Here is a 55664-nt window from a genome sequence, read left to right as displayed (position 1 = left end):
CGAGCGGGCGCGGCGCGAACTGGCGGCAGCCCCGCCCGCCGCGCTGGTCGAGACGATCCGGCTGGACCGTTGGCTCTGCCACGCGCGGGTGTTCAAGACGCGCAGCCTCGCCGCCGATCGGATCGCCGCGGGCGGCATCCGGGTGAACGGCGTCCCCTGCCGCAAGCCGGGGCAGGAGCTGCGGCCCGGCGACGTTGTGACCGCCGCCGTGCCGGGTGGGGTGCGCAGCCTCAGGATGCGGGCGCCCGGCGCACGGCGCGGACCGCCGGCCGAGGCGCGGCTGCTCTACGACGATCTCGATGCGCCTGCGGGGGACGGGGCGCCGGCCGCGCCCTGGCCCGACGAGGACGAGGATTGACGCCACGACACCGCGCGGCGCCCACGCGGGTTGCCTCGGCCGGGGGTCGGCACGGTGAAGCGGGATTGAACCGGGCGCGGCGAAGGTCTAGGTGAAACCCCGCACTGGCCTTCCGACACTGGCCTTCCGAGGAGTGACCGATGACCTATGTCGTGACCGACAACTGCATCATGTGCAAATACACGGATTGCGTCGAGGTCTGCCCGGTGGACTGCTTCTACGAGGGCGAAAACACCCTCGTCATCCATCCCGACGAGTGCATCGACTGCGGCGTCTGCGAGCCCGAGTGCCCCGCCGACGCGATCCGCCCGGACACCGAGCCGGACATGGAGGCGTGGGTCGAGTTCAACCGCAAGTACTCGGAACAATGGCCGGTCATCACCCGCAAGAAGGACCCGATGCCGGGTTACGAGGCGATGGACGGGGTGGCCGGGAAGCTCGAGAAATACTTCTCGCCGAATCCCGGCGAGGGCGACTGACCGGCGGTCGCGCCGGTCGCTCCGCCGGTCCGGGGGCTGTCTGCCCCCGGACCCCCGAGGATATTTTCGTCAAGAGAGATGGGGTGTGAGACGCGCGGTCCGGCCGGGCGGCTTGGCCTAGTGGAGGGCCGTGCTGGGTCGCGTCTTCGGCCGAGGAGCGCGAGCACCAGGCACATCCCCGAAGCGGCAACGGCGGCGTCCACAAACATGACGTTGACGGGGCCCGCTTCGCGCCCGGATCCTTCGCCGCTCGTGGACGCGTGCGCGCCGACCCGTTTCTACGCAAAAGGGTGGGGTAAGATCACGGAGCGTTGCCGTCCCCGGTCCCGTCCAGCATCGCGTTGCACGGGCTATCAACTCGGCCGGATGATGCGCCGGGCCGTCTCGAGTCGGCGCTGAGCCGATCGCCGGCAGCCGGTGACTTCATATCCGCGAAGTGGCGGTGCCTACGACCCCGATCAGCATCGCGTTTACACTCTCAGCGACTCGCCCGAATGCCGAGCCGGGCCGGCGAGCGCCGGCGCCGACCCAATCCTCGGAACCGCGTCCCCTCACATTCCCGCAGCGGCGGCGTCCACGATCCCGTTCAGCATCGCATTCACGGGCGCCATCGACTCGCCCGGGTAATGGCGGTGGCCAATCACGACCTTGCCGGGGGCGTCGGCGGCCTCGTAGACGAAGATGTTGTAGGGGCAGTACTGGATGTTGGCGATGTCGGCCTCCATCACCTGCCGCGATACCGCCGCCGAGCAGAACGAGAACGACTCGGCGTGCGTGTAGAGATCCTTGGTGCCGCCCACGTCCGCCTTGGTGCGGGCCAGCATCTCGCCCACGTTGCTGGTCGCGTCGATCACCAGGCCGGCGTTGGTGATGGCCTGCTCGACCGAGAATTGCGCGTCGTCGAAGGGAACCTCGACGGTCTTGGTATAGGCGGCTTCCTGCGCCAGCGCGGGGGTGGACAGCGCGGCGAGGGCGCCGACCAGCGCGGGGCGGAGGGGCAGGCGGGCAAAGGGCAGGCGGGTCATGGCGTCGGTCCTTTCGGGTTGGGGTCTCACGTCGGGTCGGCGGCGGGGGCGGGGGCAGTAGGGGCGCCTTGCGGCACGGCGGGATCGGGCGGGATGGCCTCGACCGGGCGCGCGGCCGTGGCCGGGTCCCAGCCGGTGCGGGTCAGCATCTGCGCCAGCATGACCCAGAAGAACTCGTCGCCCGCGTAGCCCTCGATCCGCCCGACCTCGGTGCCGGCGTCGGTCAGCACGAAGGTCGGGGTGAAGACCGGGGCGCGGCCGGTGAGCGTCACCCCCTCGGGCAGCGGGTCGTGGATGTCGAGGCGCACCAGCGGGGCGGCCTGCCCCTCGGCCGTGCGGGGGTAGGCGGGGGCGATCTCGGCATCCCAGCGCTTGCAGTAGCTGCAGCCGTCCCGTTCGAACATCAGCAGGCTGCGCTCGGCTGCCGCGGCGAGCGGCAGCGCTGCCAGCACGAGGCCGAGCGCGGCGCCGAGGCGGGTGCGGCGGGGCAGACGTGGAGGGAACATATTCCAACCTCGTTGACTGTCTTGACCATCTGTCGCAGCGTCACTTCAACGCCGCAACCCCCCACGGGGTCCGCGGCCTCCGCGCCGGGCAGCCCCCGGACGGCCGGCAGAGGGAGCGGTCCATGCCCGAGATCAGCTATGGCGGCGCGATCCTCGCCGGGCTTCTGTCGTTCCTGTCGCCCTGCATCCTGCCGATGGCGCCGTTCTACCTGTGCTATCTCGCCGGGGTCTCGATGGGCGAGTTGCGCGCCGATGGCGGGCTGAACCCCGGCGCGCGGCGCAGGCTCGTCGCGGGGGCGGTGGCCTTTGCGCTGGGGGTGACGACCATCTTCGTGCTGCTGGGGCTGGGGGCGACGGCGCTCGGCTCGGCGGTGTCGCGCTACCGGACCGAGCTGAGCTGGGTGGCGGCCGGGGTGCTGCTGGTCTTCGGGCTGCATTTCCTCGGCGTGATCCGGGTGCCGTTCCTCTACCGCGAGGCGCGGCTCGAGGGGCCGGCGCAGCCGTCGTCGCTGGTCGGGGCCTATGTCATGGGCCTCGCCTTCGGCTTCGGCTGGACGCCCTGCGCGGGGCCGGCGCTGGCGGCGATCCTGTTCGTGGCGGCCGGGATGGGCGAGGTCTGGCGCGGTGGCGCGCTGCTTCTGGTCTACGGGCTGGCGATGACGCTGCCCTTCGTGGTGGCGGCGATGTTCGCGGGGCCATTCCTCGCCTGGGTCGGGCGGCACCGGGCGCTGATGGGGCGGGTCGAGAAGGTGATGGGGGTGATGCTGATCCTGTTCGCGGTGCTGATCGCCACGGACAGCGTGAACCGCATCGCGGCCCTGATGGTGGACAACTTCGACTGGAGTGCGACGACGCTATGAGACGCAAGGCGATGGTGGCCGCGCTGGCGGCGTGGGGGGTGATGGCGGGGGCGGCGCTGTCGGGCAGCGTGCCCCTGGGCGACGACGGGCTGCACAAGCCCGACTGGCTCAAGGACAGTTTTAAGGACGTGCGCGAGGACGCGGCCGAGGCCGCCGCCGCGGGCCGGGTGCTCATGCTGCTGGTCGAGCAGCGCGGCTGCATCTACTGCGCCGAGCTGCACGAGACGGTGCTGACCGATCCGCGCATCGACCGGCTGATCCGCGAGCGTTTCGACGTGGTGCAGATCGACCTGTTCGGCGGGACCGATGTGACCGACAGCGACGGCGAGGTGCTGAGCGAGAAGCGCATGGCCGGCAAGTGGGGCGTGACCGTGACGCCGACGCTGATGCTCATGCCCGCGACAATCCCCGAGGGCGTGAGCGCCCCGCGCGCCGCGATGGCGGTGGTGCCGGGGGTGCTGGACGCCGACCGGATGCTCGGGCTGCTCGACTGGGCGGTGGCGGGCGGGCCCGGGACGGGGCGAACGCTGCCCGAGGTGCTGCGGAAATAGCCGTCCGACCAACGTCGGAGGCGGGGCACCCAGAATTACCCCTTCTTTCGAGGGGTGATTCGTGATACAAGGTTGTCACATAAGACCGCGCCGGGTCCATATGGTCGCCGGGCGGTCGTGACTGTCACGCCGGTCGTCTGCCCGACTGGTATCGCCAAAGACCACACGGACCTCAGGGGGGCAAGAGCCCGCCCGAGGTTTTTTGCGCCCGAAGCCGCGCCACTGGAAGGAAACCTGATGTCCAAGAGCAAGAAGAACGAGTTCCGCCCCGATGATTTCGTGGTCTATCCGGCCCACGGCGTCGGCCGCATCGTGTCCATCGAAGAGCAGGAAGTGGCCGGACTCAAGCTCGAGATGTTCGTGATCTCGTTCGAGAAGGACAAGATGACCCTGCGGGTGCCGACCGCGCGCGCGACCGAGATCGGGATGCGCTCGCTCGCCTCGCCGGACCTCGTGGACCGGGCGCTCGAGACGCTGAAGGGCAAGGCGCGGGTCAAGCGCGCCATGTGGTCGCGCCGCGCCCAGGAATACGAGCAGAAGATCAACTCGGGCGACCTGCTGTCGATCGCCGAGGTTGTGCGCGACCTGCACCGCTCGGACGACCAGCGCGAGCAGTCCTACTCGGAGCGCCAGCTCTATGAGGCCGCGCTGGACCGTCTGACCCGCGAGGTGGCGGCGGTCAGCGGCATCGACGAGGCCGGCGCGCAGCGTCGCGTGGGCGACGTGCTGACGGCCCGCGCGGCGTGAGTTTCGACTGACGCAGGTTGGTGGGGCCGCCCCGGTGGGGCGGCCTTTTTCTTTGGGTGTGCGGCCGCGTCTGTTTGCCCGACGTAGAGAATGTGGCAGCGTGAGCGGCAGGTGCGACCGACCGCAGCACGTGAGTGAACAGAGCCGACGACCGCGCGTGGTGCCGATCAGCGGCATCGGCGAGGCCGGCGCGCAGCGTCGCGTGGTCAACGTGCTGACGGCGCGCGCAGCGTGAGTTTCGCCTGATGCAGGCTGGTGGGCCGCCCGCTGGGGCGGACCTGATCTTTAGGGGTGCGGGATGCGGGGGACCTGGCCTTTTCCGGTGGACGCGAACGACCCGGGGACGGGGATGGCGGCTGCGGTGTTTCTGGTCCTCGGCGTCGCCGGGGTGTTTCTCGTCCAGTATCTGCGCATGACGGGCCGCAACGACGATGCGTTCGGGGTCGGGCTGGTCGCGGGCGTCGCGATCATCGCCGCCCTGAGCGTCCTGCTGCGTCCCTAGCCGCTGGTGCGCCGCGCCGTGACCCGAAAACGGCGTTCGGGGCGGCGCCCGCCAACGGGCACCGCGTCGACCGCCTCACCAGACGCCCGCCGCACCCTCGCCCCAACCCTCCGGCATCGCCTCAGCGCCGCCCCTCACCGCAGCGCCGCCAGAATCCGCGCCCAGGACCGCGCGCCCTTGGCGAAGCTCTCGAGGTTGTATTTCTCGTTCGGCGAGTGGATGCGGTCGTTGTCGCGGCCGAAGCCGATCAGCATCACGTCCACGTCCAGCAGCCGCTGGAAATCGCCCGCGACGGGGATCGAGCCGCCCATGCCGATGAAGGCCGCCTCGCGCCCCCATTCGGCCTTCAGCGCCGCGCGGGCGGCGGCGAAGGCGGGGTCCGAGACGTCCATGCGGCTCGCCTGCGAGCTGCCGTGGGGGTGGAACTCGACGCTGCAATCCTCGGGGACATGGGCGCGGACATGGGCCTGCAAGGCGGCGCGGATCGCCTCGGGGTCCTGGGTGCCGACGAGGCGGCAGCTGACCTTGGCGCGGGCCTCGGCCGGCAGGACGGTCTTGAACCCGTCGCCGGCATAGCCGCCGCTGATCCCGTTGATCTCGAAGGTGGGGCGGTTCCACACCATCTCGAGCCCGGTGCGCCCCGTCTCGCCCACCGGGTGGCGCAGGCCGACGCGCGAGAGATACTCGCCGGCGTCGAAGCCGAGGTCGTCCCAGTCGGCGCGCAGCTGGTTCGACAGCTCCTCGACGCCCTCGTAGAAGCCGGGCAGCGTCACCCGGCCGTCGGCGTCCTTGATCCCGGCCAGCGCGTTGACGAGGATCTGGATCGGGTTCGCCGCCAGCCCGCCGAACATCCCCGAGTGCAGGTCGCGGTCGGCGGCGCGGACGACGATCTCCTCGCCCATCAGCCCGCGCAGCTGGGTGGTGATGGCGGGGCGGCCGTCCGCATACATCCCCGTGTCGCAGATCAGCGCGAGGTCGGTTTCGAACTCGGCGGCATTGGCCTGAAGGAAGGGCATGAGGTTCGGCGAGCCGCTTTCTTCCTCGCCCTCGAAAAGGAGCGTCAGCCCGGCGGGCAGCGTGCCGTGGGCGGTTTTCCACGCCCGGCAGGCCTCGACGAAGGTCATCAGCTGGCCCTTGTCGTCCGAGGCGCCGCGGCCGCGGATCACCGGGCCGTCGGGCGTGTCCTCGACCACCGGATCGAAGGGGTCGCGGGTCCAGAGCCCGATCGGGTCCACCGGCTGCACGTCGTAATGGCCGTAGAACAGCAGCCGCCGTGCGCCCGAGCCGTCCGGCGCGGTCCGCGCCACCACCGCCGGGTGGCCCGCCGTCTCACGCACCTCGGCCGCAAACCCCAGCGCCGCAAGCTCGTCCCGCAGCCAGCCGGCGGCGCGCCGCACCTCGGGCGCATAGGCCGGATCGGTCGAGACCGAGGGGATGCGCAGGAACGTCTTGAGCCGGTCCAGCGCCGCCGGCTGTCCCGCGTCGAGCGCCGCCAGCACCTCGTCCAGGCGTGTATCGTTGGCCATCTGCATCCCTTTCCTGAGCAGTTTCATCGGGTTCCCATGACGACTTTTTGTCGCAACCGGGGAAAATGCGGGTGTTCCTGACGGGCTTTGACCCTTATCAAGGTCTCGCTCGCCCGACCGGACCATGGTCGGACCCAGCTACTGACGCAAGGGAGCCCGCGATGAACTACGATGCCGCACTCGAGCAGGCCATCCAACGCCTGCATGACGAAGGCCGCTACCGCACGTTCATCGACATCGAGCGTCGCAAGGGCGCCTATCCGCAGGCGGTCTGGACCCGCCCGGACGGGTCCGAGACCGAGATCACCGTCTGGTGCGGCAACGATTACCTCGGCATGGGCCAGCACCCGGCCGTGCTCGCCGCGATGCACGAGGCGCTGGACGCCACCGGCGCCGGGTCGGGTGGCACGCGCAACATCTCGGGCACCACGGTCTATCACAAGCGGCTCGAGGCCGAGCTTGCCGACCTGCACGGCAAGGAATCGGCGCTGGTCTTTTCGTCGGCCTACATTGCCAACGACGCGACGCTCTCGACGCTGCGGAAGCTCTTTCCCGGGCTCATCATCTATTCCGACGAGCTGAACCACGCCTCGATGATTGAGGGGATCAAGCGCTTCGACGGCGCCAAGCGGATCTTCCGCCACAATGACGTGGAGCATCTGCGCGAGCTGCTGGCGGCCGACGACCCGGCCCTGCCGAAGCTGATCGCCTTCGAATCGATCTACTCGATGGACGGCGATTTCGGGCCGATCGCCGAGATCTGCGACCTCGCAGTCGAGTTCAACGCGCTGACCTATCTCGACGAGGTGCACGCGGTCGGCATGTACGGCCCCCGCGGCGGCGGCGTGGCCGAGCGCGACGGGCTGATGGATCGCATCGACATCTTCAACGGGACGCTCGGCAAGGCCTTCGGCGTCTTCGGCGGCTACATCGCCGCGAGCGCGCGGATGTGCGACGCGATCCGCAGCTATGCGCCGGGGTTCATCTTCACCACCTCGATCCCGCCCGCGGTGGCGGCGGGGGCGGCGGCCTCGATCGCGTTTCTCAAGACGGCCGGCGGGCAGGAGCTGCGCGACGCCCAGCAGCTCCACGCGCGCATCCTCAAGATGCGGCTGCGCGGGCTGGGGCTGCCCATCGACGACCGCGGCAGCCACATCGTCCCGGTCCATGTCGGCAACCCGGTGCACTGCAAGGCGCTGTCGGACATGCTGCTGTCGGATTTCGGCATCTACGTCCAGCCGATCAACTTCCCCACGGTGCCGCGCGGGACCGAGCGGCTGCGCTTCACGCCCTCGCCGGTCCACGACAGCCAGCAGATCGACCACCTGGTGCGGGCGATGGATGCGCTGTGGTCGCGATGCGCGCTAAACCGCCAAGTCGCGGTCGCCTGAGCCACATCGGCGGTGTTCGGCCTCGCATACCCGTGATAACCTGCGATTAACGAAAGAGTGCCAGATTCGACCGGAAGGGAGATTCGGGCGACGAGGAATGGGGCAGGCGGAATGATCGGGATGCGGGCGCCGGCGACGGCGGACGATTCCAGCTTGGGGCAGGGGACTCCGGCCAATGCGCCGGCGTTCGACGATTTCGAAATGCGGCTCGGCGACATCATGCGCGGCGAGCGGGCGACGATGGGCAAGTCGCTGCTCGACGTGCAGCGCGAGCTGCGCATCCGGGCGTCCTATGTCGCCGCGGTCGAGAACTGCGACGTGTCGGCCTTCGACGCGCCGAGCTTCGTGTCGGGCTATGTGCGGTCCTATGCCCGCTATCTCGGCATGGACCCGGACTGGGTGTTCCAGCGCTTCTGCCAGGAGTCCGGATTCCAGCCGGTGCACGGCATGGCGCCCGCCGCCGCCGGTCCCAAGCCCACGCGCCGCCCCGCCGATCCGGCCGAGGCGCTGGCCAATCCCAAGGCGCTGTTCATCCCGCAGAAGGAAAGCTTCTGGTCCTCGGTCGAGCCGCGGGCCATCGGCTCGGTGCTGGTCATGGCCGGGCTGGCGCTCGGGCTGGGGTATGGCGGCTGGGCGGTGCTGCAAGAGGTGCAGAAGGTCAACCTGACGCCCTCGGACCAGTCCCCGGCGGTGATTGCCACGCTCGACCCGGTGCAGGATACCGCCGCGGCCGAGCCGGTGGACATGGCCGCGGCTGATCTGCCGCAGCCCGAGGCGCTGGATCGGGTGTATCGCCCGCAGGCGCTGGACGTGCCCGAGTTGACCCCGCGCGACACCCCGATCGCCGCGATCGATCCGGGCTTGCAGGCCGCCGAGACGCCGCAGGTGCGCGAGGCCGCCGCCGACCCCGCCATCGCCGCGCCGTCGGCCGCCCCGTTGCCCGGGATGGCCGGGGTGCAGACAGCGATGGCCGGCCCGCAGCCCGAGGGTGCGGCGGTGCAGCCGGTGCGCACGCTCGCCCCCGACGCCCCGCAGGTCGAGATCATGGCCGCCCGCCCCGCCTGGGTCCGGGTCAGCGCCGCCGACGGCACGGTGATCCTCGAGAAGACGATGGACGCGGGCGAGCGCTTCGCGCTGCCCTCGACCGAGCAGCCGCCGGTGCTGCGCACGGGGAACTCGGGCGCGGTCTATTTCGCGGTGAACGGGCAGACCTACGGCCCGGCGGCGCCGGGGCCGCAGGTGGTGAAGAACGTGGAACTCTCGCCCACCGCGCTGACGCAGAAATACGCGCTGGCCGATCCGGCCGCCGACCCAGAACTGGCGAGCATGGTGGCCATGGCCACGGTGCCGCAAGGCGGGACGGCGAACGGAGCGCCGGTGGAGTGACCGGTGCTCGGCGGCTGGGCCGGGGGGTGAGCGGCGCAGGGAATGCGCTGGGCGGCGGGGTGGCGTCGCCTATCCGCGCTCGGGGGGCTGTAAGGTTTTGTTCAATCTAGGCGATGGTCAGAGCGCCAGCTGATTGACACCGGTCTTGGCTCGTGACGCTCACCGCTCACCGCTCACCGCTCTCATCCGCCACCCTCGCCCCCAGCCCGACCCACCCGCGGTTGCCCCCGGCCTCCGCCGCGCCTATGTCTGGCGCGCGTCAGCGAAAGGCCCCGCGCGATGACTCACAACCCGATCCGCCCCTGGCGCAACATCGACCGCCGGCCGAGCCGCCGGATCATGGTCGGCAACGTCCCGGTGGGCGGCGACGCGCCGATCAGCGTCCAGACCATGACCAACACCGACAGCACCGACGTGCGCGCGACCCTCGCGCAGGTGATCGCGGCGGCCGATGCGGGCGCGGATATCGTGCGCGTCTCGACCCCCGACGAGGCCGCCGCGCGGGCCCTGCGTGACATCTGCCGGGAAAGCCCGGTGCCGATCGTGGCCGACATCCACTTCCACTACCGCCGCGCCATCGAGGCGGCCGAGGCGGGCGCCGCCTGCCTGCGGATCAACCCCGGCAACATCGGCGACGCCGCACGCGTGCGCGAGGTGGTGCAGGCGGCCAAGGACCACGGCTGCTCGATCCGCATCGGGGTCAACGCCGGCAGCCTCGAACGGCACCTGCTGGAAAAATACGGCGAGCCATGCCCCGCGGCCATGGTCGAAAGCGGGCTCGATCACATCAAGCTGTTGCAGGACAACGACTTCCACGAGTTCAAGATCAGCGTGAAGGCGTCCGACGTGTTCCTCGCCGCCGCGGCGTACCAGCAGCTGGCCGAGGCGACGGATGCGCCGATCCATCTCGGGATCACCGAGGCGGGGGGCTTGCGCGGTGGCACCGTCAAGTCGGCGGTGGGGATGGGCAACCTGCTGTGGATGGGGATCGGGGACACGATCCGCGTCTCGCTCTCGGCCGATCCGGTCGAAGAGGTGAAGGTCGGCTACGAGATCCTCAAGTCGCTGGGGCTGCGGACGCGGGGGGTGCAGATCATCTCGTGCCCGAGCTGCGCGCGGCAGGGGTTCGACGTGATCGCCACCGTCGAGGCGCTGGAGAAGCGGCTTGAGCACATCAAGACGCCGATGAGCCTGTCGATCATCGGCTGCGTGGTGAACGGGCCGGGCGAGGCGCTGATGACCGACCTCGGCTTCACCGGCGGGGGCGCCGGATCGGGGATGGTCTACGTGGCTGGGCGGCAGAGCCACAAGATGTCGAACGCGCAGATGATCGACCACATCGTCGAGCTGGTCGAGCAGCGCGCCGCGGCGCTGGCAGAGGCTGGCGCACCGGCTGCAGGGACCGGTGCGGACGACGCGGCGTTGGTGACAGCGCGCTCGGCCTCCTGACGGCCGGATGCTGAGCGCCCCCGCGGCGGGGGCGCCGCGGCCCGTCAGGGCAGCAGCGCCGTCACGATCCCCGGGAACATCGTGATCAGCACCACCAGCAGGCAGAGCATCAGGAAGAACGGGAAGGTCATCCGCGCGATGGTGAAGATGCCGCGTCCGGTCAGCCCCTGGATCACGAAGAGGTTGAACCCCAGCGGCGGGGTGATCTGCGCCATCTCGACCACGATCACGAGGTAGATGCCGAACCACACCGGGTCGAGACCCGCCGCCACCACCGCTGGCAACACCACCGAGGTCGTCAGCACCACGATCGAGATGCCGTCGAGGAACATCCCGAGCAGGATGTAGAAGAGCGTGAGCACCAGGACCAGCATCGCCTCGCTCAGCCCCAGCCCGGCGATCAGCCGGGCGAGGTCGGCGGGCAGGCCGGAAAAGCTCATCGCCTTGGTGAGGTACGCCGCACCCAGCAGGATCAGCCCGATCATGCACGAGGTCTTGGCCGCGCCCACCAGCGCCTCGACGAAGCTCGTCCGCGTCAGCCCGCCCGAGGCCGCGGCGATGATCAGCGCGCCGAGGACGCCCAGCGCGGCGGCCTCGGTCGCGGTGGCGATACCGGCATAGATCGAGCCGATCACCGCCACGATCAGCGCCACCACCGGGATCAGCAGCCGCGCGCGGACGATCTTTTCGGTCAGGCTGATGCGCTCGATCCCCTGCGGCATCCGCTCGGGGTTCATCAGCGCCCAGATCACGATGTAGCCTGAGAAGAGCGCCATGAGCAGCAGCCCCGGCAGGATGCCCGCGATGAAGAGCCGGGTGATCGAGACCTGCGCCGCGACCCCGTAGACGATCATCACCACCGAGGGCGGGATCAGCAGCCCCAGCGTGCCCGCGCCCGCCAGCGAGCCGATGGCGAGCCGGTCGTCATAGCCGCGCTTCTTCAGCTCAGGCAGCGAGATGCGGCCGATGGTGGCGGTGGTGGCCGCCGACGAGCCCGACACGGCGGCGAAGATGCCGCAAGCCACCACGTTGACGTGCGCCAGCCGCCCCGGCAGCCGTTGCAGGAACGGCGCGAGCCCGGTGAACATGTCCTGCGCCAGCCGGGTGCGGTACAGGATCTCGCCCATCCAGATGAACAGCGGCAGCGCGGTCAGCGTCCAGTTCGACGACGCCTCCCACGCGGTGGTGGCGAAGATCATCCCGGGCGGGGACGAGGTGAAGGCCCAGATCGTGAACCAGCCGGTCAGGATCAGCGCCAGCCCGATCCAGACGCCCGCGCCCAGCAGGACGATCAGCACGAGGGCGATGGTCAGGGCCTCGATGGAACTGGTCATCTCACTCTCCGTGGCCTTGCGCGTCGCGGTCGTCCTCGGGCACCGGGCGCCCGGTCAGGCGGCGGAGCAGCCGCTCGACCAGGGCCACCGCCAGCAGGACCATCCCCACCGCCATCGACAGCTGCGGGATCCACAGCGGCACGGCGAGCAGCCCCTGCGAGACGTCCCCGAACACCCAGCTTTCGCGGACATAGGCGAGGATGTGCCACGCCGCCCACAGCATGAGGCCGACGCCCAGCGCCGTCACCACGGTGTCGAGCACCCGCCGCGCCCCCTCGGGCAGCGATTCAGAGATCACCGTGACGCGGATGTGGTCGCCTGCGTTCAGCGTCATCGGCAGGGCCAGAAACATCGAGGCGGCGAGCATCCAGCCGGCGAAGTCATCGGCCGACTTGATCTGCGCGCCCATCAGCCGGGCGGCGATCTGGGCGAGGATCAGCGCGGCGATGCCGGCCAGCGCCACGCAGGCCAGCGCGCCCGCGGCACGGTAGAGGAAACGGGTGACACCCATCGGACGGCCTTTGCGATGCGAGGGGCGCGTCCCCAGCCCGGCCGGGCCGGACCGGGGACGCGCCGGACGGCGTCAGGGACGATAGGCGCGCATGATCTCGGCGACGCCCTCGCCGCCCGAGGCCACCCACTCGTCGGCCATGGTCTTGCCCACCGACGACAGGTCGGTGACCAGCGCGGCCGGCGGCTCGTGGATCTCCATCCCGTTGGTCTTGAGGGTCTCGGTGGCCTTGGCGTTCGCCTCTTCGGCCATCGCCCAGCCGCGGGTCTCGGCCGCCGCGGCGGCGTCGGTCAGCGCCTTCTGGCTTTCCGGCGGCAGCGCGTCGAAGGCCGCCTGGTTCACCAGCACCATGTTCTTCGGGATGAACGCCCGCAGGTCGTAGTAGTGCTTGACGAAATCCCACGCCTGGCTGTCCACCCCGGTGATCGGCGAGGTCAGCATCCCCGAGATCACCCCGGTCGAGAACGCCTGCCCGATCTCGGCCGAGGCGACCGTCGCCGGGACCGCGCCCATCAGCTCGGCAAAGCGCGCGGTGGTCGGGTTGTAGGCGCGGAACTTGACGCCCTTGAGGTCGGCCGCGCTTTCGATCGGGGTCTTCATGTAGATCCCCTGCGGCGGCCACGGCTCGGCCCACAGGATCTTCAGCCCTTCGCCGGCCAGCTTTTTCTCGTAGACGGGCTTCGAGGCGTCCCACAGCTTCTTCGCGTCCTCGAAGGTGGTGGCGAGCAGCGGCACCGAGTCGGCGGCGTAGATGGGGTCCTCGTTGGCGAGCGCCGAGATCAGCACCTCGCCGATCGGGACGACATTGCGCTGCACCCCGCGCTTGAGGTCGGTGCGCGACAGAAGCACCGCGTTCGACTTGACGTCGAGCGTCAGCGCGCCGCCGGATTTCTCGCCCACGTCGGCGGCGAACTGGCGGATGTTCTCGGTGTGAAAGTTGCCGTCCGGGTCATGCGCGGACATCTGCCAGGTCTCGGCGGCCAGAGGGGCGGCGACGAGCGTCGCGCCGATCAGCGCGCCCGGGATGACGGTGGCGAAAAGACGGTGAAGCATCGGTTCTTCTCTCTCTCCTGTTGGGCGCCGTTTGCGGCGCGTCTTGTGGTTAGGCGCGGGTGTCGCCGCGCCGGGCCGAAAGATCGGCGTGGTCGAGGGACCAGATCAGGTCAAAGGCCCCCGCGCCGTGCAGGTCGGCCCCGGCCAGCGCGGGAAGCTCGGCCGCGAGCTCGGCCGCGGCCGCGCGGGTGAGCGTGTCGGCCATCAGCACCCGCCGCATCACCCGTTCGGAGCCCGCCTCGGAGGGCAGGGGGGTCGAGAGCGCCGCATCCGGCACGAGAAGCTGCACCCGTAGCACCTCGGGCCGGGTGGCGAGTGCGGCGGCGAGGTCGGAGGCGCGGGCCGCGGCGGCCCCATCGCCCGCCGTGGCGTCGCCCAGTTCGGCCAGCGCCACGGCGCAGCCGGCGCCGAACCCGGCCTCGGCGGTGACTGCCATCACCCGGCGCTGGGTGTTGCCCATGCGGGCGAAGTTGCGGTTCGACCAGTCGGTCTGGCGGGTAAAGGCCGCGCGATAGGCGTCCGAGGTGAAGGTGCCGAGGCTCTCGGTGCGGTAGATCGCCAGATAGCGCCGCGCGGCGTCGTCATGCGCGCGGTAGCGGCGCGCCCAGAGCATCCCGGGGATGGCGACCCGCTCCTCCATGTGCTCGCGGTCGTACCAGGCGTTGAAATCCGCCTCATGCGCGGGGTCGATGTCGGTCCAGACGAAAAGCTGGCCGTTCGCGGTCGGTGTCAGGTTCATGTCGGGTTCCCGGGCATCCGGCCGCGAGCGTGGCGGAGATTTCCGATCCTGACAAGCCGCGCGACGCAGGGCCGTTGGACCGGCCCGCGCCGGCGGGGTCCGCCCCCGGGGGCAGGGGCGGGCCGTGAGGGTGAGCGGCCTCAGGACGAGATGAAGTCCCGCACGAAGGGTGTCGCGGGCCGCGCGCGGATGTCCTGCGGGCGGCCGATCTGCTCGATCCGTCCCATCGACATGATCACCACCAGATCGGCCAGCTCCATCGCCTCGTCCTGGTCGTGGGTCACGAAGACCGTCGTCAGGCCGGTCTCGTCGTGGATCTCGCGCAGGCCCTGGCGCAGTTCCTTGCGGACCTTGGCGTCGAGCGCGCCGAAGGGCTCGTCGAGCAGCAGCATCCGCGGCTCGATCGCCAGCGCGCGGGCCAGCGCGACCCGCTGGCGCTGGCCGCCCGATAGCTGGCTGGGGTAGCGGTCGCCGATGTGGGGCAGCTGGATCAGCGCCAGCAGCCGGGTCACGCGGCGGGCGATCTCGGCCTTGGGCGGGCGGGTGGCGCGGGGGCGCGCGGCAAGGCCATAGGCGATGTTGTCGAACACCGTCATGTGCCGGAAGAGCGCATAGGACTGGAAGACGAAGCCCGCGCGGCGTTCCTGCACGGTCATGCCGGTCGCGTCCTGCCCCTCGAACAGCACCCGCCCCGCGGTCGGGTATTCGAGGCCCCCGAGGATGCGCAGCAGCGTCGTCTTGCCCGACCCCGACGGCCCCAGCAGCGCGACGAGCGCCCCGCCGGGGATGGTGAGCGACACGGGGTGCAGCGCCGCGGTGGTCCCGAACTGCTTTGAGATTTCGTCGATCTCGATCAGCATCAGCCTCTCTCCCCTCTCAATGCCGGCGCTGCGCGGCGAGCGCGTCGGCGTGGCGGATTTCCAGCAGCGTCTTGATCATCAGCGTCACCAGCCCGAGGACGCCCAGCGTCGCCGCCATCGAGAACGCGGCGACAGACAGGTATTCGTTGTACAGCATCTCGATGGTGATCGGCATGGTCGCAGTCTTGCCGCGGATCTTGCCCGACACGACGGCGACCGCGCCGAACTCGCCCATCGCGCGGGCGTTGCAGAGCAGCACGCCGTAGAGCAGCGCCCAGCGGATGTTGGGCAGGGTGACGGTGCGGAACACCCGCCAGCCCGAGGCGCCGAGGGTCAGGGCGGCTTCCTCTTCGGCGCGGCCCTGTTCGATCATCACCGGGATCAGCTCGCGCGCGACGAAGGGGAAGGTGACGAACATCGTCGCCAGCACGATCCCCGGCAGGGCGAAGACGATGGGGAAGCCGTGCGCCACCAGCCAGCCGCCGATCAGCGAGTTGGCCCCGAAGGTCAGCACGATGCAGAGCCCCGCCACCACCGGGCTGACCGAGAACGGCAGGTCGATGAGGGTGATCAGCACCGCCTTGCCGCGAAAGTCGAACTTGGTGATCGCCCATGCCGCGGCGAGCCCGAAGAGGGCGTTCAGCGGCACCGCGATGGCCGCGACGATCAGCGTCAGGCGGATCGCGGGCCAGGCCTGCGGATCGGCGAGGCTCGCTAGCGCCGGGCCCACGCCGCGCGCGAGTGCCTCGGCGAAGACCGTGACCAGCGGGGCCAGCACAAGCACCGCGAGCCCCAGCACCGAGACGAGGATCAGCGCCCGCCGCGCGGCCGGGGCCTCGTCGGTGGGGGCGCGGAAGCGGCCGGCCTTGGGCGGGCGGGGCGCGGGGTGGGGCAGGGACAGGTCAGACATAGCCGATCCTCCGCCGGCTCCAGATCTGGATGAGGTTGATCGCCAGAAGCAGCGCGAACGAGATCAGCAGCATGACGATGCCGACGGCGGCGGCGGCGTCGTAGTTGAACTCTTCCAGCTGGATGACGATCAGCAGGGGGGCAATCTCGGTCACCAGCGGGATGTTGCCGGCGATGAAGATGACCGAGCCGTATTCGCCGACCGCCCGCGCCAGCGCGAGGGCAAAGCCGGTCAGCGCGGCCGGCGCCAGCATCGGCAGGATCACCTTGCGCAGCGTGGTCAGCCGCGAGGCGCCGAGCGTGGCCGACGCCTCTTCGACCTCGCGGTCGATCTCTTCGATGACCGGCTGGACGGTGCGGGTGACGAAGGGCAGGCCCACGAAGATCAGGGCGATCAGGATGCCCCATTGCGAATAGGCGATCTTGATCCCGAGCGGCGCCAGCGCCGCGCCGAAGACCCCGTTCGGGGCGTAGAGCGCGGTCAGCGCGATCCCCGCGACGGCGGTGGGCAGCGCGAAGGGCAGGTCCACCGCCGCGTCCAGCAGCCGCCGGCCGGGGAAGCGATAGCGCGACAGCACCCACGCCAGCACCACACCGAAGACGAGGTTGAAGAGCGCGGCGAGGAACGACAGCCGGAACGACAGCCAGAGCGCCCGCCACACGCGCTCGCGGTTGACGGTGGCCCAGATGCCCGCCGCCCCGTAGTCGGCGCCCTTGAGCAGCAGGGCGCCGATCGGCAGCAGCACCACGATCGAGAGCATCGCGACCGTGATCCCCATGGCCGGGCCGAAGCCCGGCATGGGAGAGGGCTGGCGGAACGGCCCTCGGCTCATTTCGGCACGTAGATCTGGTCGAAGATGCCGCCGTCGCCGAAGTGCTCGGGCTGCGCCTTGGCCCAGCCGCCGAAGTGCGAGATGTCGACGAGGTCGATCTTGGGGAAGCGGGCCACGTCCTCGGGCGCCGCGGCCGAGGTGTCCCAGGCGCGGTAGTAGTGCTTCCACGCCAGTGCCTGGCCCTGCGGCGAATAGAGGAAGTCGAGATACCCCTGTGCCAGCTCGCGCTGGGCGTCGCTGGTGATGTTGGCGTCCACCACCGCGACCGGCGGCTCGGCCAGCACCGAGACCGAGGGCACCACGATGTCGAACTTGTCGTCGCCAAGCTCGGCGAGCGCCAGGTAGGCCTCGTTCTCCCACGCGAGCAGCACGTCGCCGATGCCGCGCTGCGAGAAGGTGGTGGTGGCGCCGCGGGCGCCCGAGTCGAGGACGGGCACGTTGCGGAACAGCTTGCCCACGAACTCTTTGGGGTCCTGGCCGTTGCGCTCGGCCCACGCCCAGGCGGCGAGATAGTTCCAGCGCGCCCCGCCCGACGTCTTGGGGTTCGGGGTGATGACCTGCACGCCGTCGGCGACGAGATCGCCCCAGTCCTTGATGCCCTTGGGGTTCCCCTCGCGGACGAGGAACACGATCGTCGAGGTGTAGGGCGAGGAGTTGTGCGGCAGCCGCTTCTGCCAGTCGGCCGGCAGCTTGCCCGCCGCGGCGATGCGGTCGATGTCCGAGGCGAGCGCCAGCGTCACCACCTGCGCCCCCAGCCCCTCGACCACCGCGCGCGCCTGCGCGCCCGAGCCGCCGTGGCTCGTCTCGATCTGCGGGGCGTCGTGGCCCTGTGCGGTCCAGTACTCGGCGAAGGCGGCGTTGATGTCGCGGTAGAGCTCGCGCGTCGGGTCATAGCTGACGTTGAGCAGCGACTCGGCGCGGGCCTGACCGAGGCCGAGCGCCAGGGCTGCGGCGATCACGCCCCAGCCGATCAGCGGCCGCAGTCGCGCCAGCGGCGCCATGATCTCGGCGGTGGTCAGCGGGGCGGGGCGGGGGGCGATAGAGCCAAGGGTGGGACGGTCCATCGGGTCATTCCTTCTTGAGCTGCGCGGGCCGCAGGGCCGGCTTGCCCGATAAATATCGACCTCACCTGTCGTTTTTAGCAAGTAAAAAATATCGGCTTTTCTTGTCGTGATTAAGAAAGGGAGATTCGTCGCCGCGGCTGGCGGCGCGCGGGCGCGGACCCTCGCCCGGCGGGCGGGCGCGGGACGAATGACCGCCAGAGCGTGGCGTAAGAGGTTTTGGTTCCGGACGCCCGGCCGGTCAGGCGTCGGCGATGACCTGTGCGGACAGCGCGTCCGAGCGCATCAGGTCGGCCAGCGTCAGCGAATCGATGATCTGCAGATAGCCCGAGAACACGTCCGCAAAGGTCCGGCGGATGCGGCAGGTCTCTTCGTCGGTGCAGTCGGGGCAGCGCTGATAGGCGGTGCGCGACAGGCAGGGCAGGGGCGCGAGCGGCCCGTCGATCAGCCGCAGCAGATCGGCGAGCTTCACCTCGGACGGCGGCTGCGCGAGCAGATAGCCCCCCGCCCGGCCGCGCCGAGAGGCGATCACGCCGGCGTCGCGGATCTCGAGCAGGATATGCTCGAGAAACCGCTTCGGGGTTCCGGCGCGCTTGGCGACCTGCTCGATGGACAGCGCCTGCGGCGCGCCGCTCGCTGCCTCGTCAGCCAGCACCAGCAGCGCCTTGAGCGCGTATTTCATCTTCTGCGTGATCATGGGCTAGCCCTAGGCAGACGCCGGCCGGGACGCAAGCAAGCGGGTCTGTCGGTGAAAGACGATCTGCAGATAGGGGGCGACGTGGCGGAATGCCAGCCGGGGGAAGCGAGGGAGGGGGGCGCGCCCCATCGCGCCGCTCATGCGCGTCGCACCCCCGGTGTCGGCCACAGCGCCGAGCCGGTCGGGCGCCCGCGGATCAAGCCGCGGGCGTGATGGGCAGGGCGCGTCCGCAGCAGCCCTTTTACTGGAGGCCAACGAGGCCGGGCGCCGAGGAGGGCCACCCCACCCCCGACGCCCGGTCCTGCCGTTGCCCCCGCGATGCCGTCCCTTCAGAACGACAGCGTGGCCGCGCCTGCCCGGACCTCGGCGAACATCGCGCTGGCGCCCTTGATCTCCACCCCGTCGATCAGGTCGCCGGCCTCGTAGCCGCGGGACGTCACGCAGGGCGGGCAGGCCCAGATCGTGCCGCCGCGGGCCTGAAACGCGCTGACGAGGCTCGCCAGCGGCTCGAGCGGCGGCACGTGGGTCAGGGCGTGGCCCTTGCGCCGGACCAGGTCCACGGCGGCGCTGGTCAGAAAGACGAACACCTCCATCCCCGCCGTCTGGGCGCCGTTGGCGAGGGTGAAGGCCACCGACGACAGTTCTGAGTTGATGCCCCGCGTCATCACGATCACCAGTTTGTCGGTCGTCGCATCCATGATAGGTTTCCTTTCGCTCAGGATGTTCCGCGCCGAGTATGCGCCTTGTCCGAAGGGTCCGGCTTTGGCCGCGAGACCGGAAAGCTTGATCGCAACGCCGGACCTGCCGCCGGAGCCCGTCGCGGCGCTGCTGGCCGCGGCCTTGCGGCGGGTGCGGATCACCGACTCGATGCAGTACTGCTACATGCCCTCCGGCGACTGGGAGACGGACGCGACCCCCGCCGCGTGGAAGCCGCATGACGCGGTCAGCTTCCATATCCTCGCCGAGGGGACCTGCTGGCTCGAGATGGGCGGGCAGCGGCGAACCTTGCGCGCGGGCGACATCGCGGCCTTTCCGTTCGGCACCCCGCACCGCATCGGCGCGGGCGCGGGCGGGCCCGAGATCGACCCCGGCGGGGCGCTGCCCCCGGGTCCGTGGCGCGAGACCCCGGTGCTGCGGTTCGGCGGGGGCGAGCGGGTGGTCCGCATCCTCTGCGGCTATGTCCGCTGCGAGGCGCTGTCCTTCGGCCCCTTCCGCGCGGCGCTGCCCGAACTGGTGCTCGTCGCCACGGCGGGCGGCGACGACTGGCTTGCCCCCATCGTGGCCCGGATCGTGACCGAGGTGGACGCGCCGCAGGGGGGCGGCACGGCGATCCTCGAGCGGCTCACCGAACTCGCGCTGATCGAGGTGCTGCGCCGGCAGTTGCTGGCCGAGCCGCGGGGGACGACCGGCTGGCTCGCGGCGATCCGCGATCCGGTGGTGGCGCGCTGCCTAGGCCTCATGCACGCCGACCCGGCGCGGCCCTGGACGGTGGCGCTGCTGGCGCGCGAGGCCGGGGCCTCGCGCAGCGTCATCGCCGCGCGCTTCGCCGCTCGGCTGGGCCGCACGCCGATGTCCTATCTGCGCGACTGGCGCCTGCTGCTGGCGCGCGAGCGGCTGGCCCGCGCGGACGTCTCGATCGGCGCGCTGGCCGAAGAGAGCGGCTACGGCTCGGAGGCCGCCTTCTGCCGCGCCTTTGCCCGCGCGACGGGCTGCCCGCCGGGCGCGTATCGGGCGCGCATGGCGGGCTGACAGTGCAGGTTTCCGTCGGGGTCGAGGGGCCGAAGCCCCCCTCAGACCTCAGCCTTTCGCTTCGGCGCGGATCTGCGTCACGGCGGCCTCGAGCCCGCTCGAGGGGATGCCGCGCAGCAGTTCGGGGCCGATCACGAAGGTCGGCGTGCCCATGATCTGCATCTGCTCGGCCAGCTGCCGGTTGGCGCGGATCTCGGCCGTCACCTCTTCGGTGTTCATCCGCTGGATGATCGCTTGCGAGTCGAGCCCCTGATCCTTCGCCAGCGCCCCGAGCGACTCGAGCGTCACCGCCCCGCGGATCTCGTAGAGCTTGTCGTGCGCCGTCTTGTAGGCCGCGTCGCCGGCGATCTGGCGGACCGCGATGGCATAGCGCGAGGCGAGCTCGCTCTCTTGCCCGAGGATCGGGAACTCCTTGAGGATCAAGCGGATGTTGCCGTCCTTCTCGACCAGCGCGTCGACCTCGGGGGCGATCTTGCGGCAGTAGCCGCAGCGATAGTCGATGAACTCGACCACGGTCAGGTCGCCCTTGGGGTTGCCGCCGACCCACGAGTGGCCGTCGTCGAAGATCGCGGCCTTGTGCGTCTCGACCAGCACGCGGTCGTTCTTGGCCTCGTCGGCCAGGCGCTGCGCCTCCATCTTGTTCACCGCCTCGATCAGCACCTCGGGGTGGTCCATGATGTAGTCGCGGACGGCGGCGCCGAAGGCCTCGCGCTCGGCGTCGGTCATCTGCGCCGGGTCGAAGGCGGCGGCCGGCAGGGCGGTCAGCGGCAGGGCGGCGGCGGCGGCAAGCGCCGCGGCGGTGAGCACGGATTTCATCGCGGGTCCTTTCGGGTTTCGCGCGCGACCTTGGCGGGTCGGGGCGCCGCTGTCCAGCCCGCGCCGGGGGTGCGAGGCGCTTGACCCGTCCCCCGCGGCTCGGCCACAAGCGCCCCCTGACGAAGAGCCGAGGGGGCAGCAGATGAGACAGTCACGACGCGGCCAGGTGGACCCGTTCATCGTCATGGACGTGATGGAGGCCGCGCGCCGCGCCGAGGCCGCCGGCCGCCGCATCGTCCACATGGAGGTCGGCCAGCCCGCCACCCCGGCCCCCGCGGTGGCCCGACGGACGCTGGCGGCGGCGCTGGACCAGCCGCTCGGCTACACCGTCGCCTTGGGCCTGCCGGCGCTGCGCGAGGCGATCGCCGGGCTCTACCGGCGCTGGTACGGGGTCGAGCTGGACCCCGGCCGGGTGGTGATCACCGCGGGCTCCTCGGGCGCGTTCCTGCTGGCCTTCGCGGCGCTCTTCGAGGCGGGCGACCGGGTGGCGGTGGGCGAGCCGGGGTATCCGAGCTACCGCCAGATCCTGCGCGCCATGTCGGTCGAGCCGGTGGGGATGCCGACCCGCTTCGAAAACCGCTATCAGCCGGTGCCCGCGGACATTCCGGCGGATGTGCAGGGGGTGATGCTCGCCTCGCCAGGCAACCCCTCGGGGACGATGCTCGACCACGCGGCGCTGGCGGCGTTGGCCGCGCGCGCGGCCGAGATCGGCGCGGCGCTGATCTCGGACGAGATCTACCACGGGCTGAGCTACGGGGCGCGCTGCGTCAGCGCGCTCGAGGTCACCGACGACGTGGTGGTGATCAACAGCTTCTCGAAGTTCTTCAGCATGACCGGCTGGCGGATCGGCTGGATGGTCGTGCCGCCCGATCTGGTCCGCACCATGGACCGGCTGGCCGCCAACATGTTCATCTGCCCGCCGCACGTGAGCCAGGTGGCGGCGCTGGCCGCGCTCTCGCCCGAGGGCGAGACCGAGGCGCAGGCGAACCTGGCCGTCTATGCCGAGAACCGGCGGCTGCTGCTCGACCGGCTGCCGGCGATCGGCTTCGACCGCATCGCGCCGCCGGACGGGGCCTTCTATCTCTACGCCGACGTCTCGGCCCTGACCGACGACAGCGCCGCGCTCGCCGCCGAGATCCTCGAGCACGCCGGGGTCGCGGTCACGCCGGGGATCGACTTCGACCCGGTGCGGGGGCGGCAGACGCTGCGCTTCTCCTATGCCGGGGCAACCGACGAGATCGCCCTGGGGCTCGAGCGGCTGGCCGCATGGATGGCGGCGCGATGAGGCGATGGGCGGCGCTGCTGGCGGCGCTGGCGCTGCTGCTGCCGGCGCTGGCGCGGGCCGAGGCGCCCGTGGCGTTCGATCCCGCCCGCAGCACCCTGACCGCCGAGGGCCGCGACACCGGCGCGCCGCGCCCGCTGACCCTCGTGCTGGGGCTGAGCCGCGCGGTGCCGGTCCGGGTCGCGCTGATCGACGGGCCGCCGCGGCTGGTCGTCGATCTGCCGGCGGCCGAGCCGCCCGCGGCGACGGGCGCGCCCCTGCCGCAGGCGCTGCGCTGGGGGCCGGCCCCGCAGGGCGGCGCGCGGGCGGTGATGACCCTGCCGGGGCCGATGCGGGTGGAGAGCGCGGCGATGCGCGCCGGGCCGCCAGCGTCGCTGGTCCTGCGCCTCGCGCCCGTCGCGCCCGAGGCCTTCGCCCCGCGCCGCGACACGCTGACCGTGCTGCGCGGCCTGCCCGCGCCCGCGACGGCGCCCGCGCCGGTCGGGGACGGGCGGCTCAAGGTGGTGCTCGACCCCGGCCACGGCGGCATCGACCCCGGCGCGCAGGTGGGCGGCATCTCCGAGGCCGCGGTGATGCTGGGGTTCGCGCGCGAACTCGCCGCGGCGCTTGAGGCGCGCGGCATCGCCGTGGCGCTGACCCGCGGCGACGACAGCTTCGTGCCGCTCGAGCGGCGCACCAGCATTGCCCGCGCGCAAGGCGCCGACCTGTTCCTGTCGCTGCACGCCGATGCCCTGCCCGCGGGCGAGGCGGCGGGGGCCACGATCTACACCTGGGACGCGCAGTCGAATGACCGCGCCGCGCGGCAGCTCGCGCTGCTGCACGACCGCAGCGACCTGCTGGCCGGGCTGGACCTGTCGGACGCGGGCGAGGATGTCAGCCGGGCGCTGATGGACCTCGCCCGGCTCGACACCCAGCCGCGCAGCCAGGATGCCGCCCGCCACCTCGTTGCGCGGATGAACGCGGCCGGGGTGACGATGCACCGGGTGCCGGTGCGGGGGGCGGCGTTCTCGGTCCTCAAGTCGCCCGACATCCCCTCGCTGCTGCTCGAGATGGGGTTCCTGACCGATCCGGGCGACCGCGCCAACCTGTTCGACCCCGACTGGCGGGCGCGGGTCGCGGGCGCCATCGCCTCGGGCGTCGAGGCCTGGGCCGCGGACATGGCGGGGAAGCCCGCGCCCGACCGCGCCGAGGCGGCGGACGCGGCGCCCCCCAAACCCGGCGGCTGACCGCTGACCGGGCCGCAGCCTGACGCAAGCTTGCTTTGACCCCGGGGGGGTGGGCCGCTATAGGTGCGCCCCGATTGGCTGGGTGGGCCCTCTTTTGATCCGTTTCGTCCTGAACTTCATCGGCGCCGTGTTTTCGTGGTTCGTGACCGCGACGGTGTTCCTGGCGCTGGGTCTCGGCGGCATCTTCTGGCTCTATGCCCGCGACCTGCCCTCGACCGACGAACTCAGCCGCTACAGCCCCAAGACGATCAGCCGGATCTATTCCGGCGAGGGCAAGCTGATCGACGAATTCGCCGAGGAACGCCGCATCTTCGTCCCGGTCGCCGAGATTCCGCCGGTGGTCAAGGACGCCTTCATCTCGGCCGAGGACAAGAACTTCTACACCCACCCCGGCTATGACCCGCGCGGCATGGCCGCCGCGGCGGTCGAGCTGGTCCGCTCGCGCGGGGAAAGCGTGCGCGGCGCCTCGACCATCCCGCAGCAGGTGGCCAAGAACTTCTTTCTCAGCGCCGACCGCACCGTCGAGCGCAAGATCAAGGAGCTGATCATCGCCGCGCGTCTGACCCGGACGCTGAGCAAGGACCAGATCCTTGAGCTGTACCTGAACGAGATCTTCCTCGGCCAGAACAGCTACGGGGTCGGCGCCGCGGCGCAGACCTATTTCAACAAGCCGCTGGGCGAGCTCGCCCCGCACGAGGCGGCGCTGCTGGCGGCGATGCCGCAGGCGCCCTCGCGCTCGGTCGTGCGCGACAAGGAACGCCTGGCCGAGCGGCGCAACTATGTCCTGCGGCAGATGTGGGAGAACGGCTACCTGACCGAGGCCGCCTTCAAGTCCGAGGCGGCGCTGCCGCTGCGCTCGGTCCAGAACGGCGACTTCCCGGCGTTCCGCAACAGCCTGCCGCCGCGCGACTATTTCACCGACGAGATCCGCCGCCAGCTCTCGGCGCAGTTCGGCGAGGAGGAGTTCTTCTCGGGCGGCCTGTCGATCCGGGCCACGGTCGAGCCGCAGTTGCAGAAGATCGCCGCCAAGGCGCTGCAGGACGCGCTCGAGCGCTATGACCGCGGCATCGGCCTGTGGCGCGGGACCGGGCAGAAGATCGACCCGGCCGAGCTGGGGTCCGAGGCGCAATGGCGCGCCGCGTTGGCCAAGGCCAAGGTTCCGCGCGACATCGACGGCTGGTATCCGGCGGTCGTGCTGTCGCTCGGCAAGTCCGACGCCCAGATCGGCATCGAGGGCATCCCGCCCACCGAGGCCGAGCCGCAGGTGATCCCGGCCCGCGACGTGCAGTGGGCCCGCAAGCTCATGCCGGGGTCGAAGCGGGCGCCGCAGGCGAGGGTGGCCGCGGACCTGCTTGAGGTCGGCGACGTGGTGCTGGTGCGGCGGATGACCGAGGACGGCTCGGGCAAGTTCATCCGCTGGACGCTGCGCCAGGTGCCGGCGATCGAGGGCGGGTTCATGGCCATGGACGTGAACACCGGCCGCGTCTACGCGATGCAGGGCGGGTTCAGCTACCAGTCCTCGGTCTTCAACCGCGCGACGCAGGCGCAGCGCCAGCCCGGCTCGGCCTTCAAGCCCTTCGTCTATGCCGCGGCGCTGGACAACGGCTACACCCCCGCCACCATCGTCGCCGACGAGCCGATCACGGTGAACACGCCGCAGGGCCTGTGGACGCCGAAGAACGCGGGCGGCGGGTTCTACGGCCCGACGCCGCTGCGGACCGGGATCGAGCAGTCGCGCAACCTGATGACGATCCGCATCGCCCAGGACATCGGGATGAACACCGTCGCCCGCTACGCCGAGCGGTTCGGGGTCTACGACAAGCTGTCGCCGTTCCTCGCCAACAGCCTCGGCGCGCAAGAGACGACGCTGTTCAAGATGGTCGCCGCCTACGCGATGTTCGCCAACGGCGGCGAGCGGGTCGAGCCGACGCTCGTGGACCGGGTGCAGGACCGCAACGGCCGCACCGTCTATCGCCACGACAAGCGGGTCTGCACGACCTGCGCCATGGGCGCGCTGCCCGCGGGCGAGGCGCCGGTGATCGTCTCGGACCGCGAGCGGGTGATGGACGCGATCACGGCCTATCAGCTCACCTCGATGCTGGAGGGCGTGGTCAACCGCGGCTCGGGCAAGGGCGTCAAGCTGCCGGTGCCGGTGGCCGGCAAGACCGGCACCACCAACGACGCCAAGGACGTGTGGTTCGTGGGCTTCACCTCGAACATGGTGGCAGGCTGCTATCTGGGCTACGACGAGCCGCGCAGCCTGGGGTCGAACGCCTTCGGCGGGACGCTCTGCGTGCCGGTGTTCAACGCCTTCATGCGGCAGGCGGTCAAGCAGTATGGCGGGACCAAGTTCCGGGTGCCGCCGGGCGGGTATTTCGCCGACGTCTCCTATGGCAAGGGCGTGATCTCGGAATATTTCCGCAACGGGACCAACGCGGCCAGCGGCCAGCGCGTCGTCGACGGCGGCTTCCAGCGGGTGCCGGCCGACCAGCTTCCGGGCTTCAAGAAAAGCACCGACGTGACCGAGCGCGCGGCGAAGTCGGTGACGACCTCGACCGGCAAAAAGAAGGTCATCCCGAAGAAGGCCGACTACAACACGATGAGTTCGGGCGGCCTCTACTAGCGCCGCGTGATCCGGCGGGGGCAGGGTGCCACGCCCCCCCCCGCCTTGTCTGTCCGCGTCCGAGGCGCTATCTGCCGCTTTCATTCCCAAGCCCCGACCCTGCCCGAGGGACCGCCCCATGCGTGCCGAGACCCAAGCCACCGTCGAATCCATCCGCAAGTCGCTGGGCCTGCTTGCGCAGCGCATGGACTGGGAGACCGCGCCGCACCGGCTGGAAGAGATGAACGCCATGATCGAGGACGGCGACCTGTGGTCCGATCCGTCCCGCGCGCAGAAGCTGATGCGCGACCGTCAGGTTCTGTCGGACAAGGTCGAGACCTACCGGCGCATCGACCAGGACCTGAAGGACTCGGTCGAGCTGATCGAGCTGGGCGAGGCCGAGGGCGACGCCGAGATCGTCTCGGACGCCGAGGCGACGCTCAAGGGCCTCGCCGAACTGGCCGCCAGCAAGGAGCTTGAGGCGCTGCTCGACGGCGAGGCGGACGGCAACGACACGTTCCTTGAGATCAACGCGGGCGCCGGCGGCACCGAAAGCTGCGACTGGGCGGCGATGCTGGCGCGGATGTACACGCGCTGGGCCGAGAAGAAGGGCTACAAGGTCGAGCTGCAGTCCGAGACCGCGGGCGACGAGGCCGGCATCCGCTCGGCCGCCTACAAGATCAGCGGGCCGAACGCCTATGGCTGGCTCAAGTCGGAATCGGGCGTGCACCGGCTGGTCCGCATCTCGCCCTATGACAGCGCGGCGCGGCGGCACACGTCGTTCTCCTCGGTCTGGGTCTATCCGGTGGTCGATGACAACATCGAGATCGTGATCCCCGACAACGAGATCCGCATCGACACCTATCGCTCGTCGGGCGCCGGCGGGCAGCACGTGAACACCACCGACTCGGCGGTGCGGATCACCCACCTGCCGACCAACATCGTGGTGACGAGCTCGATGAAGTCGCAGCACCAGAACCGCGAGGCGGCGATGAACGCGCTCAAGGCGCGGCTCTATCAGCTGGAACTCGACAAGCGGAACGCGGCGATCAACGCGGCCCACGAGAACAAGGGCGACGCCGGCTGGGGCAACCAGATCCGCAGCTATGTGCTGCAGCCCTACCAGATGGTGAAGGACCTGCGCACCAGCTTTGAGACCTCGGATACGCAAGGGGTTCTGGACGGCGATCTGGACGGGTTCATGGCCGCGACGCTGGCGATGGACGTCTCGGGCAAGAGCCGGGCCGAGGCCAACGCCGACGACTGACCCGCGGCGCGGGCGTGGGCCGCCGGAGCCTCCGGCGGGGATGTTTCTGCAGGAACGAATGCCTGTCGCCGCGCCCCGGGCCGTGGCGTCGCTGCGGGCAACCATTTTTCGCGGCCGACGTTCCGTGCTATTGCTGCAGTGCAGCATGGATGAGCGGAGCGGACGATGGCGAAGAAGATCAACCTGGCCCTGCAGGGCGGCGGCGCGCACGGAGCCTTTGCCTGGGGTGTGCTCGACCGGCTCCTGGAGGGGGACGAGATCGACATCGCAGGGATCAGCGGCACCTCGGCCGGGGCGCTGAACGGGGCGGCGGTGACGGCGGCGCTGTCGGCCATTCCGGGGCGCGAAGGGCGCGAGGCGGCGCGCGAGAACCTCGATTACGTCTGGTCGCAGGTCGGGCAGGTCAGCGACAACCGCATGGTGCGCTGGATGACCAGCATGGTGCCGATGCCGCGCGGGATGCAGCGCTGGGCCGAGATGGTGTCGCCCGTGGCCTGGCTCGAGGGGTTCTCGCGCATCTTCAGCCCCTACGATTCCGGGCCGTTCTACACCAATCCGCTGTCGGCGATCATCCGCGAGATGCCGCATCCGCTGGACGGTCACCACGCCACCGCGCCCGAGTTCTTCGTGACCGCCACCAACGTCCGCACCGGCCGGGTCCGCATCTTCTCGGGCGACGAGGTCTCGCCCGAGGCGGTGATGGCCTCGGGCTGCCTGCCGACGCTGTTCCGCGCCGTCGAGATCGACGACCCGGCGACCGGCCAGCGCGAGGCCTATTGGGACGGCGGCTATTCGGGCAATCCGGCGCTGTTCCCGCTGTTCGACCGCCGCCTGCCGGCCGACATCGTGATCGTCACGATCAACCCGATGGTGCGCGAGGCCGTGCCCCGCACGCCGGTCGAGATCCAGGACCGGATCAACGAGATCAGCTTCAATTCGAGCCTGCTGCGCGAATTGCGCGCCATCCAGTTCATGAAGCGGCTCGAGCGCGAGGGGCGCCTGTCGGGCCGCGGGATGAAGGAGCCGCTGATCCACATGATCTCGGACGACAACCTGATGACCTCGCTCGGGACGCGGACCAAGGTGATGCCGCGCCCCGGGCTTCTCGCGCAGATGAAGGCGGCGGGGCGGGATGCCGCGCAGGCGTTCCTCGACGGGGATGCGCAGAACATCGGCAAGGCCGATTCGGTCGATCTGCCGCGGCTTTACGGCTGAACGGCGGGGGACGGTGCGGCGAGCGCCGGGCGGGGCGGCGGATAGACGAGCCCGCCCGAGATGATCAGCTTGGCCGCATCCTCGACCGACATCTCGAGATAGATCACGTCGGTTTCCGGCACGTAGATCAGGAAGCCCGAGGTCGGGTTCGGCGTCGTCGGCAGGAACACCGCCATCATCCGCGATCCCGGCGGGGCCAGACCGTCCAGCTCGCCCTTGGCGGGACCGGCGACGAAGCCCACCCCCCACAGCCCCTTGCGGGGGTATTCGATCAGGCAGGCGCGGTCGAACTTGCTGTCGCCCTGGCTGAGCAGCGTCTCGCTGATCTGCTTGAGCCCGCCGTAGACCGAGCGGACGATCGGCACCCGGTCCAGCAGCCGCTCGCCCGCGCGCAGCAGGCGGCGGCCGATGTAGCCCTTGGCGACCCAGCCGACGATCACGGTGAAGATCAGGAAGATGATGACGCCGACGCCGCGCGGGTTGATGCCGAGCCAGCGATCCGGGTGCCAGCGGGCCGGGATCACCGGCATCACCCAGCCGTCGATCCAGCCGGTCAGCGACCAGAAGAGCCAGATCGTCAGCGCGATCGGCAGCATCACCGCGAGGCCGGCGAGGAACGATCCGCGCAGCGAGGCGAAGGGGCCGGGCCTGCGCACGGGCTGCGGGGTCGGGGACAGCGGGGGCAGGTCGTCGGGGTGGCGCATGGCGCGACGCTCGTGCGGCAGGCCCGCCGGGTCAAGGGGCGATGGACGGGGCGCCGCGCTTGCGTTGGGGGCTCAGGCCACCGCCGCCGCGATCCGCGCGGCGAGCCGCGCGTTCGACAGCACCAGCGCGATGTTGGCCTGAAGCGAGCGCCCCTCGGTCAGCGCGAAGATCCGGTCGAGCAGGAACGGCGTCACCGCCTTGGCCGCGATCCCCTGCGCCTCGGCCTCGGCGAGCGCCGCATCGACCACCGGGATCATCTCGGCGCGGGGGATCTCGGCCTCGGCCGGGATCGGGTTCACCACCAGCTGCCCGCCGGGAATCCCGAGGGCGCGGCGCATCCGGGCGGCCGCGGCGATCTCGGCCGGGTCGTCCAGCCGCAGCGGCGCGGGCAGGCCCGAATCGCGCGACCAGAAGGCGGGGATGGCGTCCTGGCCCACGGCGATGACGGGGACGCCCAGCGTCTCGAGCATCTCAAAGGTGCGGGGGATGTCGAGGATCGCCTTGGCGCCCGCCGAGACCACGGTGACGGGGGTCGCGGCCAGCTCGGTCAGGTCGGCCGAGACGTCCATGGTCCGCTCCACCCCCCGGTGCACCCCGCCGATCCCGCCGGTGGCGAAGACGCGGATGCCGGCGAGCGCCGCGCAGATCATCGTCGCGGCGACGGTGGTGGCGCCGGTGCGCCCGGTGGTCAGGCAGACGGCCAGATCGGCGCGGCTGACCTTCATCACGCCGGTCGCCTGCGCGAGTTCCTCGAGCGCGGCGTCGGTCAGGCCGACGTGGATGCGCCCGCCCATCAGCGCGATGGTGGCGGGGACGGCGCCGGCCTCGCGCACCGCGGCCTCGACGGCGCGGGCCATCTCGAGGTTCTGGGGGTAGGGCATCCCGTGGGTGATGATGGTCGATTCGAGCGCCACGATCGGGCGGCCCGCGTCACGCGCGGCGGCGACCTCGGGGGCGAAGCTGAGCGGCAGGTCGGTCATCGGCGGTCCTTTCTGCGAGGTCGGACCGGGGCGCTGCCCCGGACCCCGGGATATTTGGGCCAAAAGAGAAGATCAGTGTCCCGCGACATGGGCGGCGGCGGCGGCGATGGCGGCGTCGAGCGCTTCGGCGCGGTCGGCGCCCTGCTCTTCGGCCAGAAGATGGGCGGCGAGGAAGCAGTCCCCGGCGCCGGTCACGCGGGCGATGGTGACGGGCGGCGGCTGACGGGTCAGCACCTCGGCCGCGCCGCGGGCCGCACAGGCGGCGGGGCGCGCGCCGTCGGTGACGAGGACGCGGGCCGCCCCGCGGGCGACGACGGCAGCGGCAGCCTCGGCCGCGCCGGCGCAGGGATGGCCGGCAAGCGTCTCGGCCTCGGCGCGGTTGAGGTAGAGCGTGACGTGATCCGGCCCGATCAGCGGGGCGAGGCGTTCGGCCTTGCCGGGGCTCGCCGGCACCACCCGCAGGTCGGCGCGGGCGAGCGCCGGGTCGGCGGCGATGGCCGCGAGCTGCGCGGTCGTGAGGTTGCCGTCCACCACGACGAGGCCGCGCCACGGGGCGGCGGCGCTGCCCAGCCGGCCGTCGCGCAGGGGCGCCAGCACCGCCTCGCCCGCCGCCTCGAGTGAGTGGGCGTCGGCGATGGCGGCGATCAGCCCCTCGCTGTCCTCGATCGCCATGTAGGCGTCGGTGGGGCGCGCCGGGTCGCGGTGAACCCAGTCCACCCCCACCCCCAGCGCGCGGGCCGCGTCGATCAGCGCCGCGCCCTCGGGGTCGGTGCCGACCGCGCCCAGCACCGCCGCCGCCCGCCCGCGCGCGGCCAGCGCCGCGGCGACGTTGAGGGCGACGCCCCCCGGCTGGTGGCGGATGCGGCCCGGCACGTCGGCACCCGGCCCCATCGGCGCCGGGCTGCGGCCGATCACGTCCCAGAGCACCGCGCCGAGACAGAGGACGGGCAGGGCCGCGCTCATGCCGGGCGCAGCATCCGGTGCTTCTTCTTGCCGATCGAGACCTTGATCCCGTCGCCCACCGTCTCGGCCGTGACCATCGCCTGCGGATCGCTGACGGCGGCGTTGTCGAGCCTGAGCCCGCCCTCGGCGATCAGCCGCTTGGCCTCTTTCCCCGAGCCGACCAGCCCCGACTGCACCAGCATTTGCTGGACGCTCACCCCCTCGGCCAGCACCGCGGCGGGCAGCGTCACCACCTCGAGGTCGCCGCCGGCGCCGCCCTGCTCGAACACCTCGCGCGCGGTCGCCTCGGCCGAGGCGGCGGCGTCGGGGCCGTGCAGCAGCGCCGTGACCTCGTTGGCCAGCCGCACCTTGGCGGCGTTGATCTCGGACCCGCCGAGCGCGCCCAGACGCTCGCATTCCGCGACCGGCAGCTCGGTGTAGAGCTTGAGGAAGCGGCCCACGTCGGCGTCGGTGGTGTTGCGCCAGAACTGCCAGAACTCGTAGGGCGACAGCATCGCCCCATTCAGCCAGACCGCGCCGCCCGCCGACTTGCCCATCTTGCGCCCGTCCGAGGTCGCCAGCAGCGGCGAGGTCAGGCCCCAGATCTCTCGGTCGAGCACCCGGCGGGTCAGGTCGATCCCGTTGACGATGTTGCCCCACTGGTCCGACCCGCCCATCTGCAGCCGGCAGTCGTAGCGCCGGTAGAGCTCGAGGAAGTCGTAGGCCTGCAGGATCATGTAGTTGAACTCGAGGAACGACAGCGACTGTTCGCGGTCGAGCCGCGACTTGACGCTTTCAAAGGACAGCATCCGGTTGACCGAGAAGTGCCGGCCGATGTCGCGCAGGAACTCGAGGTAGTTGAGCCCGTCGAGCCATTCGGCGTTGTTGAGCATCCGCGCGCCCTCGGGACCGTAGTCGAGGTAGCGCGCAAAGACCTGCCCCATGCCGTCGATGTTGCGCTGGATGGCAGCATCGTCGAGCAGCGGGCGTTCCTCGGACCGGAAGGACGGGTCGCCGACCTTGGTGGTGCCGCCGCCCATCAGCGTGATCGGGCGGTTGCCGGTCTTCTGGAACCAGCGCAGCATCATGATATTGAGCAGGTGCCCGACGTGCAGGCTGGCCGCCGTCGCGTCGTAGCCGATGTAGGCGGTGACCGGCCCCTCGATCAGCGCCTCGTCGAGGGCCTGAAGGTCGGTGCAGTCGGCCAGATAGCCGCGCTCGATCATCACGCCGAGAAAGTCGGATTTCGGACGGTATGTGGTCATCGGCGCAGCTCCGGGTCGGGTGGCAGGGGTTTTTCCCCAGGTTTCGACGTGGCTATACAGCCGGGCAGGGGCAAGGGAAAGCGAGGGGCGGATGTTCGGCACGGCGGGGGGCCTGACCCGGGGCCGGATGGTCACGGCGCTGGGGATGATGTCGGGCACCTCGCTCGACGGGGTCGATGCGGCGGTGCTGACGACCGACGGCGAGGAGATCGCGGAGTTCGGGCGCAGCGGCTTTAGGCCCTACGCCCCGGCCGAGGCCGACGTGCTGCACGCCGCCCTCGGGCGCTGGCCGGGCGAGCCGGGGGTCGCGGCGGCGGCGGCGCTGTCGGTCGCCTCGCACGCGGCGCTGGCGGCGGAGTTCCCCGAGGCGGCGGTGATCGGCTACCACGGCCAGACGCTCGCCCATGATCCGGCCGGGGGGCGGACCCATCAGGCCGGGCAGGGGTGGCGACTGGCGCGGGCGACCGGGCGGCCGGTGGTGTGGGATTTCCGCACCGAGGACGTGCGGCAGGGCGGCGAGGGCGCGCCGCTGGTGCCGGTCTTTCACCATGCGCTGGCCCGCTGGGCGGTGGGGCAGGGGCAGCTGGCGGCCGCGCCGGTGGTGTTCCTGAACCTCGGCGGGGTCGGCAACCTGACCTGGTGCGATCCGCGCGCGGCCGATCCGCTGGGCGCCTGCCTCGCCTTCGACACCGGCCCGGCGAACGCGCCGCTGAACGACCTGATGCGGGCCCGGCGCGGGGCGGCGCGCGACGAGGGCGGGGCGCTGGCCGCCGCGGGGGCCCCGCGCGAGGCGGTGATCGCGGACTTCCTGCGCCACCCGTATTTCGCCCGGCCCGCGCCCAAGTCGCTGGACCGGGATGCCTTCGCGGGGCTCGGCCCGGCGGTCGCGCAGATGGACGACTCCGATGCCGCCGCGACCCTGGTCCACGCGGCGGCGGCGGCGGTGGCGGCGGGGCTGGCGTTGCTGCCGGCGCGCCCGGCGTCGATCCTCGTCTGCGGCGGCGGGCGGAGGAACGCGGCGCTGATGGCGGCGCTGGGCACCCGCACGGGCGTCACGGTGCAGCCGGTCGAGGCCGCGGGCCTCGACGGCGACATGATCGAGGCGCAGGCCTTCGCCTTTCTCGCCGTGCGGGTGCTGCGCGGCCTGCCGACCTCGGGGCCGTCCACGACCGGCGTTCCGGGCCCGGTCTGCGGCGGGCGGATCAGCAGTCCGTGAGGGGCGCGGGGCGGGCGGCCGCCTCGCCTGCGGCGCGGAAACATTTCCGAGGGAACGACTTTCTCGCGGGGTGCGTTGTCGGCTCGAAGCGGGGGTCCGGAAGGGTCGCCGCCGAGACCTAGAGGAAGGACTGACCCGATGAAAGCTTTGCTTCTCGCCGCGACCTCGTCGCTTGCGCTGACCGGTTTCGCCATGGCGCAGACCGCCGCCCCGGCGCCTGCCCCGGCCACCACCACCACCACGACCGTCGCCGACCCGGTGGCCGCCGCGGGCGACAAGGCCGAGGACGCTGCCGACAAGGCCGAGAACGCGGTTGACGCCGCCGGCAACAAGGTCGACGAGGCCGTGACGACCTCGGCCGCCGACAAGGCCGAGGATGCCGCGGACCGTGCCGAAGATGCGGCGGACAAGGCCGAGGACAAGGCCGACGCGGCCGCGACCGCGGGCACCGCGACCACGACCGCTCCGGCTGCGACCACCACCACGGCGCCGGCCGCGACGACCACCACCACGGCGACCACCGCGACCCCGGCCGACGCCGTCGTCGTGGCCCCCGACGTCGACGCGCCGGTGATGTCGGCCGAGAACCCCGGTCTGCTCGGTTCCTACATCATGAACCGCCGCATCTGGACGACCAACCAGCCGTCCTCGACCGCGTGGGCCGACAAGACCATGACCGAGCGTCCGGCCGAGTGGACCGACATCGCCAAGGTCGGCGACATCGTGGTTGACCCCGAGGGCAACATCATGGGCTACACCGCCGATATCGGCGGGTTCTTGGGCCTCGGCGCCAAGACCGTGCTGCTGGGCAAGGACGCCCTGCACCTGGTGCGAATCGGTGACGACGTGTTCTACGCGACCAACTTCACCAAGGAAGAGCTCGAGGCGTTGCCCGACTTCGACTCGACCACCGTGCTCAAGTGATCCGTGGCCGCCCTCGCGGCGGCCACCCCACTTAACAAAGAACAAGGGCGCCCGCGGGGCGCCCTTTCCAATTCTGGGGAACCCTAGGCGGGTCAAGTTGTTGTGACAGCGATGCCTGAGACACCGGCGGGCACGTCATAACAAAAATGACCTTAGAATGACCGAGAGGAAACTCCCCATGATGATCAAGCAGCTTCTGGGCACCGCGGCCGCCCTGTCCTTCGTCGCAGCCGGCGCGATGGCCCAGACGGCCCCGGCCCCGGCCGAGACGACCGCGCCCGCCGCGGATGCGACCGCGCCTGCGGCGACGGCGCCTGCGGCGACCGACGCGGCGACCACGGCTCCGGCCGCGACTGATGCAGCGACCACGGCCCCCGCCGTTGCCCCGGCGACCGACGCGACCGTTGCCGTTCCCGGCGGCCAGGTCGTCGTCCAGCAGGCCGAGCCGACCGTGAACGTCAACGTGCCGACCCCGGACGTGAAGGTGAACCAGCCCGCGCCTCAGGTGACGGTGGAGCAGCCCGAGCCGACCGTGACCGTCACCCAGGCCCCGCCCGAGGTGAACGTCGAGCAGTGCGCCCCGAAGATCACCGTGACCCAGGCCGAGCCGACCGTCACCGTCAACATCCCGCAGCCGGTCGTTTCGGTGGCGCTGCCCGATCCGGTCGTGACCGTGGGTGACTTGACCCCGGTGGTCACCGTCGACGTGCCCGAGCCGGTCGTCTCGTTCGTTCAGCCCGAGCCGCGCGTCGTGGTCGAGAGCGCCGATGCGAAGGTCAACGTGACCGACGCCGAGGCGCAGGTCGAAGTGACCAAGGCCAACGAGGCCCAGGTCGAGATCCGCCAGAACGAGGCCACCGTCGACGTCCAGCAGACCGGCGAAGCGCAGGTCAACGTCGGCGCCGCCCCGGCCCCGGAAGTCGCGGTCGAGAAGGCCGGCGAGGCTCAGGTCAACGTCGAGCAGGGTGATGCCGCGGTCAACGTGATCGGCGCGACCCCCGCCGCCGGCGCCGCTGCCCCGGCTGCCGCGCCCGCCGCGGCGCCCGCCGATGGCACCGTGGCCGTGGCCCCGGTGATGGCCTCGGACATCGCGCTGCGTGAGGGCTACACCGCCGTCCCGGCCGGTGAAGTGACCGGCGAGGGCCTCGACGGGCTGCAGGTCTTTGCCCGCGAAGGCAACGACTACCGCGAAATCGGCGAGATCGACGCCTTCGACGCCGCGAACAACGCGGCCATCGTGTCGGTGGGCGGTTTCCTCGGGATCGGCGAGCGTCAGGTTTCCTACCCGCTGGACCAGATCTCGTTCCAGCGCACCGCCGCGGGCGACCTCGAGGCCTATGTCGGCACCCCCGCCGACCAGATCGAAAACCTGACGGCCTACACCCGCAACTGATCCGAGGCTAGGCTTCTGGACCGGAAAGGCCCCGCACCCGCGGGGCCTTTTCACGTTCCGCGCCGGTGTGATCACGGCACCGCCACGCGCCCGCGTCCGGGGTCGGGGGTTTTTTGCGGGAAACCCCTCCGACCCGCGCTTTGTCGCTTGACCGCACCGGCGGGGCTGCGTAAACCCCCCGCACCCCGGAGGCGATCCGGGTGTGGTTGGGCGGTTGTAGCTCAGTTGGTTAGAGTACCGGCCTGTCACGCCGGGGGTCGCGGGTTCGAGCCCCGTCAACCGCGCCACCACCACACCATCGCCCTGGACCATGCGCGGTTGTAGCTCAGTTGGTTAGAGTACCGGCCTGTCACGCCGGGGGTCGCGGGTTCGAGCCCCGTCAACCGCGCCATCCTTCCCCTCCCCCCACCTGACCGATGCGCCGCCGCGTCGCCCCGACGCGCCGGGCTTTTCATTCCCCGCGCCATCCCTATGCTCGACCCAAGGGACGAGCCTGCAGGAGAGACGCCACATGGCACGCGGAATCGACTATGGCGGCATGATGCATCGGGCGATGCAGGGTCTGATCGCCGATGTGCTGCAGGCCGTGGCCGAGGACGGCCTGCCGGGCGAGCATCATTTCTTCATTACCTTCGACACCCGCGACGAGGGGGTCGAGATGGCCGACTGGCTGCGCGAGCGCTATCCCGAGGAAATGACCATCGTCATCCAGCATTGGTTCGAAAACCTGGCGGTGACGCACGAGGGCTTTGCGATCACGCTGAACTTCGGCAACTCGCCCGAGCCGCTCTACATTCCCTTCGATTCGCTCCGGACCTTCGTCGACCCCTCGGTCGAGTTCGGGCTGCGGTTCGAGACGCAGGAGGACGGCGAGGACGACGAGGAGACCGCCGAGGCCCCGGCCGAGCCCGAGGCCGCCGCGCCCTCGACCCCCGCCACCGGCGGGGCCGAGGTCGTCAGCCTCGACAAGTGGCGGAAATAGCCGCCGACGGCCCCGCGGGCTTCGGCTGACATCGGACCGTCGCGGGACTGACGCGCGGCCGACACGGGGCCGCGGCGCGGCTGTCACATCGGGCGGCTAAGGGAGGGCGGAACCCGCCCCCCCGCATGAGAGCCCCGATGTCCGACCTCTCTCTCTTTCTCGGCCAGCTGATCCGTCGCCCGACCGAGATCCGCGCCATCGCGCCCACCGCCAGCGCCGCCGCGCACGAGATGGCCCGCTGCATCCTCCCCGAGATGGAGGCGGTGGCCGAGATCGGCGCCGGGACCGGCACCATCACCCGCGCCATCCTCGCCCGCGGCCTGCCGCCGGCCCGGCTCGAGCTCTACGAGCTGAACGCGGCCTTCTGTGCGCGGCTGCGGGACGCCTTTCCGGGGGTGACGGTGCACAACCGCCCGGCGCAGGACATGGTGAACGTCGGGCGCAAGAACCTCGACGCGGTGATCTCTGGCGTGCCGACCCTGCCGATGTCCGATGAAATGCAGCACGCCATCGTCGGGTCGGCGCTGTGGATGCTGAAGCCGGGCGCGCCCTTTGTGCAGATCACCTATGGCACCCAGCCGCCGCTGTCGGCGCGGGTGCGGGCCGATCTCGGCCTGACCCATACCCGCAGCCGCCGCATCTGGATGAACCTGCCGCCGGCGCAGGTTTATATCTTTCGCCAGGCCCCGGGCTGACGCGCCGACAGGCGCGCGCCGTGCCCGCGCGACGGACGACGAGCCGAGGTCAGTTGACCAGCGGCCGTTGGTTCTGCAGGTGGCGCACCGCCAGCTTGCGGGCCATCCGGCCGCTGGTCACGGTCCGGGCGGGCACGGCCGCATGGTCGGCCAGTTCCGGGAACAGGGCCAGGATTTCGGCGCGGGCCGCGATGCCCACGGATTTCAGTGCCTCGGGTCCGACCAGCAGCGATTCCGTCTCGGCGCCGTTCGAGAACACGATCTGGTGGTCGTCGAACAGGAAATGGATGTAGACGACTTCGCTCAGGTCCTGCGCGACGTCGATTCCGTCCAGCTGGCACAGTTGCTTGGCGGCGACCAGCACCTCGTCCGTGCCGAACATGCGCTGGGCGATCCGCGAGCGGACCAGGATGCGGTGCTGCGGCGACACGACCAAGTCGGCCGCCGGGCAGCCCTCGCCCAAGGCGCCGGCCCGGATGCGGATCGGCCGCAGATGCGGCGCGCGTTCCAGCGCGGCGGTGTCCAGCGCACGCCGCCCGATCCAGCGGATCGGCTGCAGCCCGGCGTCGCGGGTGCGCACCATGTCGCCCACCGCCAGGTCGCCGGCGGCCACGGGGCCGCGTGCCGTCTCGATCAGCGTGGCGGCGGAAAAGCAGGGCACGCCCGCCTCGTGCGGATCGAACGGTTTGAAGTTCTGCACCAGCCCGCTGGTGTCGACCTTGTCCCCGACCTCGTAGAGGCTGGTGGTGAACAGGGTGAAGTCCTTGAGGTTCCCGGTGTCGCCCACGGTAAAGGTGGCGGGGCGGGCGGGATCGGTTCCGCCGATCCCCCAAAGATGGCCGTGGCCCTGTTTCTGGAAATAGGCCGCCAGCTCTTTCTGGGTAAGCAGTCCGTCGCCGTTCTTGTCGTCGACGGTCAGGGTCTGCAGGCCGGACACCTCGGTCACGGCACCGTTGACGACCGTATACTGATACAGCGAGAATTCCAGAGTCGCCATCGTGCACCTTTTTCGTTGCGCTGGTCGAAAAGGGCGGGCCGAACGGTCCCTTGCAGACAGCGCATGCTATCGAAGCTTTCCCATTTTAACTGATTTCGCGCCGATGAAAACAGCTTTCCCGTGCCGGCGACCTGTCGGTTGGGATAAGCCGGGCCTGGTCGGCATGCAATTGCATACCCGTTGCCAAGCCGCGGCCGCTTGCCTAGAAGCCGCGCCAGGACTCGCAAGGGGGATTGAGGATGCCGACGACCCGCACCGAAACCGACAGCTTCGGCCCGCTCGAGGTGCCGTCCGACAAGTACTGGGGCGCGCAGACCCAGCGCTCGATCCAGAACTTCCCGATCGGCTGGGAAAAGCAGCCGGTGGCGATCGTCCGCGCGCTGGGCGTCATCAAGCAGGCCGCGGCGCAGGTGAACATGGCGACCGGCAACCTCGACCCGAAACTGGGCGAGGCGATAGTGCAGGCGGCCTCCGAGGTGGTGGCCGGCAAGTTCGACGACAACTTCCCGCTGGTGGTGTGGCAGACCGGGTCGGGCACCCAATCGAACATGAACGCCAACGAGGTCATCTCGAACCGCGCCATCGAGATTCTGGGGGGCGAGCTGGGCAGCAAGAAGCCGGTTCACCCGAACGATCACGTCAACATGGGCCAGTCGTCCAACGATACCTTTCCGACCGCGATGCATGTCGCCATCGGCATGGTCGCGCGCGACACCCTGCTGCCGGGGCTGGAAAAGCTCGCCGCCGCGCTGGAAGCCAAGCGCGACGAGTTCAAGGACATCATCAAGATCGGCCGCACCCACACGCAGGACGCGACGCCGCTAACCCTGGGGCAGGAGTTTTCGGGTTACGCCCATCAGGTCCGCATGGGGATCGAACGGGTCAAGCTGTGCCTGCCGCAGATCTATGAACTCGCGCAGGGCGGCACTGCCGTGGGCACCGGGCTGAACACGAAGAAGGGCTGGGACACCGCCATCGCCGCCGAGATCGCCAGGATCACCGGCCTGCCCTTTGTCACCGCGCCGAACAAGTTCGAGGCGCTGGCCGCCCATGACGCGATGGTGTTCTTTCACGGCGCGCTGAAAACCGTCGCGGTGAGCCTGTTCAAGATCGCCAACGATCTGCGGCTGCTGGGGTCCGGCCCGCGGTCCGGTCTGGGCGAGCTGATCCTGCCCGAGAACGAGCCGGGCAGCTCGATCATGCCGGGCAAGGTGAACCCGACCCAGGCCGAGGCGCTGACGATGGTCTGCGCGCAGGTGATGGGCAACGACGCGGCGGTCGGCTTTGCCGGCAGCCAGGGGCATTTCGAGCTGAATGTCTACAATCCGATGATGTCCTACAACGTGCTGCAGTCCATGCAGCTTCTGGGCGACGCGGCGGGGTCGTTCACCGACAACATGGTGGTCGGCACGCAGGCCAACCTGCCGCGCATCGACAAGCTGATGAAGGAAAGCCTGATGCTGGTGACGGCGCTGGCGCCGACCATCGGCTATGACGCCGCCACCAAGGTCGCCAAGACCGCCCACAAGAACGGCACCACCTTGCGCGAGGAGGCCGTGGGCCTCGGCTTCGTTACCGAGGACGAGTTCGACCGGATCGTGCGCCCCGAGCAGATGGTCGGCCCCGAGGACTGAGGCGCGGCGGGGCGCGGAGCCGCCCTTGCGCCGGGTCGTGGCGCGAGGGCTCGCGGCGGCGGGCCGGGGCATCCGCGCTCACCACGCCCGCCTCGCGGCGCCGGTCGGCCGCGCCAGCCTGCGCGGCTCCGCGTTCGTGCTGGCGGCGCTGCTGGCGCCGTTCGTCCTCTCGGGCTGGCGGTGAGGCCGCCGGCCCCTCAACCCCGGGTGACCCGCATGACCGCTCTGCTCTTTCCCGCCCCCGACTGGCCGGCGCTTCCGGTCGAGGGCTCCGACGCCCGCTTTCCGGTCCGCCGGGTCTTCTGCGTCGGGCGCAACTACGCCGCCCACGCCGCCGAGATGGGGGCCGAGGTCGACCGCGAGGCGCCGTTCTACTTCACCAAGTCGGCGCTGGCGGTGGTCCCCTCGGGGACGACCCAGCCCTATCCCCCCGCGACCACCGACCTGCATCACGAGGTCGAGCTGGTGGTGGCGCTGTGGGCCGTGGGGTTACGCGTCGCGCCCGAGGCGGCGATGGGGCTGGTCTGGGGCTACGGCGTCGGGCTCGACATGACCCGCCGCGACCTGCAGGCGGCCGCCAAGGACAAGCGGCGGCCGTGGTCGATGGGCAAGGACTTCGCGGCCAGCGCGGTGATCGGGCCGCTGACGCCCGCCGCCGGGTTCAGCCCGGACGGGCAGCGCATCGCGCTCAGCGTGAACGGCGACCTGCGGCAGGACGCGGTGCTGGCCGAAATGGTCTGGCGCGTGCCCGAGCTGATCGCGGACCTCTCGCGCTACGAACGCCTCGGGCCGGGCGACCTGATCATGACGGGCACCCCGGCGGGGGTGGGGGCGGTGGTCGCGGGCGACCGACTCGAGGGGCGGATCGACGGGCTGGCGCCGGTGACGCTTTCGGTCGGTCCCGCGGACTGAGGCTGCGCGGCGCCTGAGCCGCGCGCAACCGCTTGACCGAGAAAACCATATACCGACGCGCCAGGGGCCGTTAACACCTGCGGAGCTGGCGGGCGTGCCGCACGCGGCCCTGCCACGTCCCCGCTGCTCCCTTGCGAAGAGAACCGAATCGATGACCGACGAGAGCCTGGCAGCCCTGCCCGACGCCGCGCCCGAGCGCCGTCGCGGGTCCGGCGTGCGCCTTGTCTATGAAACCCTGCGCGACGAGATCCTCGACCTCGTGCTGCGCCCCGGCAGCGCGCTGGACGAGGTGGCGCTGGCCGAGCGCTTCGGGATGTCGCGTACCCCGATCCGCGAGGCGCTGGTGCGCCTGGCCGGCGAGGGGCTGGTGGACACGCTGCCCAACCGCTCGACGATGGTCGCGCCCATCGACTATCTGAACCTGCATCATTTCTTCGACGCGATCACGCTGATGTACCGGGTCAGCAACCGGCAGGCGGCGCGCTATCACACCCCGGCCGACCTGGCCCGCATCCGCGCCGCGCAGGCGGATTATGCCGCGGCGGTGAACGCGCAGGACGCGCTGGCGATGATCGCCGCCAACCGCGCCTTCCATGCCGCCATCGCCGAGGCGGGGGGCAATCCCTACTACACCCAGTTCTTCGTGCGGATGCTGGACGAGGGGCGGCGGCTCTTGCGGCTCTACTACCAGTCCTTCGACGACCGTTTGCCGCAGGAATACGTCGAGGAGCACGAGGCGATCATCGCCGCCATCGCGTCGGGCGACGTGGGCGCCGCCGACCGGCTGGGGCGCGCCCATGCCGACCAGATCGTGGCCCACATCCAGGCGCTGCTCGCGCGCGACGACCGCGACGACCCGGCGCTCTGACCTCAAATTCTTGTCGACAAGTAAAATACAATCGGGCAGAGTGAGCGGCGAGGACGAGTCGGGCACCGCCCGGCTGTGACATGAGGAGGAGACGGCCCGATGACCCCTGCGATCTTCACTGGCGTGATCCCGGCGCTGATGACCCCCTGCACCGCCGACCGGAAGCCCGACTTCGAGGCGCTGGTCCGCAAGGCGCGCGAGCTGATCGAGGCGGGGATGTCCTCGGTCGTCTATTGCGGCTCGATGGGCGATTGGCCGCTGCTCACGGACGCGGAGCGGATGGAAGGCGTCGAGCGGCTGGTCAAGGCCGGCATCCCGGTGATCGTCGGGACCGGCGCGGTCAATACCGCCTCGGCCGTGGCCCACGCCGCCCACGCGCAGAAGATCGGCGCCGCCGGCCTCATGGTGATCCCGCGGGTGCTGTCGCGCGGCAACTCGCCCATCGCCCAGCGTCACCACTTCAAGGCCATCCTGTCGGCCGCGCCCGACCTGCCCGCGGTGATCTACAACTCGCCCCATTACGGGTTCGAGACCCGCGCCGACCTGTTCTTCGCGCTGCGGGCCGAGCACCCGAACCTCGTCGGCTTCAAGGAGTTCGGGGGCAAGGCTGCGATGTCCTATGCCGCCGAGTACATCACCGCGGGCAACCCCGACGTGGTGCTGATGGCGGGCGTCGATACCGGCGTCTATCACGGCTACGTCAAGGCGGGTGCGGCGGGCACGATCACCGGCATCGGCAACGCCATCCCGCGCGAGGTGCTGCACTTCGTCGCACTGGCCCAGAAGGCCGCGACCGGCGACGTCGATGCCCGCGTCCGCGCCCGCGAGCTGGGCGAGGCGCTCGAGGTGCTGTCGACCTGGGACGAGGGGACGGACCTCGTCCTCTACTACAAGCACATGATGGTCATGCAGGGCGACGCCGAATACGCGCTGCATTTCAACGAGACCGACGAACTGACCCCGAGCCAGCGGGCCTGGGCCGAAGCGCAGTTCAACCAGTTCCGCGCCTGGTACGCGGAATGGAGCAAGCTGCCCGGCGCGGTGCAGGACTGCCTGCCCTGAGGTCCGCCCATCGCCGCCGGAGAGAGGCGGATCGATCTGCATAATCCATGTATTTCAGATTGATCCGTGGCGGCGCTCACCCGAAGGTGGGAACAATCGGGAATCGAAACCGGGCCAGAGCGCCCGAGAACAGGGAGAGACACATGACCGCCAAGACCACCGTGAAGACTCTGGCCTTCGGGCTCATGGCCGCGACCGCGCTTGCGGGCACCGCGCAGGCCGACAAGCTCGACGACATCATCGCCTCGGGCACGCTGCGCTGCGCCGTGGTGCTCGACTTCCCGCCGATGGGGTCGCGCGACGCCAACAACCAGCCGGTCGGCTTTGACGTCGACTACTGCAACGACCTCGCCAAGGCGCTGGGCGTCACCGCCGAGATCGTCGAGACCCCGTTCCCCGAGCGCATCCCGGCGCTGATGGCGGGCCGCGTCGATGTCGGCGTCGCCTCGACCTCGGACACGCTCGAGCGGGCCAAGACGGTCGGCATGACCGTGCCTTATTACGCGTTCGAGAACGCCGTCGTCGCCAACGACAAGGTCGAGATGACCAACTGGGAAGGCATGAAGGGCAAGACCGTCGGCGCCACCGCCGGCACCTACGAGGCGATCTGGCTGGAAGGCAAGGTCAAGGAGTGGGGCGAGGGGCAGTTCCGGCCCTACCAGACCCAGGCCGACGTGTTCCTGGCGCTGAGCCAGGGCCAGCTCGACGCCACCGTCTCGACGGTCGAGGTCGCCAACGCCAACGTCAAGTCGGGCAACTTCCCCGGCATCCGCGTCGTGGACAAGGCGCCGATGGTGCCGGACTATGTCTCGCTGTTCACGCTGCGGCAGGAATACGGGCTCATCAACTACATGAACCTGTTCATCAACCAGCAGGTCCGCACCGGCCGCTACAAGGAACTGTACAACAAGTGGGTGGGCGAGGGTGAGCCTGCCGACCTGACCATCAAGGGCGTCTATCGCTGATCGGCAGGGGCGGCGCCGGCTGAGGCCGCGCGCCGCCCGGCCTGACCGATAGGGGGGCGCATGTTCGGTTATACGTTCCAGTGGAAACAGGCGCTCGCCCGCCTGCCGCAGATGCTCGACGGCGCGGCCGTCACGCTGCAGATCGCGCTGCTGTCGATGGCCCTCGGCATCCTGCTGGCCATCGTGCTCACGCTGTTCCGGCTGTCGGGGAACCGCATCCTGTCGGGGTTCGCCACCGCCTGGGTCGAGATCGCCCGCAACACGCCGGCGCTGTTCCAGATCTACATGGCGCATTTCGGGGTGGCGAGCTTCGGCATCCACTTCTCGCCCTTCACCTCGCTGCTGATCGGGATCACCTTCAACAACGCGGGCTATCTGGCCGAGAACTTCCGCGGCGCGCTCAAGGCCATTCCCGACACCCAGCCGCGGGCCGGGCGGTCGCTGGGGATGACGCCGCTGCAATCCTTTCGCTACGTGGTCATGCCGCAGATGCTGCGCATCGCCTTCCTGCCGATGACCAACCAGATGGTGTGGGCGATCCTGATGACCTCGCTCGGCGTCACGGTGGGGATGAACACCGACCTCTACGGTGTCACCCAGGACCTGAACGCGCTGACCTTCCGCACCTTCGAGCTCTTCGCCATCGCCTCGGTGATCTTCTACCTGATGACCAAGACCGTCCAGCTCGGCGCGCGCCTGCTTGCGGCGCGGATGTTCCGGTACTGAGGGGCGCCATGTTCGACACCGCACTCACCTCGGCCGACCTCGTCTTCCTCGCCAAGGGCGCGGGGATGACGCTGCTCGTCACCGCGATCTCGGTCGTGCTCGGCACCATCCTCGGCGTGATCTTCGGGGTGTTCCGCACCCAGGTCGGGCCGGTCTGGGCGGCGCCGCTGACCTTCGTGCTCGACGTGTTCCGCTCGATCCCGCTGCTCATCCAGCTCGTCCTCGCCAATGCCTTCATGGGCATGGTGCTGCGGCTGCAACTGTCGGGCTTCACCATCGCCTGCGGGGTGCTGACCCTCTACACCGCCGCCTATTGCGCCGAGATCGTGCGCGGCGCCATGGGCGCGGTGCCGGCCACCACGCGCCGCGCGGCACGCTCGCTGGGGCTCAACTGGTGGCAGGACATGGCCAACATCGTCATGCCGCTGGCCACCCGCGTGGCGCTGCCGTCCTGGATCGGGCTGGCGCTCGGGGTGATGAAGGACAGCGCGCTGGTCTATGTCGTGCAGGTCACCGAGCTGCTCAAATCCACCCAGATCCTCATCACCCGCCTGCAGGAGCCGCTGTTCCTGCTGCTGATCTGCGGTGCCTTCTATTTCCTCATCAGCTTCCCGCTCGCCCGGTTCGGCGGCTGGCTTGAAAGACGGTGGTCCCATGATTGAGATCGAGAACGTCCGCAAATCCTTCGGCCCGCTCGAGGTGCTCAAGGGCATCGACCTGACGGTGGCCAAGGGCGAGGTGCTGACGGTGATCGGCGGCTCGGGGTCGGGGAAATCGACGCTGCTGACCTGCATCAACGGGCTTGAGCCGATCGATTCCGGCCGCATCCTGGTGGACGGGACCGAGGTTCACGCCAAGTCCACCAACCTCAACAAGCTGCGCCGCAAGATCGGCATCGTCTTCCAGCAGTTCAACGCTTTCCCGCATCTGACCGTGCTCGACAACGTGACGCTGGCGCCGCGCAAGGTGCTGGGGATGGGCCGGGCCGAGGCCGAGGCCGAGGCGAAGAAGCAGCTCGAGCACGTGGGGCTTGGCGACAAGCTGGACGTCTATCCGGGGCGGATGTCGGGCGGCCAGCAGCAGCGCATGGCGATTGCCCGGGCGCTGGCGATGCAGCCGGCCTACATGCTGTTTGACGAGGTGACCTCGGCCCTTGACCCGATGCTGGTGGGCGAGGTGCTGGACACGCTCAGGATGCTGGCGCGCGAGGGGATGACCATGATCTGCGTCACCCATGAGATGAAGTTTGCGCGCGAAGTCTCTGATCGCGTGGCCTTCTTCCATCAGGGCGTGATGCGCGAGATCGCCCCGCCGGCCGAGCTGTTCGGGGCGCCGAAGACGCCCGAGTTGCAGAAGTTCCTGGCCGCGACCCACTGACAGGACGCCCAGCGATGCAGCCTGATGTTCTGGTGATCGGGGCCGGCGTGGTCGGCCTGTCGGCGGCGATTGCGGCGCAGGCGCGCGGGTTGTCGGTGACGGTGGTGGACCGCGAGGGGCCGGCGGCGGGCGCCTCGGCCGGGAACGCGGGGGCGTTTGCCTTTACCGACATCCTGCCGCTCGCCTCGCCGGGGATCATGCGCAAGGCGCCGGGCTGGCTGATGGACCCGGTGGGGCCGCTGACGGTGCCGCCTGCCTATGCGCTCAGGATCGCGCCGTGGATGGTCCGCTTTGCCGCCGCCTGCCGGCCCGGCCGGGTGGCGGCCTCGATTGCGGCGCAGACCGCGCTGATGGACCTGTCGCGCGACGAATTGCAGCCGTTCCTGAGGGCCACGGGGACCGAGGGGATGCTGCGCAAGGACGGCAACCTGCAGGTCTATGAAAGCGCCGCCGAGTTCGCCGCCGCCGCCCCCGGCTGGGTGGCACGCGAAGCCCACGGGATCGCATTCCGCCATGTGGAACGGGAGGAGATGGCAGCGATCCAGCCCGGGCTTGCGCCGCGGTTCATCCGCGGGACCTTCACGCCCGGCTGGTATTCCATCGACGACCCGAAGCTCTACACGCTCGCGCTCGCCGAGCATTTCCGCGCCCGCGGCGGCCGGATCGAGGTTGCCGCCGTCACCCGCCTCACCGCCACCGACACCGGCATCGCGGCCGACACCGCCGACGGCCGCCGCCTGACCGCGGCGCAGGCGGTACTGGCCGCCGGGGCCCACTCGCAACGCCTCGCCCGGACGCTGGGCGAGCGCATCCCGCTCGAGACCGAGCGCGGCTACAACACCACGCTGCCGCCCGACGCGCTGGACCTGCGCACGCAGGTCACCTTTGGCGGCCACGGGTTCGTCGTCACGCGGCTCTCGACCGGCATCCGCGTCGGCGGCGCGGTCGAGCTGGGCGGGCTGTCGCTGCCCCCGAACTGGCGGCGGGCGCAGGCGATGCTGGCCAAGGCCAAGGCGTTCCTGCCCGCGCTCAGGACCGAGGGCGGCACGCAATGGATGGGCTTCCGCCCGTCGCTGCCCGACAGCCTGCCCGCCATCGGCCGGGCGCGGGCCACGCCGCGGGTGATCCACGCCTTCGGCCACGGCCACCTGGGCCTCACCCAGTCCGCCGGCACCGCCCGGCTGGTCGCCGACCTGCTGACCGGCGCCGCGCCGGTCCTCGACCTGTCCCCGTTTTCGCCCCAGAGGTTCTGACATGGCCGTCCACACCTTCACCTGCATCGACGGCCACACCTGCGGCAATCCGGTGCGCCTCGTCGCCGGCGGCGGGCCGCGGCTCGTGGGCGCCGACATGCTCGAGAAGCGCGCCCATTTCCTGCGCGAGTTCGACTGGATCCGCACCGGCCTGATGTTCGAGCCGCGCGGCCACGACATGATGTCGGGCTCGATCCTCTACCCGCCGACGCGGCCCGACTGCGACGTGGCGGTGCTGTTCATCGAGACCTCGGGCTGCCTGCCGATGTGCGGCCACGGCACCATCGGCACGATCACCATGGGGATCGAGAACGGCCTCATCACCCCGCGCGCGCCGGGCGCCCTGTCGATCGAGACCCCCGCCGGCAAGGTCGACATCAGCTACGTGCAGGAGGGCCGCTTCGTCGAGGAGGTGCGGCTGACCAACGTCCCCGGCTTCCTCTACGCCGAGGGGCTGACCGCCGAGGTCGAGGGGCTGGGCGAGATCGTCGTGGACGTGGCCTACGGCGGCAATTTCTATGCCATCGTCGAGCCGCAGAAGAACTTCCGCGACATCGCCGACCACACCGCGGGCGAGCTGATCGGCTGGTCGCCGAAGCTGCGCGCGGCGCTGAATGCGAAGTACGAGTTCACCCACCCCGAGCATCCGGCGATCAACGGGCTGTCGCACATTTTGTGGACCGGGGTGGCCACCCAGCCCGGCGCGCACGCCCGCAATGCGGTGTTCTATGGCGACAAGGCCATCGACCGCAGCCCCTGCGGCACCGGCACCTCGGCCCGCATGGCCCAGCTGGCCGCCAAGGGGCGGCTGGGGGTGGGGGACGAGTTTCACCACGAATCGATCATCGGCTCGATCTTCAAGGGCCGGGTCGAGGCCGACGCGCGGGTGGGCGACCGCGCCGCGATCATCCCCTCGATCGCGGGCTGGGCGCGGATGACCGGCTACAACACCATCTTCATCGACGACCGCGACCCCTTCGCGCACGGTTTCGTGGTCCGGTGAGCGCCACCCGCATCCTGCCAGGTGTGGCCGAGGGGCCGGTGCTGGCGGCGGAGGCGCCGCTGAGCTTCTGGGGCGGGGTGGACCCGGCGACGGGGCGCGTGATCGACGTGCATCACCCGCTTTCAGGCCGGTCGCTCGGGGGCGCGGTGCTGGTGCTGCCGGGCACCCGCGGGTCGTGCAGCGGGTCGGGCGTGGTGCTCGACATTGTGCTGTCGGGGCAGGGGCCGGCGGCGCTGGTCTTCTCGGACCCCGAGGAGGTGGCGACGCTCGGCGCGCAGGTCGCGGCGGCGCTGTTCGGGGCGGCCCTGCCGGTGCTGCGGGTGTCGGCCGAGGTGCGTGCGGCGCTCGCCCGGGCGGGGTCGGCGCGGATCGAGGCCGAGGCGCTGGTCGCGGACGGGCTGCGGCTGCCCCTCGGGTCGCTGCCCGCGGCGGCGCTGGCGCTGACGGACGCGCAGCAGGCGATGCTGGACGGCGCCGAGGGCGAGGCCGCGGCGCTGGCGATGCGGATCGTCACGGCGACCGCGCGCCAGCAGGGCGCGGCGCGGCTGGTCCCCGTCACCCGCGCCCATATCGACGGCTGCATCTACGCCTCGCCCGCCAACCTGCGCTTTGCCGAGGCCTTCGCCGCGATGGGCGCCCGGGTGCGGGTGCCCACGACGATGAACGCGATCTCGGTGGACCACGCGAACTGGCGCGCCCAGGGCGTGCCGCCGAGCTTCGGCGGCCCGGCGCAGCGGCTTGCCGACGCCTATGTGGCGATGGGCTGCCGGCCGAACTTCACCTGCGCGCCCTATCTCGACGACCCGCCACGGCTCGGCGAGGTGATCGGGTGGTCCGAGTCGAACGCGGTGATCCACGCCAACAGCGTTCTGGGCGCGCGGACCGAGAAGCACCCGGATTTCCTCGACCTCTGCATCGCGCTGACCGGGGTGGCGCCGGACACCGGGGTCTATCTCGACGCCAACCGGCAGGCGCGGCGGGTGCTGACGGTCACGCGGCCCGCGGGCGCGGACGATGCCTTCTGGCCGCTGCTCGGCTGGGTGGCGGGAACCGCCGCGCCCGACCGCATCCCGCTGATCCGGGGCGCGGGGGCCGCCGGGGCCGACGATCTCAAGGCGCTGTGTGCGGCCTTCGGCACCACCTCGGCCGCGCCGATGCTGCACGTCGAGGGGGTGACGCCCGAGGCGGGGCAGGTCGCGCCCGACGCCGACACGGTGACGCTCGACCGCGCGGCGCTGGCGGCCGGCTGGGCGGCGCTGAACGACGGCCCCGCGGGCGTCGATCTGGTCGCCATCGGCAGCCCCCATGCCTCGGCCACCGAGGCCGCCGCGCTCGCCGACGCGCTGGACGCCGCCGGACCGGGGCCGCTGGCCGTGCCGCTGATCCTGACGCTGGGGCGCGGGGTGCTGGCGGCACTCGAGGCGGACGGCACCGCCGCCCGGCTCACCGCGCGGGGCGTCAGGCTGATCCCCGACCTCTGCTGGTGTTCGATCACCGAGCCGGTGTTTCCGCCCGCGGCGCGCGTGGTGATGACGAACTCGGCCAAATACGCCCATTACGGGCCGGGGCTCTCGGGGCGCGCGCTGCGCTTCGGCAGCCTGGCCGACTGCGCCCGGGCGGCGCTGACCGGGCAGGCGCCACACCGCCTGCCGCCGTGGCTAAAGGAGTGAGGCGATGCGATCCAGCCAGACCATCCACGTGATCTCCGCCCATGCCGAGGGCGAGGTCGGCGACGTGATCGTGGGCGGCGTCCTGCCGCCGCCGGGCGAGACGATCTGGGCGCAGTCGCGCTGGATCGCCGCGGACGGGCGGCTGCGGAACTTCGTGCTGAACGAGCCGCGGGGCGGGGTGTTCCGGCACGTCAACCTGCTCGTCCCCCCGAAGCACCCCGAGGCCGACGCCGCCTTCATCATCATGGAGCCGGAGGACACGCCGCCGATGTCGGGGTCGAACTCGATCTGCGTCTCGACCGTGCTTCTGGACGGCGGGCTGGTGCCGATGACCGAGCCCGAGACGCGGCTGGTGCTCGAGGCGCCGGGCGGGCTGGTGCGGGTGCGGGCCGAGTGCCGGAACGGCAAGGCCGAGCGCATCTTCGTCGAGAACCTGCCGAGCTTTGCCGCCCGGCTGGACATCCCGCTGACGGTCGAGGGGCTGGGCCCGATCACCGTGGACACGGCCTATGGCGGCGACAGCTTCGTGATCGTGGACGCCGCCGCGCTGGGCTTCGCGCTGGTCCCGGACGAGGCGCATGCCATCGCCCGGCTGGGGGTGCAGATCACCGCCGCGGCCGACGCGCAGATCGGCTTTCACCACCCGACCAACCCGGACTGGCGGCATTTCTCGTTCTGCCTGTTTGCCGGCCCCGTCACCCGCGACGGCCACGAGCTGACCAGCAGCGCCGCGGTGGCGATCCGGCCGGGCAAGGTGGACCGCTCGCCCACCGGCACGGCGCTCTCGGCGCGGATGGCGGTGCTGGCGGCGCGGGGCGAGATGGGGGCAGAGGACCGGCTGACGGTGCGCTCGCTCATCGGCTCGACCTTCGCGGGGCGTATCCTTGGCCAGACGGACGTGGGCGGCACCCCGGCGATCCGGCCCGAGATCTCGGGGCGTGGCTGGATCACCGGCATTCACCAGCACATGCTCGACCCCGACGACCCGTGGCCCGAGGGCTACCGCCTGTCCGACACCTGGGGCGCGCGCTGACGGAACGCCCCGTGCGGGCAGCCGTTGACCCCCGACCCAAGGGAAGGACAGCGGATGAGCGGCGCCGACACCACACCCGACGATTTCGAGCCCGCCGACCTGCCGGCCAAGGCCCGGGCCGCGTATGGCGACAAGCTGGCGCTGCGCGCCGGCCAGACCGTCGCGCTGGCGGTGATGGCCGGGGCGTTCATCGCCTTCGGCTCGGTCTTCTTCCTGATCGTGCAGTCGGTCCCCGACACGGTGCCTTACGGCTTCGTGCAGGCGCTGTCCGGGGCGGCCTTCGCACTCGGCCTGATCCTCGTGATGATCGCGGGGGCGGAGCTTTTCACCGGCAACACGCTGATGCTCTCCCGCCTCTATGCGGGCGAAAGCGGGATTGGGCAGATCGCCGCCGCCTGGGCGCTGGTCTATCTGGGCAACCTCATAGGCTCGGTGCTGGTCGTCGCGCTGTTCCTCGCGGCGGGCGGGGCCGAGGCGGGCGACGGGCTCATGCAGGCCGCGATCCTCGACACCGCGGGGTCCAAGACGGCGAAGGGGGCGGGGGCGATCTTCGCCTCGGGCATCCTCGCCAATATGCTCGTCTGCCTCGCGGTCTGGATGACGTTCGCCGCGCGCACCGTGCCGGGCAAGGCGTTGGTCATCGTCCCGCCCATAGCGGCCTTCGTCGCCGGCGGGTTCGAGCACTCCGTCGCCAACATGTCCCTGATCCCGGCCGGGCTGGGGGTGCTGTGGACCGAGGCCGGCGCGGTTACGGACCCCTCGCTGACCGCTGCGGGGTTCGCGCACAACCTGCTCTGGTCCACGCTCGGCAACATCGTCGGTGGCGGGCTGATCGCGCTGGGCTACTGGCTGGGCTACGACCGCGAGGCCTGACGCGGCTCAGGGCCGGCCGGGCGGCAGCGTCCCGGCGGGCTTGCCGATCCCGCGCCGCCGCCGCGCCTCGCGCAGGTGCGACAGATGCGCGGCCTCGGGGCCGGGCGGGGGGAGTGAGAGCACCGCGTGGCGCAGCGCCTCGATCCCGTCCTCGGACCGGGCGGGCAGGGTGGCCGCGGGGATCGGGGCGCCGATGGTGATGCGGTAGGTGTGCCCGGCCTTGTTCAGCACCTCGTTGAACAGCGTCACGTCCCTGAGCGTCGGGTGGATCGCGTCGAGCAGGTAGAACAGCGCCGAGTTCCGCGCCCGGATGTTGAGCGGGATCACCGGCACGTCGAACTTGCGCGCGATCATCGCGGCCGACGGCATCCACGGCCGCTCGTGCAGCGTCAGCCCGTGCCGCTTGGCCAGCCGCCCGGACGGAAAGATCAGCCCGATCCGGCCTTGCCCGAGCGCCCGGCGGGTATAGTCCATGGTATAGCGGGTCTTGGCGTGGCTGCGCTTTTCCAGCCGCCACTCGACTGGGGCGATCAGCTCTTCCGTCTGCGGCAGCACCCGGATCATGTCGTGGTTGGCGTAGATGAAGAGATCGTCCCGCACCGCCGAGACGACCGCGTGCAGCACGATCCCGTCCGCGATCCCCGTCGGGTGGTTCGAGACGATCAGCGCCGGGCCGGTGGCGGGGATGTGCTCAAGGCCCTCGACCCGGATGTCGCGCACGATCAGCGCCGAGATGCGGCGCATGATCTCGGCGGTGGGCAGGTCGCGGAACTCGGCCGCCAGCATGATCGAGCGCGGATAGCGCAGAAGCCGCATCATCCCCCAGCGAGCGAGGGTGTGGTGCGGCTTGCCGGAATAGAGCCACGGCGCCCGTTCGGCGATCAGCGGGTCAAGCCGCTGCTGCATCTCGGCCAGCGCCGGCAGGGGGCCGGGCGGGGCGAGGTTCGGATCGGACGACCTGATCATCGTGGGGCGATTATTTCCCTCGCGCGGCTTGCCCGCAAGGCGGCTCAACCTCCGGCGGCAAGAATGCGCGTGACCATCTCGGCCGTGTTGCGCGAAAGCCCCGGCCGGGCGGCGATCCGTTCCAGCGCCGCGCGGGCGCGGGCGCGACGGCCCGCGTCGTAGCGCGGCCAGGTCTCGAAGAGCGAGGTCATCCGCGCCGCCGTCTGCGGGTTCACCGCGTCCATGCGGATTAGCCAGTCGGCCACGAAGTCGTAGCCCGAGCCGTCGGCGGCGTGGAAGGCGGCATGGTTCGCGCCCAGACCCCCGATCAGCGCCCGGAAGCGGTTCGGGTTCTGCCAGTCGAAATCCGACCGCGCAGCAAGGCTTTGGGCGATGCCCACCGCCTGCGCCGGGTCCGCGGCCATCGGCTGGACGGTGAAGAACTTGTCCATCACCAGCCGGTTGGCGCCGAACTGCGCCTCCATCCCCGCCAGCGCCGCCTCGGCCCGCCCGGCGCGGACGAGCTGGCTCAGCGCGCCCATCCGCTCGGTCATGTTGCGGGCCTTCGCCCACACCTCGGCCGCACGCTCGCCGCCGTCGAGGCGGCTGAGCCACGCCAGCGCCGCGAGCCGGGCGCTGCGGGCGCCCGACTGCTCGGCGTCGGGGGCGTAGTCGTAGGGGCAGTCCATCTCGGCCATGATCTGGTCGAGGACGCGGGCGTGCTGGGCTGCCAGCTCCTCCATCAGCGCCTCGCGGGTGCGGTGGATGGCGTCGGGGTCGGGGGTGCCGCCGCGGCGGGCGATCTCGGTCGCCACCTCGTCCTCGGCCGGCAGCCGCAGCATCAGGGCGAGGAAGGCCGGGTCCATCGCGCTGTCGGCCAACACCCCGCCATAGGCATACGTCAGGGCGGGGTCCGCCTCGCCGCCCGCCGCCATCTCGACCAGCGTGTCGAGGGCGAGGCTGTTTGCGGCCTCCCACCGGGCGAAGGGGTCGGTGTCGTGGGCCATGAGCACCGCCCGGTCGGCGCGCGGGATTTCGCGCGCGACGGTGACGGGGGCCGAGAAGCCGCGCAGCAGCGAGACGATGGGCCGTCCACCCAGCCCGTCGAAGCTGAAGCTCTGCGCGGCCTCGGTCATCTCGAGCACGGTGGTCGGCAGCACCTCGTCGCCGTTGGCCGAGATCAGCCCCACGGCGATGGGGATCACCCGCGGGGGCTTCTCGGGCTGGCCGGGGGTGGGGCGCGTCGCCTGGGTGAAGTGCAGCGTCAGCCGGCCCGCCTTCTCGTCCCATGCCTCGGTCAGGGTCAGTTCGGGCGTGCCCGCGTCCGTGTACCAGCGCTTGAACTGCGCGAGGTCGCGGCCGGTCGCGTCCTCGAACACCGTGAGCCAGTCCTCGATGGTCGCGGCCTGCCCGTCATGGCGGTCGAAATAGAGGTCGAGCGCCGCCCGGTAGCCGTCGTCGCCCACCAGCCGCTTGAGCATCCCGATCACCTCGGCGCCCTTTTCATAGACCGTCGCGGTGTAGAAATTGTTGATCTCGTCGTAGCGGTCAGGCCGCGGCGGGTGGGCGAGGGGGCCGGCATCCTCGCGGAACTGGCGCGCGCGCAGCGTCACCACATCCTCGATCCGCTTCACCGCCGCCGAGCGCAGGTCCGAGGTGAACTGCTGGTCGCGGAACACCGTCAGCCCTTCCTTGAGGCAGAGCTGGAACCAGTCGCGGCAGGTGATGCGGTTGCCGGTCCAGTTGTGGAAATACTCGTGCGCGATCACCGCCTCGATGCGCTCATAGTCGCTGTCGGTGGCGGTCTCGGGCGAGGCGAGCACGAGCTTCGAGTTGAAGATGTTCAGCCCCTTGTTCTCCATCGCGCCCATGTTGAAGTCGTCCACGGCGACGATGTTGAACACGTCGAGGTCGTATTCGCGGCCGTAGACCTCTTCGTCCCAGCGCATCGACTTGACGAGGCTTTCGAGCGCGAAGCCCGCGCGGTCCTCGTCGCCCGGGCGCACCCAGACGTTCAGCGCGACCTCGCGCCCCGACAGGGTGGTGAAGCGGTCCGAGACGGCGCGCAGGTCGCCCGCGACGAGGGCGAAGAGATAGGCGGGCTTGGGCCAGGGGTCGTGCCACTCGGCCCAGCCGGGGCCGCTGGCGACGGGGTTGCCGTTCGACAGCAGCACCGGCAGGTCGGCGCGGACGGTGACCCGGAACGGCGCCATCACGTCGGGGCGGTCGGGATACCAGGTGATGTGGCGAAAGCCCTCGGCCTCGCACTGGGTGCAGAACATCCCGCCCGAGAGATAGAGCCCCTCGAGC

Annotated in this window: 55 protein-coding genes and 2 tRNA genes (2 of these 57 only partly in view); 36 read left to right on the top strand and 21 right to left on the bottom strand. The window is 70.8% G+C overall.

The features are described 5' to 3' along the window. Both HGN31_RS03790 and fdxA read left to right on the top strand, forming a co-directional pair. On the top strand, positions 1-358 hold the 3' portion of the coding sequence (locus HGN31_RS03790) for an RNA-binding S4 domain-containing protein (protein ID WP_168782377.1). The gene continues 14 nt to the left of window position 1, outside the view; 358 of the gene's 372 nt are visible here — the last part of the coding sequence; the start codon falls outside the window, past its left edge; it ends in the stop codon at positions 356-358. A 140-nt stretch (positions 359-498) separates the two neighbouring features. Next, complete coding sequence (gene fdxA / locus HGN31_RS03785) at positions 499-837, top strand: ferredoxin FdxA (protein WP_036705157.1); 339 nt, start codon at positions 499-501, stop codon at positions 835-837. Positions 838-1388: 551 nt separating this feature from the next. Here fdxA and HGN31_RS03780 read toward each other — a convergent pair. Both HGN31_RS03780 and HGN31_RS03775 read right to left on the bottom strand, forming a co-directional pair. Beyond that, positions 1389-1862, bottom strand: a complete 474-nt coding sequence (locus HGN31_RS03780) for a DUF302 domain-containing protein (RefSeq protein WP_168782376.1) — start codon at positions 1860-1862, stop codon at positions 1389-1391. 26 nt (positions 1863-1888) lie between these two features. Then, the gene (locus tag HGN31_RS03775; protein WP_211096329.1) at positions 1889-2368 is read right to left on the bottom strand and encodes a thioredoxin domain-containing protein; all 480 of its coding nucleotides are present in this window, start codon (positions 2366-2368) and stop codon (positions 1889-1891) included. Between the two features lie 122 nt (positions 2369-2490). Here HGN31_RS03775 and HGN31_RS03770 point away from each other — a divergent pair, with 122 nt between their 5' ends. From HGN31_RS03770 to HGN31_RS03755, 4 genes are all read left to right on the top strand, one after another. Continuing rightward, positions 2491-3228, top strand: a complete 738-nt coding sequence (locus HGN31_RS03770; protein ID WP_168782375.1) for a cytochrome c biogenesis CcdA family protein — start codon at positions 2491-2493, stop codon at positions 3226-3228. Continuing rightward, positions 3225-3779, top strand: coding sequence for a thioredoxin family protein (locus tag HGN31_RS03765; protein ID WP_052175169.1), 555 nt, complete (start codon positions 3225-3227; stop codon positions 3777-3779). Before HGN31_RS03770 ends, HGN31_RS03765 begins: the two co-directional genes overlap by 4 nt. Positions 3780-4016: 237 nt before the next feature. Continuing rightward, complete coding sequence (locus tag HGN31_RS03760; protein WP_036704944.1) at positions 4017-4526, top strand: CarD family transcriptional regulator; 510 nt, start codon at positions 4017-4019, stop codon at positions 4524-4526. A gap of 298 nt (positions 4527-4824) precedes the next feature. Next, a complete protein-coding gene (locus HGN31_RS03755; RefSeq protein WP_036712172.1) occupies positions 4825-5028 on the top strand; it encodes a hypothetical protein in 204 nt (67 codons plus the stop codon). A gap of 134 nt (positions 5029-5162) precedes the next feature. Here the strand turns inward: HGN31_RS03755 and HGN31_RS03750 are convergent, their stop codons facing one another. After that, positions 5163-6554 (bottom strand): dipeptidase, encoded by a 1392-nt coding sequence (locus tag HGN31_RS03750; RefSeq protein ID WP_168782374.1) that lies wholly within the window; start codon positions 6552-6554, stop codon positions 5163-5165. Positions 6555-6715: 161 nt separating this feature from the next. Between HGN31_RS03750 and hemA the strand changes: the two genes are divergently transcribed. The 3 genes from hemA (at position 6716) to ispG (ending at position 10780) form a co-directional block, all read left to right on the top strand. Beyond that, entirely contained in the window at positions 6716-7945 is a 1230-nt protein-coding gene (gene hemA, locus HGN31_RS03745) for a 5-aminolevulinate synthase (RefSeq protein WP_036712175.1), read from the top strand. Between the two features lie 111 nt (positions 7946-8056). Then, the gene (locus tag HGN31_RS03740) at positions 8057-9331 is read left to right on the top strand and encodes a helix-turn-helix domain-containing protein (RefSeq protein WP_168782373.1); all 1275 of its coding nucleotides are present in this window, start codon (positions 8057-8059) and stop codon (positions 9329-9331) included. A 279-nt stretch (positions 9332-9610) separates the two neighbouring features. Next, positions 9611-10780, top strand: a complete 1170-nt coding sequence (gene ispG / locus HGN31_RS03735; protein ID WP_168782372.1) for a flavodoxin-dependent (E)-4-hydroxy-3-methylbut-2-enyl-diphosphate synthase — start codon at positions 9611-9613, stop codon at positions 10778-10780. A 44-nt stretch (positions 10781-10824) separates the two neighbouring features. Here ispG and HGN31_RS03730 read toward each other — a convergent pair whose 3' ends face one another. The 10 genes from HGN31_RS03730 to HGN31_RS03685 form a co-directional block, all read right to left on the bottom strand. Continuing rightward, on the bottom strand, positions 10825-12114 hold the full coding sequence (locus HGN31_RS03730; protein WP_168782371.1) for a TRAP transporter large permease: 1290 nt from the start codon (positions 12112-12114) through the stop codon (positions 10825-10827). 1 nt (position 12115) lies between these two features. Next, positions 12116-12625, bottom strand: a complete 510-nt coding sequence (locus HGN31_RS03725; protein WP_168782370.1) for a TRAP transporter small permease — start codon at positions 12623-12625, stop codon at positions 12116-12118. Between the two features lie 72 nt (positions 12626-12697). Then, positions 12698-13678 carry a TRAP transporter substrate-binding protein gene (locus HGN31_RS03720; RefSeq protein WP_036710383.1) on the bottom strand — a complete coding sequence of 327 codons (981 nt, stop codon included), beginning with the start codon at positions 13676-13678 and terminating at the stop codon, positions 12698-12700. Between the two features lie 49 nt (positions 13679-13727). Then, the gene (locus tag HGN31_RS03715) at positions 13728-14417 is read right to left on the bottom strand and encodes a DUF4286 family protein (RefSeq protein WP_168782369.1); all 690 of its coding nucleotides are present in this window, start codon (positions 14415-14417) and stop codon (positions 13728-13730) included. Positions 14418-14557: 140 nt separating this feature from the next. Beyond that, a complete protein-coding gene (locus HGN31_RS03710) occupies positions 14558-15277 on the bottom strand; it encodes a sulfate/molybdate ABC transporter ATP-binding protein (protein WP_081973086.1) in 720 nt (239 codons plus the stop codon). A gap of 16 nt (positions 15278-15293) precedes the next feature. Continuing rightward, positions 15294-16187, bottom strand: a complete 894-nt coding sequence (gene cysW, locus HGN31_RS03705; protein ID WP_168782368.1) for a sulfate ABC transporter permease subunit CysW — start codon at positions 16185-16187, stop codon at positions 15294-15296. Further along, positions 16180-17019: a sulfate ABC transporter permease subunit CysT gene (cysT, locus tag HGN31_RS03700; protein WP_168782367.1), complete on the bottom strand. Its 840-nt coding sequence runs from the start codon at positions 17017-17019 to the stop codon at positions 16180-16182. The genes cysW and cysT overlap by 8 nt, the downstream gene beginning before the upstream one ends. Then, a complete protein-coding gene (locus HGN31_RS03695; protein WP_168783796.1) occupies positions 17016-18020 on the bottom strand; it encodes a sulfate ABC transporter substrate-binding protein in 1005 nt (334 codons plus the stop codon). The genes cysT and HGN31_RS03695 overlap by 4 nt, the downstream gene beginning before the upstream one ends. 301 nt (positions 18021-18321) lie before the next feature. Then, positions 18322-18777 carry an RrF2 family transcriptional regulator gene (locus HGN31_RS03690; protein ID WP_036703090.1) on the bottom strand — a complete coding sequence of 152 codons (456 nt, stop codon included), beginning with the start codon at positions 18775-18777 and terminating at the stop codon, positions 18322-18324. A 329-nt stretch (positions 18778-19106) separates the two neighbouring features. Then, a complete protein-coding gene (locus HGN31_RS03685; protein WP_168782366.1) occupies positions 19107-19475 on the bottom strand; it encodes a DsrE family protein in 369 nt (122 codons plus the stop codon). An 85-nt stretch (positions 19476-19560) separates the two neighbouring features. On the opposite strand from HGN31_RS03685, the gene HGN31_RS03680 reads away from it, so the two are divergent. After that, positions 19561-20526: an AraC family transcriptional regulator gene (locus tag HGN31_RS03680; protein WP_211096328.1), complete on the top strand. Its 966-nt coding sequence runs from the start codon at positions 19561-19563 to the stop codon at positions 20524-20526. A gap of 48 nt (positions 20527-20574) precedes the next feature. Here HGN31_RS03680 and HGN31_RS03675 read toward each other — a convergent pair whose 3' ends face one another. After that, positions 20575-21342, bottom strand: a complete 768-nt coding sequence (locus tag HGN31_RS03675; RefSeq protein WP_036733797.1) for a DsbA family protein — start codon at positions 21340-21342, stop codon at positions 20575-20577. A 142-nt stretch (positions 21343-21484) separates the two neighbouring features. Here HGN31_RS03675 and HGN31_RS03670 point away from each other — a divergent pair, with 142 nt between their 5' ends. From HGN31_RS03670 to HGN31_RS03650, 5 genes are all read left to right on the top strand, one after another. Beyond that, positions 21485-22627, top strand: coding sequence for a pyridoxal phosphate-dependent aminotransferase (locus tag HGN31_RS03670; protein ID WP_168782365.1), 1143 nt, complete (start codon positions 21485-21487; stop codon positions 22625-22627). Then, positions 22624-23850: an N-acetylmuramoyl-L-alanine amidase family protein gene (locus tag HGN31_RS03665; RefSeq protein ID WP_168782364.1), complete on the top strand. Its 1227-nt coding sequence runs from the start codon at positions 22624-22626 to the stop codon at positions 23848-23850. Before HGN31_RS03670 ends, HGN31_RS03665 begins: the two co-directional genes overlap by 4 nt. A gap of 94 nt (positions 23851-23944) precedes the next feature. Beyond that, entirely contained in the window at positions 23945-26473 is a 2529-nt protein-coding gene (locus HGN31_RS03660; RefSeq protein ID WP_168782363.1) for a penicillin-binding protein 1A, read from the top strand. Positions 26474-26591: 118 nt separating this feature from the next. Further along, positions 26592-27719 carry a peptide chain release factor 2 gene (gene prfB / locus HGN31_RS03655; RefSeq protein ID WP_168782362.1) on the top strand — a complete coding sequence of 376 codons (1128 nt, stop codon included), beginning with the start codon at positions 26592-26594 and terminating at the stop codon, positions 27717-27719. A gap of 165 nt (positions 27720-27884) precedes the next feature. Next, on the top strand, positions 27885-28934 hold the full coding sequence (locus HGN31_RS03650; protein ID WP_168782361.1) for a patatin-like phospholipase family protein: 1050 nt from the start codon (positions 27885-27887) through the stop codon (positions 28932-28934). On the opposite strand, the gene HGN31_RS03645 is transcribed toward HGN31_RS03650, so the two are convergent. The 4 genes from HGN31_RS03645 to tyrS all read right to left on the bottom strand — a co-directional run bounded on the left by HGN31_RS03645 (position 28925) and on the right by tyrS (position 32826). Then, entirely contained in the window at positions 28925-29638 is a 714-nt protein-coding gene (locus HGN31_RS03645; RefSeq protein WP_168782360.1) for a DUF502 domain-containing protein, read from the bottom strand. The two genes, HGN31_RS03650 and HGN31_RS03645, sit on opposite strands and share 10 nt — an antisense overlap. A gap of 72 nt (positions 29639-29710) precedes the next feature. After that, positions 29711-30619, bottom strand: coding sequence for a pseudouridine-5'-phosphate glycosidase (locus HGN31_RS03640; RefSeq protein ID WP_168782359.1), 909 nt, complete (start codon positions 30617-30619; stop codon positions 29711-29713). Between the two features lie 72 nt (positions 30620-30691). Then, positions 30692-31582: a PfkB family carbohydrate kinase gene (locus HGN31_RS03635; RefSeq protein ID WP_168782358.1), complete on the bottom strand. Its 891-nt coding sequence runs from the start codon at positions 31580-31582 to the stop codon at positions 30692-30694. Continuing rightward, complete coding sequence (tyrS, locus tag HGN31_RS03630) at positions 31579-32826, bottom strand: tyrosine--tRNA ligase (RefSeq protein ID WP_168782357.1); 1248 nt, start codon at positions 32824-32826, stop codon at positions 31579-31581. Before tyrS ends, HGN31_RS03635 begins: the two co-directional genes overlap by 4 nt. Positions 32827-32938: 112 nt before the next feature. Here tyrS and HGN31_RS03625 point away from each other — a divergent pair, with 112 nt between their 5' ends. From HGN31_RS03625 to HGN31_RS03595, 7 genes are all read left to right on the top strand, one after another. Then, complete coding sequence (locus tag HGN31_RS03625) at positions 32939-34042, top strand: anhydro-N-acetylmuramic acid kinase (RefSeq protein WP_168783794.1); 1104 nt, start codon at positions 32939-32941, stop codon at positions 34040-34042. 138 nt (positions 34043-34180) lie between these two features. Further along, a complete protein-coding gene (locus HGN31_RS03620) occupies positions 34181-34966 on the top strand; it encodes a PRC-barrel domain-containing protein (protein ID WP_168782356.1) in 786 nt (261 codons plus the stop codon). Between the two features lie 178 nt (positions 34967-35144). Further along, the gene (locus HGN31_RS03615) at positions 35145-36359 is read left to right on the top strand and encodes a hypothetical protein (RefSeq protein WP_168782355.1); all 1215 of its coding nucleotides are present in this window, start codon (positions 35145-35147) and stop codon (positions 36357-36359) included. Positions 36360-36569: 210 nt separating this feature from the next. After that, positions 36570-36646 (top strand) — tRNA-Asp (locus HGN31_RS03610). A 27-nt stretch (positions 36647-36673) separates the two neighbouring features. Continuing rightward, positions 36674-36750 (top strand) — tRNA-Asp (locus HGN31_RS03605). A gap of 120 nt (positions 36751-36870) precedes the next feature. Further along, a complete protein-coding gene (locus HGN31_RS03600; protein WP_043132825.1) occupies positions 36871-37341 on the top strand; it encodes an SspB family protein in 471 nt (156 codons plus the stop codon). Between the two features lie 137 nt (positions 37342-37478). Further along, positions 37479-38036, top strand: a complete 558-nt coding sequence (locus HGN31_RS03595) for a class I SAM-dependent methyltransferase (protein ID WP_168782354.1) — start codon at positions 37479-37481, stop codon at positions 38034-38036. A 49-nt stretch (positions 38037-38085) separates the two neighbouring features. On the opposite strand, the gene HGN31_RS03590 is transcribed toward HGN31_RS03595, so the two are convergent. Next, entirely contained in the window at positions 38086-39033 is a 948-nt protein-coding gene (locus tag HGN31_RS03590; protein WP_168782353.1) for a Hint domain-containing protein, read from the bottom strand. Between the two features lie 239 nt (positions 39034-39272). On the opposite strand from HGN31_RS03590, the gene fumC reads away from it, so the two are divergent. From fumC to HGN31_RS03520, 14 genes are all read left to right on the top strand, one after another. Beyond that, positions 39273-40667, top strand: coding sequence for a class II fumarate hydratase (gene fumC / locus HGN31_RS03585; RefSeq protein ID WP_168782352.1), 1395 nt, complete (start codon positions 39273-39275; stop codon positions 40665-40667). A gap of 25 nt (positions 40668-40692) precedes the next feature. Next, complete coding sequence (locus HGN31_RS03580) at positions 40693-40851, top strand: hypothetical protein (protein ID WP_156116122.1); 159 nt, start codon at positions 40693-40695, stop codon at positions 40849-40851. A gap of 32 nt (positions 40852-40883) precedes the next feature. Beyond that, a complete protein-coding gene (locus tag HGN31_RS03575) occupies positions 40884-41579 on the top strand; it encodes a fumarylacetoacetate hydrolase family protein (protein ID WP_211096327.1) in 696 nt (231 codons plus the stop codon). A 151-nt stretch (positions 41580-41730) separates the two neighbouring features. Further along, positions 41731-42447, top strand: coding sequence for a GntR family transcriptional regulator (locus HGN31_RS03570; RefSeq protein WP_036709407.1), 717 nt, complete (start codon positions 41731-41733; stop codon positions 42445-42447). A 99-nt stretch (positions 42448-42546) separates the two neighbouring features. Further along, a complete protein-coding gene (locus HGN31_RS03565; RefSeq protein WP_036701467.1) occupies positions 42547-43509 on the top strand; it encodes a dihydrodipicolinate synthase family protein in 963 nt (320 codons plus the stop codon). A gap of 143 nt (positions 43510-43652) precedes the next feature. Further along, a complete protein-coding gene (locus tag HGN31_RS03560) occupies positions 43653-44474 on the top strand; it encodes a transporter substrate-binding domain-containing protein (RefSeq protein WP_052171726.1) in 822 nt (273 codons plus the stop codon). A gap of 60 nt (positions 44475-44534) precedes the next feature. Beyond that, complete coding sequence (locus HGN31_RS03555) at positions 44535-45200, top strand: amino acid ABC transporter permease (protein ID WP_168782351.1); 666 nt, start codon at positions 44535-44537, stop codon at positions 45198-45200. An 8-nt stretch (positions 45201-45208) separates the two neighbouring features. Beyond that, complete coding sequence (locus HGN31_RS03550; protein WP_168782350.1) at positions 45209-45862, top strand: amino acid ABC transporter permease; 654 nt, start codon at positions 45209-45211, stop codon at positions 45860-45862. Then, positions 45855-46577, top strand: a complete 723-nt coding sequence (locus HGN31_RS03545; RefSeq protein ID WP_036701460.1) for an amino acid ABC transporter ATP-binding protein — start codon at positions 45855-45857, stop codon at positions 46575-46577. The genes HGN31_RS03550 and HGN31_RS03545 overlap by 8 nt, the downstream gene beginning before the upstream one ends. Before the next feature lie 14 nt (positions 46578-46591). After that, positions 46592-47830: an NAD(P)/FAD-dependent oxidoreductase gene (locus tag HGN31_RS03540; RefSeq protein WP_168782349.1), complete on the top strand. Its 1239-nt coding sequence runs from the start codon at positions 46592-46594 to the stop codon at positions 47828-47830. Between the two features lies 1 nt (position 47831). Continuing rightward, a complete protein-coding gene (locus HGN31_RS03535; RefSeq protein ID WP_168782348.1) occupies positions 47832-48833 on the top strand; it encodes a 4-hydroxyproline epimerase in 1002 nt (333 codons plus the stop codon). Continuing rightward, on the top strand, positions 48830-50503 hold the full coding sequence (gene lhpI / locus HGN31_RS03530) for a cis-3-hydroxy-L-proline dehydratase (protein ID WP_168782347.1): 1674 nt from the start codon (positions 48830-48832) through the stop codon (positions 50501-50503). The genes HGN31_RS03535 and lhpI overlap by 4 nt, the downstream gene beginning before the upstream one ends. Before the next feature lie 4 nt (positions 50504-50507). After that, complete coding sequence (locus HGN31_RS03525) at positions 50508-51536, top strand: trans-3-hydroxy-L-proline dehydratase (RefSeq protein WP_168782346.1); 1029 nt, start codon at positions 50508-50510, stop codon at positions 51534-51536. Positions 51537-51590: 54 nt separating this feature from the next. Further along, positions 51591-52409, top strand: coding sequence for a formate/nitrite transporter family protein (locus HGN31_RS03520; protein WP_168782345.1), 819 nt, complete (start codon positions 51591-51593; stop codon positions 52407-52409). A 6-nt stretch (positions 52410-52415) separates the two neighbouring features. On the opposite strand, the gene HGN31_RS03515 is transcribed toward HGN31_RS03520, so the two are convergent. Together HGN31_RS03515 and pepN are read right to left on the bottom strand one after the other, a co-directional pair. Continuing rightward, positions 52416-53375 carry a 1-acyl-sn-glycerol-3-phosphate acyltransferase gene (locus HGN31_RS03515; protein ID WP_231555275.1) on the bottom strand — a complete coding sequence of 320 codons (960 nt, stop codon included), beginning with the start codon at positions 53373-53375 and terminating at the stop codon, positions 52416-52418. Positions 53376-53419: 44 nt separating this feature from the next. Further along, positions 53420-55664: the 3' portion of an aminopeptidase N gene (gene pepN / locus HGN31_RS03510; protein WP_168782344.1), read on the bottom strand. Its footprint extends 317 nt past the window's final position; 2245 of the gene's 2562 nt are visible here — the last part of the coding sequence; its start codon lies off the right edge, out of view; the stop codon is at positions 53420-53422.

It is taken from the genome of Paracoccus sanguinis (assembly GCF_012689545.1).
In the GTDB taxonomy this organism is placed as follows: Bacteria; Pseudomonadota; Alphaproteobacteria; order Rhodobacterales; family Rhodobacteraceae; genus Paracoccus; species Paracoccus panacisoli.
The sequence above is the reverse complement of the archived record's forward strand: the minus strand, read 5'-3'. Positions and strand labels throughout refer to the sequence as shown.

Coding starts and splice junctions, on each gene's coding strand:
- fdxA (WP_036705157.1), top strand. CDS start 499: ATGACCTATGTCGTGACCGACAACTGCATCATGTGCAAATACACGGAT.
- HGN31_RS03780 (WP_168782376.1), bottom strand. CDS start 1,862: ATGACCCGCCTGCCCTTTGCCCGCCTGCCCCTCCGCCCCGCGCTGGTC.
- HGN31_RS03775 (WP_211096329.1), bottom strand. CDS start 2,368: ATGTTCCCTCCACGTCTGCCCCGCCGCACCCGCCTCGGCGCCGCGCTC.
- HGN31_RS03770 (WP_168782375.1), top strand. CDS start 2,491: ATGCCCGAGATCAGCTATGGCGGCGCGATCCTCGCCGGGCTTCTGTCG.
- HGN31_RS03765 (WP_052175169.1), top strand. CDS start 3,225: ATGAGACGCAAGGCGATGGTGGCCGCGCTGGCGGCGTGGGGGGTGATG.
- HGN31_RS03760 (WP_036704944.1), top strand. CDS start 4,017: ATGTCCAAGAGCAAGAAGAACGAGTTCCGCCCCGATGATTTCGTGGTC.
- HGN31_RS03755 (WP_036712172.1), top strand. CDS start 4,825: ATGCGGGGGACCTGGCCTTTTCCGGTGGACGCGAACGACCCGGGGACG.
- HGN31_RS03750 (WP_168782374.1), bottom strand. CDS start 6,554: ATGGCCAACGATACACGCCTGGACGAGGTGCTGGCGGCGCTCGACGCG.
- hemA (WP_036712175.1), top strand. CDS start 6,716: ATGAACTACGATGCCGCACTCGAGCAGGCCATCCAACGCCTGCATGAC.
- HGN31_RS03740 (WP_168782373.1), top strand. CDS start 8,057: ATGATCGGGATGCGGGCGCCGGCGACGGCGGACGATTCCAGCTTGGGG.
- ispG (WP_168782372.1), top strand. CDS start 9,611: ATGACTCACAACCCGATCCGCCCCTGGCGCAACATCGACCGCCGGCCG.
- HGN31_RS03730 (WP_168782371.1), bottom strand. CDS start 12,114: ATGACCAGTTCCATCGAGGCCCTGACCATCGCCCTCGTGCTGATCGTC.
- HGN31_RS03725 (WP_168782370.1), bottom strand. CDS start 12,625: ATGGGTGTCACCCGTTTCCTCTACCGTGCCGCGGGCGCGCTGGCCTGC.
- HGN31_RS03720 (WP_036710383.1), bottom strand. CDS start 13,678: ATGCTTCACCGTCTTTTCGCCACCGTCATCCCGGGCGCGCTGATCGGC.
- HGN31_RS03715 (WP_168782369.1), bottom strand. CDS start 14,417: ATGAACCTGACACCGACCGCGAACGGCCAGCTTTTCGTCTGGACCGAC.
- HGN31_RS03710 (WP_081973086.1), bottom strand. CDS start 15,277: ATGCTGATCGAGATCGACGAAATCTCAAAGCAGTTCGGGACCACCGCG.
- cysW (WP_168782368.1), bottom strand. CDS start 16,187: ATGTCTGACCTGTCCCTGCCCCACCCCGCGCCCCGCCCGCCCAAGGCC.
- cysT (WP_168782367.1), bottom strand. CDS start 17,019: ATGAGCCGAGGGCCGTTCCGCCAGCCCTCTCCCATGCCGGGCTTCGGC.
- HGN31_RS03695 (WP_168783796.1), bottom strand. CDS start 18,020: ATGGCGCCGCTGGCGCGACTGCGGCCGCTGATCGGCTGGGGCGTGATC.
- HGN31_RS03690 (WP_036703090.1), bottom strand. CDS start 18,777: ATGATCACGCAGAAGATGAAATACGCGCTCAAGGCGCTGCTGGTGCTG.
- HGN31_RS03685 (WP_168782366.1), bottom strand. CDS start 19,475: ATGGATGCGACGACCGACAAACTGGTGATCGTGATGACGCGGGGCATC.
- HGN31_RS03675 (WP_036733797.1), bottom strand. CDS start 21,342: ATGAAATCCGTGCTCACCGCCGCGGCGCTTGCCGCCGCCGCCGCCCTG.
- HGN31_RS03670 (WP_168782365.1), top strand. CDS start 21,485: ATGAGACAGTCACGACGCGGCCAGGTGGACCCGTTCATCGTCATGGAC.
- HGN31_RS03665 (WP_168782364.1), top strand. CDS start 22,624: ATGAGGCGATGGGCGGCGCTGCTGGCGGCGCTGGCGCTGCTGCTGCCG.
- prfB (WP_168782362.1), top strand. CDS start 26,592: ATGCGTGCCGAGACCCAAGCCACCGTCGAATCCATCCGCAAGTCGCTG.
- HGN31_RS03650 (WP_168782361.1), top strand. CDS start 27,885: ATGGCGAAGAAGATCAACCTGGCCCTGCAGGGCGGCGGCGCGCACGGA.
- HGN31_RS03645 (WP_168782360.1), bottom strand. CDS start 29,638: ATGCGCCACCCCGACGACCTGCCCCCGCTGTCCCCGACCCCGCAGCCC.
- HGN31_RS03640 (WP_168782359.1), bottom strand. CDS start 30,619: ATGACCGACCTGCCGCTCAGCTTCGCCCCCGAGGTCGCCGCCGCGCGT.
- HGN31_RS03635 (WP_168782358.1), bottom strand. CDS start 31,582: ATGAGCGCGGCCCTGCCCGTCCTCTGTCTCGGCGCGGTGCTCTGGGAC.
- tyrS (WP_168782357.1), bottom strand. CDS start 32,826: ATGACCACATACCGTCCGAAATCCGACTTTCTCGGCGTGATGATCGAG.
- HGN31_RS03620 (WP_168782356.1), top strand. CDS start 34,181: ATGAAAGCTTTGCTTCTCGCCGCGACCTCGTCGCTTGCGCTGACCGGT.
- HGN31_RS03615 (WP_168782355.1), top strand. CDS start 35,145: ATGATGATCAAGCAGCTTCTGGGCACCGCGGCCGCCCTGTCCTTCGTC.
- HGN31_RS03600 (WP_043132825.1), top strand. CDS start 36,871: ATGGCACGCGGAATCGACTATGGCGGCATGATGCATCGGGCGATGCAG.
- HGN31_RS03595 (WP_168782354.1), top strand. CDS start 37,479: ATGTCCGACCTCTCTCTCTTTCTCGGCCAGCTGATCCGTCGCCCGACC.
- HGN31_RS03590 (WP_168782353.1), bottom strand. CDS start 39,033: ATGGCGACTCTGGAATTCTCGCTGTATCAGTATACGGTCGTCAACGGT.
- fumC (WP_168782352.1), top strand. CDS start 39,273: ATGCCGACGACCCGCACCGAAACCGACAGCTTCGGCCCGCTCGAGGTG.
- HGN31_RS03575 (WP_211096327.1), top strand. CDS start 40,884: ATGACCGCTCTGCTCTTTCCCGCCCCCGACTGGCCGGCGCTTCCGGTC.
- HGN31_RS03570 (WP_036709407.1), top strand. CDS start 41,731: ATGACCGACGAGAGCCTGGCAGCCCTGCCCGACGCCGCGCCCGAGCGC.
- HGN31_RS03565 (WP_036701467.1), top strand. CDS start 42,547: ATGACCCCTGCGATCTTCACTGGCGTGATCCCGGCGCTGATGACCCCC.
- HGN31_RS03560 (WP_052171726.1), top strand. CDS start 43,653: ATGACCGCCAAGACCACCGTGAAGACTCTGGCCTTCGGGCTCATGGCC.
- HGN31_RS03555 (WP_168782351.1), top strand. CDS start 44,535: ATGTTCGGTTATACGTTCCAGTGGAAACAGGCGCTCGCCCGCCTGCCG.
- HGN31_RS03550 (WP_168782350.1), top strand. CDS start 45,209: ATGTTCGACACCGCACTCACCTCGGCCGACCTCGTCTTCCTCGCCAAG.
- HGN31_RS03545 (WP_036701460.1), top strand. CDS start 45,855: ATGATTGAGATCGAGAACGTCCGCAAATCCTTCGGCCCGCTCGAGGTG.
- HGN31_RS03540 (WP_168782349.1), top strand. CDS start 46,592: ATGCAGCCTGATGTTCTGGTGATCGGGGCCGGCGTGGTCGGCCTGTCG.
- HGN31_RS03535 (WP_168782348.1), top strand. CDS start 47,832: ATGGCCGTCCACACCTTCACCTGCATCGACGGCCACACCTGCGGCAAT.
- HGN31_RS03525 (WP_168782346.1), top strand. CDS start 50,508: ATGCGATCCAGCCAGACCATCCACGTGATCTCCGCCCATGCCGAGGGC.
- HGN31_RS03520 (WP_168782345.1), top strand. CDS start 51,591: ATGAGCGGCGCCGACACCACACCCGACGATTTCGAGCCCGCCGACCTG.
- HGN31_RS03515 (WP_231555275.1), bottom strand. CDS start 53,375: ATGATCAGGTCGTCCGATCCGAACCTCGCCCCGCCCGGCCCCCTGCCG.